Origin of the sequence: Paraburkholderia sp. CNPSo 3274 (assembly GCF_024206475.1) — a bacterium.
Lineage (GTDB): Bacteria > Pseudomonadota > Gammaproteobacteria > Burkholderiales > Burkholderiaceae > Paraburkholderia.
Window position 1 is genome coordinate 1 of record NZ_JAMBPR010000040.1, and the last position, 56,340, is coordinate 56,340.

At 64.9% G+C, this 56,340-nt stretch carries 50 protein-coding genes (1 of these 50 only partly in view); 21 read left to right on the plus strand and 29 right to left on the minus strand.

Annotated features, from left to right (window positions below):
* Positions 1 to 114 precede the first annotated feature (114 nt).
* Together M3I54_RS25435 and M3I54_RS25440 are read right to left on the minus strand one after the other, a co-directional pair.
* On the minus strand, positions 115 to 1,071 hold the full coding sequence (locus M3I54_RS25435) for a cation diffusion facilitator family transporter (RefSeq protein WP_254340988.1): 957 nt from the start codon (positions 1,069 to 1,071) through the stop codon (positions 115 to 117).
* A gap of 98 nt (positions 1,072 to 1,169) precedes the next feature.
* Positions 1,170 to 2,585, minus strand: coding sequence for a basic amino acid/polyamine antiporter (locus M3I54_RS25440; RefSeq protein ID WP_254340989.1), 1,416 nt, complete (start codon positions 2,583 to 2,585; stop codon positions 1,170 to 1,172).
* Positions 2,586 to 2,879: 294 nt separating this feature from the next.
* On the opposite strand from M3I54_RS25440, the gene M3I54_RS25445 reads away from it, so the two are divergent.
* The 3 genes from M3I54_RS25445 to M3I54_RS25455 all read left to right on the plus strand — a co-directional run bounded on the left by M3I54_RS25445 (position 2,880) and on the right by M3I54_RS25455 (position 6,218).
* Positions 2,880 to 3,341, plus strand: a complete 462-nt coding sequence (locus M3I54_RS25445; protein WP_028206348.1) for a membrane protein — start codon at positions 2,880 to 2,882, stop codon at positions 3,339 to 3,341.
* An 87-nt stretch (positions 3,342 to 3,428) separates the two neighbouring features.
* The gene (locus M3I54_RS25450) at positions 3,429 to 4,853 is read left to right on the plus strand and encodes a basic amino acid/polyamine antiporter (protein WP_254340991.1); all 1,425 of its coding nucleotides are present in this window, start codon (positions 3,429 to 3,431) and stop codon (positions 4,851 to 4,853) included.
* A gap of 174 nt (positions 4,854 to 5,027) precedes the next feature.
* Positions 5,028 to 6,218, plus strand: a complete 1,191-nt coding sequence (locus tag M3I54_RS25455) for an arginine deiminase (RefSeq protein ID WP_254341142.1) — start codon at positions 5,028 to 5,030, stop codon at positions 6,216 to 6,218.
* A gap of 195 nt (positions 6,219 to 6,413) precedes the next feature.
* Here M3I54_RS25455 and M3I54_RS25460 read toward each other — a convergent pair whose 3' ends face one another.
* Both M3I54_RS25460 and shiA read right to left on the minus strand, forming a co-directional pair.
* Complete coding sequence (locus M3I54_RS25460) at positions 6,414 to 7,184, minus strand: IclR family transcriptional regulator C-terminal domain-containing protein (protein WP_254340993.1); 771 nt, start codon at positions 7,182 to 7,184, stop codon at positions 6,414 to 6,416.
* A 97-nt stretch (positions 7,185 to 7,281) separates the two neighbouring features.
* Positions 7,282 to 8,580: a shikimate transporter gene (gene shiA / locus M3I54_RS25465; RefSeq protein ID WP_254340995.1), complete on the minus strand. Its 1,299-nt coding sequence runs from the start codon at positions 8,578 to 8,580 to the stop codon at positions 7,282 to 7,284.
* A 316-nt stretch (positions 8,581 to 8,896) separates the two neighbouring features.
* Between shiA and M3I54_RS25470 the strand changes: the two genes are divergently transcribed.
* Entirely contained in the window at positions 8,897 to 10,024 is a 1,128-nt protein-coding gene (locus M3I54_RS25470) for a 4-hydroxyphenylpyruvate dioxygenase family protein (protein WP_254340998.1), read from the plus strand.
* An 18-nt stretch (positions 10,025 to 10,042) separates the two neighbouring features.
* Here the strand turns inward: M3I54_RS25470 and M3I54_RS25475 are convergent, their stop codons facing one another.
* The 7 genes from M3I54_RS25475 to M3I54_RS25505 form a co-directional block, all read right to left on the minus strand.
* Positions 10,043 to 11,032: a LysR substrate-binding domain-containing protein gene (locus M3I54_RS25475; protein WP_254341000.1), complete on the minus strand. Its 990-nt coding sequence runs from the start codon at positions 11,030 to 11,032 to the stop codon at positions 10,043 to 10,045.
* 89 nt (positions 11,033 to 11,121) lie between these two features.
* Positions 11,122 to 11,871 carry a histidine utilization repressor gene (hutC, locus tag M3I54_RS25480; protein WP_375542208.1) on the minus strand — a complete coding sequence of 250 codons (750 nt, stop codon included), beginning with the start codon at positions 11,869 to 11,871 and terminating at the stop codon, positions 11,122 to 11,124.
* 13 nt (positions 11,872 to 11,884) lie between these two features.
* Entirely contained in the window at positions 11,885 to 13,510 is a 1,626-nt protein-coding gene (gene hutH / locus M3I54_RS25485; RefSeq protein WP_254341002.1) for a histidine ammonia-lyase, read from the minus strand.
* 25 nt (positions 13,511 to 13,535) lie between these two features.
* Entirely contained in the window at positions 13,536 to 14,327 is a 792-nt protein-coding gene (locus M3I54_RS25490; protein WP_254341004.1) for an ABC transporter ATP-binding protein, read from the minus strand.
* A gap of 25 nt (positions 14,328 to 14,352) precedes the next feature.
* The gene (locus M3I54_RS25495; protein WP_254341006.1) at positions 14,353 to 15,099 is read right to left on the minus strand and encodes an ABC transporter permease; all 747 of its coding nucleotides are present in this window, start codon (positions 15,097 to 15,099) and stop codon (positions 14,353 to 14,355) included.
* A gap of 17 nt (positions 15,100 to 15,116) precedes the next feature.
* Positions 15,117 to 15,848 (minus strand): ABC transporter permease, encoded by a 732-nt coding sequence (locus M3I54_RS25500; RefSeq protein WP_254341008.1) that lies wholly within the window; start codon positions 15,846 to 15,848, stop codon positions 15,117 to 15,119.
* Between the two features lie 73 nt (positions 15,849 to 15,921).
* A complete protein-coding gene (locus tag M3I54_RS25505; RefSeq protein WP_254341010.1) occupies positions 15,922 to 16,773 on the minus strand; it encodes a transporter substrate-binding domain-containing protein in 852 nt (283 codons plus the stop codon).
* A 414-nt stretch (positions 16,774 to 17,187) separates the two neighbouring features.
* Between M3I54_RS25505 and M3I54_RS25510 the strand changes: the two genes are divergently transcribed.
* Both M3I54_RS25510 and M3I54_RS25515 read left to right on the plus strand, forming a co-directional pair.
* Entirely contained in the window at positions 17,188 to 18,483 is a 1,296-nt protein-coding gene (locus M3I54_RS25510; protein WP_254341012.1) for an MFS transporter, read from the plus strand.
* Positions 18,484 to 18,541: 58 nt separating this feature from the next.
* On the plus strand, positions 18,542 to 19,753 hold the full coding sequence (locus M3I54_RS25515) for a M20 aminoacylase family protein (protein ID WP_254341014.1): 1,212 nt from the start codon (positions 18,542 to 18,544) through the stop codon (positions 19,751 to 19,753).
* Positions 19,754 to 19,767: 14 nt separating this feature from the next.
* Here M3I54_RS25515 and M3I54_RS25520 read toward each other — a convergent pair whose 3' ends face one another.
* Positions 19,768 to 20,502 (minus strand): helix-turn-helix domain-containing protein, encoded by a 735-nt coding sequence (locus tag M3I54_RS25520; RefSeq protein WP_309249641.1) that lies wholly within the window; start codon positions 20,500 to 20,502, stop codon positions 19,768 to 19,770.
* A gap of 142 nt (positions 20,503 to 20,644) precedes the next feature.
* On the opposite strand from M3I54_RS25520, the gene M3I54_RS25525 reads away from it, so the two are divergent.
* The 3 genes from M3I54_RS25525 to M3I54_RS25535 all read left to right on the plus strand — a co-directional run bounded on the left by M3I54_RS25525 (position 20,645) and on the right by M3I54_RS25535 (position 23,543).
* Positions 20,645 to 22,132, plus strand: a complete 1,488-nt coding sequence (locus M3I54_RS25525; protein ID WP_254341016.1) for an MFS transporter — start codon at positions 20,645 to 20,647, stop codon at positions 22,130 to 22,132.
* Positions 22,133 to 22,238: 106 nt separating this feature from the next.
* Entirely contained in the window at positions 22,239 to 22,643 is a 405-nt protein-coding gene (locus M3I54_RS25530) for a DUF302 domain-containing protein (RefSeq protein WP_254341017.1), read from the plus strand.
* A 174-nt stretch (positions 22,644 to 22,817) separates the two neighbouring features.
* The gene (locus M3I54_RS25535) at positions 22,818 to 23,543 is read left to right on the plus strand and encodes an MFS transporter (protein ID WP_254341018.1); all 726 of its coding nucleotides are present in this window, start codon (positions 22,818 to 22,820) and stop codon (positions 23,541 to 23,543) included.
* 106 nt (positions 23,544 to 23,649) lie between these two features.
* Here the strand turns inward: M3I54_RS25535 and M3I54_RS25540 are convergent, their stop codons facing one another.
* Entirely contained in the window at positions 23,650 to 23,907 is a 258-nt protein-coding gene (locus tag M3I54_RS25540) for a hypothetical protein (protein ID WP_254341019.1), read from the minus strand.
* Between the two features lie 697 nt (positions 23,908 to 24,604).
* On the opposite strand from M3I54_RS25540, the gene M3I54_RS25545 reads away from it, so the two are divergent.
* Positions 24,605 to 26,038: a cytochrome-c peroxidase gene (locus tag M3I54_RS25545; RefSeq protein ID WP_254341020.1), complete on the plus strand. Its 1,434-nt coding sequence runs from the start codon at positions 24,605 to 24,607 to the stop codon at positions 26,036 to 26,038.
* A 97-nt stretch (positions 26,039 to 26,135) separates the two neighbouring features.
* On the opposite strand, the gene M3I54_RS25550 is transcribed toward M3I54_RS25545, so the two are convergent.
* The 8 genes from M3I54_RS25550 to M3I54_RS25585 all read right to left on the minus strand — a co-directional run bounded on the left by M3I54_RS25550 (position 26,136) and on the right by M3I54_RS25585 (position 32,178).
* On the minus strand, positions 26,136 to 26,474 hold the full coding sequence (locus M3I54_RS25550) for a cupin domain-containing protein (RefSeq protein WP_254341021.1): 339 nt from the start codon (positions 26,472 to 26,474) through the stop codon (positions 26,136 to 26,138).
* Between the two features lie 9 nt (positions 26,475 to 26,483).
* A complete protein-coding gene (locus M3I54_RS25555; RefSeq protein ID WP_254341022.1) occupies positions 26,484 to 26,912 on the minus strand; it encodes an OsmC family protein in 429 nt (142 codons plus the stop codon).
* 79 nt (positions 26,913 to 26,991) lie between these two features.
* Entirely contained in the window at positions 26,992 to 27,789 is a 798-nt protein-coding gene (locus M3I54_RS25560) for a c-type cytochrome (RefSeq protein WP_254341024.1), read from the minus strand.
* On the minus strand, positions 27,786 to 29,411 hold the full coding sequence (locus M3I54_RS25565; RefSeq protein ID WP_254341025.1) for a cbb3-type cytochrome c oxidase subunit I: 1,626 nt from the start codon (positions 29,409 to 29,411) through the stop codon (positions 27,786 to 27,788). Before M3I54_RS25565 ends, M3I54_RS25560 begins: the two co-directional genes overlap by 4 nt.
* Entirely contained in the window at positions 29,401 to 29,976 is a 576-nt protein-coding gene (locus M3I54_RS25570; RefSeq protein ID WP_254341026.1) for a cytochrome C oxidase subunit II, read from the minus strand. The genes M3I54_RS25565 and M3I54_RS25570 overlap by 11 nt, the downstream gene beginning before the upstream one ends.
* A 28-nt stretch (positions 29,977 to 30,004) precedes the next feature.
* On the minus strand, positions 30,005 to 30,187 hold the full coding sequence (locus M3I54_RS25575) for a hypothetical protein (RefSeq protein WP_028206326.1): 183 nt from the start codon (positions 30,185 to 30,187) through the stop codon (positions 30,005 to 30,007).
* Positions 30,188 to 30,194: 7 nt separating this feature from the next.
* Complete coding sequence (locus M3I54_RS25580; protein ID WP_254341149.1) at positions 30,195 to 31,478, minus strand: cytochrome c; 1,284 nt, start codon at positions 31,476 to 31,478, stop codon at positions 30,195 to 30,197.
* 94 nt (positions 31,479 to 31,572) lie between these two features.
* A complete protein-coding gene (locus tag M3I54_RS25585; RefSeq protein WP_254341152.1) occupies positions 31,573 to 32,178 on the minus strand; it encodes a c-type cytochrome in 606 nt (201 codons plus the stop codon).
* Positions 32,179 to 32,710: 532 nt separating this feature from the next.
* Here M3I54_RS25585 and M3I54_RS25590 point away from each other — a divergent pair.
* The gene (locus tag M3I54_RS25590) at positions 32,711 to 33,451 is read left to right on the plus strand and encodes a FadR/GntR family transcriptional regulator (protein WP_254341027.1); all 741 of its coding nucleotides are present in this window, start codon (positions 32,711 to 32,713) and stop codon (positions 33,449 to 33,451) included.
* 100 nt (positions 33,452 to 33,551) lie between these two features.
* On the opposite strand, the gene M3I54_RS25595 is transcribed toward M3I54_RS25590, so the two are convergent.
* Entirely contained in the window at positions 33,552 to 35,135 is a 1,584-nt protein-coding gene (locus M3I54_RS25595; protein WP_254341028.1) for an aldehyde dehydrogenase (NADP(+)), read from the minus strand.
* Between the two features lie 268 nt (positions 35,136 to 35,403).
* Here M3I54_RS25595 and M3I54_RS25600 point away from each other — a divergent pair, with 268 nt between their 5' ends.
* The 4 genes from M3I54_RS25600 (at position 35,404) to kdgD (ending at position 40,247) form a co-directional block, all read left to right on the plus strand.
* The gene (locus M3I54_RS25600; protein ID WP_254341029.1) at positions 35,404 to 36,735 is read left to right on the plus strand and encodes an MFS transporter; all 1,332 of its coding nucleotides are present in this window, start codon (positions 35,404 to 35,406) and stop codon (positions 36,733 to 36,735) included.
* A 39-nt stretch (positions 36,736 to 36,774) separates the two neighbouring features.
* Positions 36,775 to 37,863: a beta-propeller fold lactonase family protein gene (locus M3I54_RS25605; RefSeq protein ID WP_254341030.1), complete on the plus strand. Its 1,089-nt coding sequence runs from the start codon at positions 36,775 to 36,777 to the stop codon at positions 37,861 to 37,863.
* 65 nt (positions 37,864 to 37,928) lie between these two features.
* Positions 37,929 to 39,278, plus strand: coding sequence for a glucarate dehydratase (gene gudD / locus M3I54_RS25610; protein ID WP_254341032.1), 1,350 nt, complete (start codon positions 37,929 to 37,931; stop codon positions 39,276 to 39,278).
* Between the two features lie 51 nt (positions 39,279 to 39,329).
* On the plus strand, positions 39,330 to 40,247 hold the full coding sequence (gene kdgD, locus M3I54_RS25615) for a 5-dehydro-4-deoxyglucarate dehydratase (RefSeq protein ID WP_254341034.1): 918 nt from the start codon (positions 39,330 to 39,332) through the stop codon (positions 40,245 to 40,247).
* A 72-nt stretch (positions 40,248 to 40,319) separates the two neighbouring features.
* Here the strand turns inward: kdgD and M3I54_RS25620 are convergent, their stop codons facing one another.
* A complete protein-coding gene (locus M3I54_RS25620) occupies positions 40,320 to 40,562 on the minus strand; it encodes an H-NS family nucleoid-associated regulatory protein (protein WP_254341036.1) in 243 nt (80 codons plus the stop codon).
* Positions 40,563 to 40,646: 84 nt separating this feature from the next.
* Positions 40,647 to 41,342: a cytochrome b/b6 domain-containing protein gene (locus tag M3I54_RS25625; RefSeq protein WP_254341039.1), complete on the minus strand. Its 696-nt coding sequence runs from the start codon at positions 41,340 to 41,342 to the stop codon at positions 40,647 to 40,649.
* Between the two features lie 174 nt (positions 41,343 to 41,516).
* Between M3I54_RS25625 and M3I54_RS25630 the strand changes: the two genes are divergently transcribed.
* On the plus strand, positions 41,517 to 42,116 hold the full coding sequence (locus M3I54_RS25630; RefSeq protein WP_254341041.1) for a TMEM175 family protein: 600 nt from the start codon (positions 41,517 to 41,519) through the stop codon (positions 42,114 to 42,116).
* 54 nt (positions 42,117 to 42,170) lie between these two features.
* On the opposite strand, the gene M3I54_RS25635 is transcribed toward M3I54_RS25630, so the two are convergent.
* Positions 42,171 to 42,740 (minus strand): DUF4142 domain-containing protein, encoded by a 570-nt coding sequence (locus tag M3I54_RS25635; protein ID WP_254341043.1) that lies wholly within the window; start codon positions 42,738 to 42,740, stop codon positions 42,171 to 42,173.
* Positions 42,741 to 43,149: 409 nt separating this feature from the next.
* On the opposite strand from M3I54_RS25635, the gene M3I54_RS25640 reads away from it, so the two are divergent.
* Together M3I54_RS25640 and M3I54_RS25645 are read left to right on the plus strand one after the other, a co-directional pair.
* On the plus strand, positions 43,150 to 44,154 hold the full coding sequence (locus tag M3I54_RS25640) for an MFS transporter (RefSeq protein ID WP_254341045.1): 1,005 nt from the start codon (positions 43,150 to 43,152) through the stop codon (positions 44,152 to 44,154).
* A 10-nt stretch (positions 44,155 to 44,164) separates the two neighbouring features.
* On the plus strand, positions 44,165 to 45,835 hold the full coding sequence (locus M3I54_RS25645; protein ID WP_254341047.1) for an AMP-binding protein: 1,671 nt from the start codon (positions 44,165 to 44,167) through the stop codon (positions 45,833 to 45,835).
* 107 nt (positions 45,836 to 45,942) lie between these two features.
* On the opposite strand, the gene metE is transcribed toward M3I54_RS25645, so the two are convergent.
* A complete protein-coding gene (gene metE, locus M3I54_RS25650; RefSeq protein WP_254341049.1) occupies positions 45,943 to 48,237 on the minus strand; it encodes a 5-methyltetrahydropteroyltriglutamate--homocysteine S-methyltransferase in 2,295 nt (764 codons plus the stop codon).
* Positions 48,238 to 48,387: 150 nt separating this feature from the next.
* Here metE and M3I54_RS25655 point away from each other — a divergent pair, with 150 nt between their 5' ends.
* The 3 genes from M3I54_RS25655 to M3I54_RS25665 all read left to right on the plus strand — a co-directional run bounded on the left by M3I54_RS25655 (position 48,388) and on the right by M3I54_RS25665 (position 52,266).
* On the plus strand, positions 48,388 to 49,296 hold the full coding sequence (locus M3I54_RS25655) for a LysR family transcriptional regulator (protein WP_254341051.1): 909 nt from the start codon (positions 48,388 to 48,390) through the stop codon (positions 49,294 to 49,296).
* Between the two features lie 321 nt (positions 49,297 to 49,617).
* A complete protein-coding gene (locus M3I54_RS25660; protein ID WP_254341153.1) occupies positions 49,618 to 50,520 on the plus strand; it encodes a choline ABC transporter substrate-binding protein in 903 nt (300 codons plus the stop codon).
* A gap of 99 nt (positions 50,521 to 50,619) precedes the next feature.
* On the plus strand, positions 50,620 to 52,266 hold the full coding sequence (locus tag M3I54_RS25665) for an APC family permease (RefSeq protein ID WP_254341053.1): 1,647 nt from the start codon (positions 50,620 to 50,622) through the stop codon (positions 52,264 to 52,266).
* Between the two features lie 91 nt (positions 52,267 to 52,357).
* Here M3I54_RS25665 and M3I54_RS25670 read toward each other — a convergent pair whose 3' ends face one another.
* The 3 genes from M3I54_RS25670 to betB all read right to left on the minus strand — a co-directional run.
* Positions 52,358 to 53,797 carry a hypothetical protein gene (locus M3I54_RS25670; RefSeq protein ID WP_254341055.1) on the minus strand — a complete coding sequence of 480 codons (1,440 nt, stop codon included), beginning with the start codon at positions 53,795 to 53,797 and terminating at the stop codon, positions 52,358 to 52,360.
* 180 nt (positions 53,798 to 53,977) lie between these two features.
* Complete coding sequence (betA, locus tag M3I54_RS25675) at positions 53,978 to 55,711, minus strand: choline dehydrogenase (protein WP_254341064.1); 1,734 nt, start codon at positions 55,709 to 55,711, stop codon at positions 53,978 to 53,980.
* Positions 55,712 to 55,722: 11 nt separating this feature from the next.
* Positions 55,723 to 56,340, minus strand: the 3' portion of a protein-coding gene (gene betB / locus M3I54_RS25680) for a betaine-aldehyde dehydrogenase (RefSeq protein ID WP_254341067.1). It continues 852 nt past the right edge of the window; 618 of the gene's 1,470 nt are visible here — the last part of the coding sequence; its start codon lies off the right edge, out of view; the stop codon is at positions 55,723 to 55,725.

The following is a 56,340-nucleotide window of genomic DNA, read 5'->3' on the forward strand; positions in this document are numbered from 1 at the left end:
GGCTTGAAGAAGGTGGACCAGATGTTCGTGTTGAACATGGCGGCATACAACCTCGTGCGCATGCGATCACTGGGACAAATCCGCTTATAAGTGGCGGAAAGCGTGGCAAGGAGGTCAGAAGTCGGCCTCAAGCCGCCGAAAGAACGTTGAATTCGCGTTGAGATTGCACAATGCGAAAGTTTGCGACTGGCGGGCGCGTACATCGAGGCGCACCGCTTCCGCCGGGGGTGTATTTCCGCAACCTGTTAACGCGGACGTCGCGCCGACAAGCACACTGACTTCGACAAAATTGCGCCGGCCAGCCTGAATGACATGCGTGTGATGGCGCAGAATGCCAAGCTCGCGTTCGAGCTTCGAAAGCGCTTTCTCGATCGCCGAACGCGGATTGTTCTCTTCGGGGCTCATGTGCAGTAATTCAGCAAAGCTGGTGCGCACGATTTTCACGGGCACCGAGAGAAATATCAGCGAGAGCCCCGCGGTCATTGCACTGTCGATATAGCGCGCCCATACTTCGTGAAAGCTTTCAGGCAATATCGAATACACGAAAAAACCGAGCAGCGTGGCCGCGCTGAACGACAATTTCATGATCCATTTCCAGCCGTCGGTTTTGAGCAGCTTGGAATTGATTTGCGCGGCCGCGCGCTTCTTGTAGACCACCATGGCAAGGCAAATCACGCAACTCGCGACGCTGATTAGCATAACGCCGCGCGCGTTCACCACGTGGCCGCCTGAACGTATCCCTTCAATGCCGTTCACGAAGCCATACACGCATACCAGCAGCATCATGAGGCCGTTTATGCCATTCACGAGCGGCTCGAGGAACCAATACCCATATTCGAAGCGGGTCGTCGCGGGCCGGGTGATCACGGAGGCTGCGAGCAATCCAAGCGCGGCACTCACGAGATTGAGCAGATAGAAAATGGCGGTCAGCAGCAGCGTATCGGATTTCACGAAGAAGCCATAACCGACGTTGGCCGCGAAACCGAGGCACACGACGTAAATGGATACCTTCATCGCGCGCTGCTCGACCGCTGCGAGCTGCGCCTTGCGCAGAGCGTAGCTGATAGGCATGGTTCCTCGCTGTCGAACGGTGGAACGTTTGAATGGCGGCGGTGAGGCGAAAAGCAGTCACGAGACCGATGGATGCGGGCAGGCGCGATGGCGCGCGGCTAACGCCATGCGGAGGCGCTCAGCCCGAAAATCGCAACGAGTCCGCCGCCCATCACCACGAGAAACGCGCACCACTCGGGCCGGGAAAAGAGCGCCTCGCCACGCTCGCGCCGCGCCCACATGTACAGCAGGCTGCCAGGCCCATATAGCAGCGCGGACATGACGAGCAGTTCCACCCCGCAAGCGTAAAGCAGGAACAGTGTATAAATCGTGGCGATGCCCGCTGTGGCATAGCTCTGCGTGCGCTTTCGCGCGCTCATGGCCGATTGCGGCAGTGCGCGAATTGCCTTGAGCCCGAAGGTTGCCACAAAAAAGTAGGGGATGAGCGCCATGGCGCTCGTGAGGCGCAGCATGAGCGAGAAGGCGTCGGTGGACCAGTACGTGCTGATGACGAAGGCCTGCACCACGCTGCTCGTGAGCCAGATCGCGGCGGTGGGAAGCTGCCGCGCGTTGCGGCGCGCGAAGATGGCTGGCATGGCGTCCGCTTTCGAGCTTGCATACAGCACTTCCGCACAGATCAGCGACCATGCGAGGTAGGCGCCGAGAACGGAGACGATGAGCGCGCCGCCAATGAACACCACGCCTGGCGAGCCGACTACGGCGCCAAGCACCGATGCCATTGAAGGTTGCCGCATGGCGGCGATGTCCGCGCGCATGAGATGCGCGTAGGGCAGCAGCGTCACGAACACTAGCAGCAACAGCACGAAGGCGAAGCCGAGTATCGTGGCAGCGCCCACGTCCGAGCGCTTTTTCGCGTAGCGCGAATACACGCTCGCCCCTTCAATGCCGAGAAACACGAATACCGTGACGAGCATGGTTCCCTTGACCTGCGGGGCAAGCCCTTGGGCGCTTTCTGCGAGATTGTTCGTGAATGGCTCCGCGCTCGCATAGACACTCAAAATGCCAATAAAAACGAAAATGGGCAGAATCTTGACGACAGTGAGAATCGCATTGATGAGCGTGGCCTGCTGAATACCCCGCAGCAGCATCCAGTGAAATGCCCAGATGCCGACTGAGGAAACCGCAATGGCAATCGGCGTATTGCCGTTTCCAAATGCCGGCACGAATGCGCCGAGCGTGGATTTGATCAGCACCCAATAAGAGACGTTGCCGAAGCAACCGGCCATCCAGTAGCCAAACGCGGAGAGAAAGCCGGCGTAGCCGCCGAAGCCGTCGCGTGCGTAGGCAAAGATGCCCGAGTCGAGGTCGGGGCGGATTTCCGCGAGAAGCTGGAACACGCGGGCCAGCATATACATGCCGCCTCCCGCAATGCACCATGAGACGATGGCGGCAGTCGGGCCCGCTTCGAGCGCGAAGTTGCGCGGCAGCGAATAGATGCCGGCGCCGACCATGGAGCCCACGACCATGGCCGTCAGCACCGGCAGCGACAACTTCTGGTCATCCGTCGATTTCATGTTCGAGCCTTTTTCTGATCGTTGACCGGTCGTAATGCGAGCGCGGGAAATCGCGGATAAAAAATGCGCGCCACATTGAATTGCTGAACTATTCTCGAACGAATGTCACGTTGAATACCTCATGTGCGAATCGTATTCCATAATGTTCGTCAGGTGTCCGGAGGATGGATTGGGAAATGAGAATCGCCGGGCACGTATTGGCTAAATGTTCGCTAATGACTATACGTGGAATCGTTAGCAAACAGGCCGAATGAATTAGCGAATCCGCAATGCGCCGCATTAGGGGGGAATGTCATGCGATATCTCGCTGCAACACTTCTTGGGTCCGTGGTTGTCTCGGTCGCACTTTCCGGCTGTGAGGCACCGACTTCAGGCTCTGTCTTCACACCGGCCCAGGCTCAGCAGGTGTTCGTGGTCGAACTCGGCGCGGTCGAATCCGTGCGGCCCGTCACGATTCAGCCGGGTCCAACCGGCATCGGCGCGATAACGGGCGGCGCGCTCGGCGGCATCGCGGCAGGCAGCAACATCGGGCGCGGCACGGGCTCCGTTGCGGCGGGCATCGGCGGCGCCGTGCTGGGCGGGGCGGCAGGCAATGCCGTGGAGCAGCGCGTCACGCAGCGGCAAGGCCTTGAAATCGTCGTGCGTCTGGATTCGGGGCAACTGATGTCGGTGGTCCAGGATGCGGATCAGCAATTCGTTCCTGGCGACCGCGTGCGTGTACTGCTCGGCAACAACTCGGTGCGCGTGACCCGGTGACACCGCAGGCGCCTGACGGCTAAGCGGTGGCGCAGACGTGCGCTGGCCGCTCGAGAAAGCGAAGTTCCGAACAAAGCGAGGGAACCGATGGCCGATACCGAGCAGAAGATGAGTCGCGTGCAGTTGACCGCGATGGTAGTCGGGGGCATGGTGGGCGCCGGCATCTTTTCTCTGCCGCGAACCTTCGCCAATGCAACGGGGCCGGTCGGCGCGGCGATTGCGTGGCTCGTGGCGGGCGTGGGCATGTACACGCTCGCACGCGTCTTCCAGGCGCTCGCGGAGCGCAAGCCGAACCTCGACGCCGGTGTGTTCATGTACGCCAAAGAGGGCTTCGGCGATTACCCCGGCTTCCTCTCCGCGTTCGGTTACTGGATCGGCAGTTGCATTGGCAACGTTTCGTACTGGGTGCTGATCAAGTCCACGCTGGGCGCATTTTTCCCGGTTTTCGGCGACGGCAATACGGTCACGGCCATCATCGTCGCTTCCGTCGGCATCTGGCTGTTTCACTTTCTCATTCTTCGCGGCGTGAAGCAGGCCGCGTTCATCAACACTGTCGTGACGTTCGCCAAGGTCATTCCGATCGTGGTGTTCATCGTCATCCTCCTGTTCGTATTCAAGTACGGGACCTTCCACCTGAATATCCAGTCCGCCGCGCAAGAGGGTGGCCTGATCCAGCAGATTCGCGCGACGATGCTCGTCACCGTGTTCGTATTCATCGGCATCGAAGGCGCGAGCGTGTATTCGCGCTACGCGAAGGAGCGCACGGACGTTGGGCGTGCAACGATCTTCGGCTTCGCCGGCGTTACCACGCTCATGGTGCTCGTTTCCATGCTGCCTTTCGCCGTGCTGCCGCGCGCGGACGTGGCGGGTATGCGCCAGCCTTCCATGGCGGCCGTGCTCGAAAGCGTGGTCGGTCCGTGGGGTGGGATCTTCGTCAGCATTGGTCTGATCGTTTCCGTGCTGGGCGCGTACCTGGCGTGGTCGCTCATCTGCGCCGAGGTGATGTTCGCGGCGGCGCGCAATCAGGATATGCCGGCTGTGTTCGCGCGCGAAAACGCCAACAACGTGCCGGCCAATGCGCTGTGGATCACCAACATCGTTGTACAGATTTTGGTGGCGAGCACGTATTTCTCGCGCGACGCGTTCTCACTAATGCTCAACCTCACGAGCTCGATGTCGCTGATTCCCTATCTCTTCGTCGCCGCTTACGGGTTTATGGTCTCGAACCGCGGCGAGAGCTACGAGGTGCGGCCTGAAGAGCGCAAACGCGATCTCGCGCTGGCCTCGGTCGCCGTGATCTACACGTTGTTCATGATTCTTGCCGGTGGTCTCAAGTTCATCCTGCTATCGGCGATTCTTTACGCGCCTGGCACGGTGCTGTATTTCCTCGCGCGGCGCGAGCGCAAGCTGAAGGTTTTCCAGCGTACGAGCGACTGGGTCATTTTCATCGTGGCGGCCGTAGCGGCCATCGTAGGCGTCGTTGCGCTGGCCACGGGCGCCATGGCGGTCTAACGAGAACGAGCGGAGATCGATATGTCCAAGGCGAAGGGCGGTGGCAAGAGTGAGAAGGGAGAAAAGGTAGAGAAGGTAGAAAAGGCGGAGAAAGCCGCGAAGGGCGGCAAGGCCAGGGCGAAGGAAGAGAGCACGCTCGGCGTGTACTCGGAGGTCGGGCAACTGCGCAAGGTGATGGTGTGCGCGCCCGGCATGGCGCACTCGCGGCTCACGCCGAGCAATTGCGACGAGTTGCTGTTCGACGACGTGCTGTGGGTCGACAACGCGAAGCGCGACCATTTCGATTTCGTCACGAAGATGCGCGACCGCGGCGTCGAGGTCGTGGAAATGCACAACCTGCTCGCCGAAACCGTTGCCGTGCCCGAAGGCAAGAAGTGGATTCTCGACAATCAGATCGTGCCGAACCAGGTCGGGCTGGGTTTCATCGATGAACTGCGCAGCTATCTGGAAGGGCTCGACGATCGCAAGCTGGCCGAGACCTTGCTTGGCGGCCTCTCGATCTACGATTTCCCGGAATCGCATGGCGGCGCGGCGCTCAAGGTCGTGCGCGAAGCGGCCGGGTCCACTGAATATCTGCTGCCGCCGTTGCCGAACACCATCTACACGCGCGATACCACCTGCTGGATTTACGCTGGCGTGACGCTCAATCCGCTCTACTGGCCCGCGCGGCACGAGGAAACGATTCTTGCCGCGGCGATTTACCAGTTTCATCCGGACTTTGCCGGCAAGGTCAACGTGTGGTGGGGCGACCCGACGCAGGACCACGGCATGGCGACGCTCGAAGGCGGTGACGTCATGCCCATCGGCAACAAGACCGTGCTGATCGGCATGAGCGAGCGCACGTCGCGCCAGGCGATCAGCCAGCTCGCCGCTACGCTGTTCAAGAAGGGCGCCGCCGAGCAGGTGATCGTGGCGGCGATGCCGAAAATTCGCGCGGCCATGCACCTCGATACGGTCTTCACGTTTGCAGATCGCGACTGTGTGCTGATCGCGCCGGATTTTCTCGCGCGTACCCGAACATTCACGTACCGGCCCAGCGATCAACCGGCGGGTGTGGAGCTGCATCAGGAGAAAAAGTCCTTTGTCGAAGTGGTGAGCGCGGCGCTCGGCGTCAAGAAAATGCGCGTGGTGGAAGCGGGCGGCAACGACTACCAGCGCGAACGCACGCAGTGGGACAGCGGCGCGAACCTGGTTTGCACCTCACCCGGCGTCGTGTTCGCTTATGACCGCAACACCTATACGAACACGCTGCTGCGCAAGGCCGGAATCGAGGTGGTGAGCATCGTGGGCGCGGAGCTGGGGCGCGGGCGCGGCGGCGGCCATTGCATGACGTGCCCGATCATTCGCGATGCGGTGGACTTCTAGCGTCGAAGGGTGAGGGGATCGTTGCGGGCGCAAGCAATGGCGCGCAATAGTGCGGGATCAAAGGGAATGCGCGCGAAGCGCTCGCTACAGCGGGACTCGCCGTGACGGGCAACGCGCGCATGTCGGGCGATCGTGCAGCGCTAACGCGCTCGTGAGCCGTTGTTCAAACTTGGCGCCAGAGCATGTCAATCCGCGTCAAAGCACGTTGAGCATGGCGAGCGCGCTTTCCTGCAGATGCGGCAGAACCCGCTGGAGAGCGGCCTCGGGGCTTTCTTCGCCCATCGGCATGTTGGTGCTGAGCGCGGCGACCACCTCGCCGTTGCGATTCCTGAGCGGCACGGCAATGCCGCGTACGCCCACCTGTAACTGCTGCTCGATGAGCGCATAGCCGTCCACGCGCGCGCGCACGATTTTCTCGCGCAAGCGCGCGCCGCTCGTAATGGTATGCGGCGTGAAGGGCGAAAGCTCGACCGTATCGAGCCACGCGGAAACCGCGTGCTGGTCGGCCTCGTGCGCGAGCAGTACCACGCCGGGCGAGATGAGCGGCGCGGGCACGCGCGCGCCGAGCACGAAGCCCGTTGTCATCACGCGCGATACGCCATTGCGCGCGATCACGACGAGGTCCCAACCGTCGAGCACGCTCACATAGGCCGATTCGTTGAGCGTCGCGCTCAGTTGCTGCAGATAGGGCTGCACGGTGCGCGGCAGACGCGCCGAATCGAAGTAGGACCAGCCCACGCGCAGCACACGAGGCGTGAGGCCGTACAGACGGCCGTCCGTGTACACATAGCCCAGCGATTCCAGCGTGAGCAGATAGCGGCGCGCGGCGGTGCGCGAGAGACCCGTGCGCTCGGCCGCCTGGGTGGGGGTCATGCGCGCGTGCTCGCTGTCGAAGGCTTCGAGAATCGCGAGGCCTTTTTCGAGCCCGGCGATCCAGTCGCGCCGGTCCAGTGGCGGTTTCTTCATCGGCGTGCAAGACCCTGTGCTGCACGGCGGCACAAACAATGGAAAAAGCCGCTGGCGCCAAACGCCTGCGGCTTGCGAGCGAACGATCTTTTCTTGCTCACTCCGGCTTCATGCGCGCCGCCACGATCAGCGAGATCAGGCAGCCAATCGCCAGGTACCCGGCGACGAGGTGCCACGAACCGCCGCCAACGCCCACCAGCGCCACCGCGATGAACGGTGTGAAGCCGCCGCCCACCACGCTCGCGAACTGGTAGCCCACACCCGCGCCGCTGTAGCGGTACTCCGCACCGAACAGCTCGGTGAAGAGCGGTTGCTGCACGCTCACGACCATGTCGTGGGCGATGTTCGCTAGCATCACGGAGAAGATCACGATCCAGACCGTGGCCCGTGCTTCGAGCGCGAGGAAGAACGGCACGGCGCTCACGAGGCCGATGCACGCGCCGATCAGATAGATGCGGCGCAGCCCGAGGCGGTCGGCGAGCCAGGCGAAGCAGGGGATCGTCACGCAGGAGAGCGCGCCCACGAAGAGGCCGATGCCGAGAAAGAGATCGCGCGACAGGCCGAGGTTGCTGGTCGAATAGCTCAGCGCGAAGGCGGTCACGATATACATCGTGAAGAGTTCGGCAAGGCGCAGCGCGATGATGTAGAGGAAGGCCTTCGGGTGGCGCGTGAGCGCTTCCAGCACCGGCATCTTGAGCTTGCGATGACCGTGCTCGACCTTCTCGACGAACTCGCGCGACTCGTCCATGCTCGAGCGCACCCACAGGCCAACGAGCACGAGCACGACGCTGAAGAGGAACGGCAGACGCCAGCCCCACGAACGGAACGCCGCCTCGCCGAGCAAATGGCTCAAAAGCGCGACGAGGCCGGTGGCGAGCACGAGGCCCACGCCGTAGCCCACCTGCACGCCGCTGCTATAGAACGCCTTTTTGCCGCGCGGCGCGCTTTCCACGGCCATGAGAGCCGCGCCCCCCCATTCGCCGCCCACGGCGAAGCCTTGCAGCGCGCGCATCGTGACGAGCAGCACGGGCGCCCACCAGCCGATGGTCGCATAGGTCGGCAAGAGACCGATTGCCACTGTGGAAAGGCCCATCATCATGACGGTCAGAACGAGCATGCGCTTGCGGCCGAGCCGGTCGCCGAAGTGGCCGAACACGACGCCGCCAAGCGGCCGAAAGAGAAAGCCCACGCCGAAGGTCGCGAACGCGGCGAGCGTGCCCATCGTCCTGCCGACCTGCGGGAAGAATGCCACGTTGAACACCAGCGCGGCGACAATGCCGTAGAGCAGGAAGTCGTACCAGTCGACGACCGCGCCGACGAAACTGCCGAGCGCCGCCTTGCGGGCCGCGAGAGGGGCGGCGTCGGGCGAGCCGGTGGTGTCGAGGCTTGGGGTCATGAGTTGTCTCCAGACTTTTGCGCATGTGCCATGCTGCGACATGCGCTAAACGTGAGACGCAGCATAGGGTGGCCCGCGCGGTCCGGCAATGCGTGGCGGCGCCATTTTGCGCGATTATCGCGCAAACGCGTGCGATTATCGAACGCTTTGCGGGTTTGCACCGAGATGGCGCGTGGACCGCCCGCGTACTGCGGTCTTCGTCTAAATGAACGAACTGGTTAAAATCGGCCTGCCTCATTTGCCAGATTCGCGCCCTCGAAGTTTGCGGCGGAGCGGCGAGGCGTCCGTTTCAGCGCTTGCGTCAGGAGCCAATTGCATGTCCAGCCCCTCTAATCCTCCGCCGCAGGCGGACAATCCGCTCGGCATGGCCGGTCTCGAGTTCGTCGAGTTCGCCGCGCCCGAGCCCGCCGACCTCGGCCGCCGCTTCGAACAGTTCGGCTTCAAGGCGATCGCGCGCCACGTGAGCAAGGCGGTCACGCTCTACCGGCAGGGCGAGATGAATTTCCTGCTGAACGCCGAGCCCGACTCGTTCGCCGCGCGCTACGCGCAGGAGTACGGCATGGGCATCTGCGCGATCGGCGTGCGCGTCGACAATGCGAAGCGCGCGTTCAAGCACGCGATCTCGCTCGGCGCGTGGGCGTTCGAAGGCGAGCGCCTGGGTCCCGCGGAGCTGCACATTCCCGCGATCCAGGGCATTGGCGATTCACACCTCTATTTCATCGACCGCTGGCGCGGCCGCGGCGGGCAGCGCGGCGGTGTGGGCGACATTTCGATTTTCGACATCGATTTCCGCCCCATCGACGTCGCTACGGCGCATACCGATCTCGATCACGGCGGCACCGGCCTCACACGCGTCGATCACCTCACGCAAACGGTGGGGGCGGGGCGCATTGCGGAATGGCTCGACTTCTATCGCGACCTGCTGCATTTCCGCGAGATCCACGAGATCAACGCGAACTGGCACGTGTCCGAGGAGTCTCGCGTGATGGTGTCGCCCGATGGCGAACTGCGCATTCCTGTTTATGAGGAAGGCACGCGGCGCACGCAGCTATTGCACGACTATCTGCCCGAGCATCCCGGCGAAGGTGTGCAGCACATCGCGCTTGCGACCAACGACATCCTCGCAAGCGTCGACGCGCTCAAGGCCAACGGCGTGGAGTTCGTCGAACCGCCGCCCGCTTACTACGACACCGTGGATGCGCGTTTGCCCGGCCACGGCGTGGACCTGGCAGCATTGCGCAAGCGTCATGTGCTGATCGATGGCGAGATTGGCGAAGACGGCGTGCCGCGGCTCTTTTTCCAGACGTTTGCCAAACGCCATCCCGGCGAGATCTTTTTCGAAGTCGTGCAGCGCAGCGGCCACCAGGGTTTCGGCGAGGGCAATCTCGACGTACTGGCCCGCGCGCGCGAGGCGGGCGCGAAGCGGGGCTCAGCACTCGGCTAAACCCCGCAGTCCGCCACGTTAGCGTTCCAAACGTGACTTCGCTGCGCCGTCCGCCGTTTTGCGCGCGCGCGTCGTGCCGAGCGCGGCTGCGCGCGGCGAGACCATCGTGCGGCAGCGATGGCGAATCTCCTTGCTGAACTCGGTGCACACCTGCGTCATCAGGTCCGTGGACCGATACACCATGAACACGTGGAAGTCCGGCAGTTCGTCGCGAATGGGCAGCGTGTGCAACGCGTCGCGCCTGAGGACGAGCGGCCCGCTCATGCCGTAGAACACGAAGTCCGACCACATGCTGATCACGTCCGTGCAGGTCGCGAGTTGCAGGCCGAGCAGGTTCGACACGCTGTGCACGATGCGCTTGGGCATGTCGAGCCGATTGAGGCGCATGAGGCTTGCGAGCGGGCTGCCGGGATCGTCCAGCGGGTCGAGCGTGAGCCAGTCGGCCTCGAGCAGATCGCGCAGGCGCGTCGTGCGCGCGAGCGCATGGCCGGGGCGCGTGGCGAGCACCATGCCCACGGAGAAAAGCGGCTCCCACTGAAACGCGCTCGTGCCAGGGCCGCTGTTCGTCGAGATGAGCGCGAGGTCGAGGCGGCCTTCGCGCAACCCTTCGAGTATCTGCTGTGGCCGCATTTCATAGGCATGCAGCGCCACGCCCGGAAAGCGCGCGCGAAACGCCGCAATCGACTCGGGCAGCGGCCCGCTCGATGCAACGGCGGAAAAACCGATGTTCAATTGCGCCTCGGCATGCCCGCGCATGCCTTCGATATCTTCCAGCGCGTGGCGCAACTCCTGTTCGACCACGCTCGCGCGCTTCGCGAGCGCGCGCCCGTAATTCGTGAGGCTCACGCCGCGCACCGAGCGCGACATGAGCGTCACGCCCAGTTCGCGCTCCAGCTCCGCCACCGCCTTGGAAAGCGCCGGCTGCGAGATGTGCAGGCTGCGCGATGCCTCGTGCATGCTGCCGTGCTGCGCGAGCGCGAGCAGGACGCGCAACTGGTGCAGTTTCATCTGTGGTGCTCCAACGTTCTCCGATCGGAAGAGATTCTAAACGTTGCGCAACGCAGCGCGGCGAGGACGGGAGTGCGGGCCGCCCGGCGTTATCCCGATACCTTGCCGACCAGATGAAAACGCGAAGACGGATGCCAAAGCTCGACAGCCGTCGCAACGGCGCTGCCGACCCAGGTACGCCGCCACATTAACAGGCAGGGCTCGCCGATATTCATCGAAAGATGGCGACGTATGTCCGCGTCCGGCTTTTGCGCGTAGATCCGGAACTCCGCCCGTTGAACTGGCGCGAGCCTCATCATGTAGTGGTTCGGCGTTTCCAGCGTGAAGTCCTGCTCCAGATACCCCGGGAACACATGCGGGTTCACATAGCGGTCCTCGTACAGGATCGCTTCGTCGTCCTCGTAGTGGACGATACGCGAATGGAACACGGAACCGCCGCCGAGTTCGAGTGCGGCCATCGCCTGATTGTTCCCGCTCGCTTCCAGCGTCAGCACCCGCGCGCTGTGCCGGTGGCCGCGCGCGGCGATTTCGTCGGCGATGTTGCGAACCTCGAGGACAGTCGATTCGACGTCGCGCGATGCGACGAATGTTCCCGCGCCCTGAACGCGCCTGAGCATATGCTCAGCAGACAGTTCGCGCAGCGCGCGCGATACGGTCATTCGCGCGACGCCGAATTCCTTTACAAGCTCCGTTTCGGACGGAATGGCTTCACCCGGCTTCCAGGTCCCGTCCGTGATTCGATCGACCACGTAGCGCTTGATCTGCTCATACGCTGGAGCAACCTTATGCGCTGTCGCGCAACGCGTCGAATTGTCCATGAGCGAAGAGGGCGTGTTCATACCTGTCCTCGCTTCAGACGCCGACAGTGCCGTGAACCGCATTGCCCACAGGGGCCGCTGCACTGCGCACCGCGTTGTGCACGACTGGCGCCATGTCCTGCTCCGTTTCCCGCGAGATGGGCTTCGCGCCGTCACCCGCCGGGCCGGGAAGCGGCGGCGGGGCGCTGTTGGCAACGAGGCGAAACGCGAAAGTCATGTCGTCGGAGAGCGGGCGATCGTCGCGATAGGTCGGCAGCGTGGCACGCACGCTGGCGTAAAGCGCGTCCGTGTAGGGCGCGCGCGCCGCGTCGAGCGGCTGCAGGTCATAGGCTTGCGCCGTAGCAAGCAGTTCGATGCCGAGAATGCGGTTGCTGTTCTCGATCACCGCGAGCGCCTTCAGCGCGGCCGGCGTCGCATGGCACAAATGATCTTCCTGCAGCCCCGATGTCACGCCGCCGTCGAGACTCGCGGGAGCGGCCTCACGACGGTTCTGCGCGACGAGCGACGCGGCTGTGTACTGCGCAATCATGAAACCCGAGCGCGTGCCGCATGCATGCGCGAGGAAGGCGGGCAGGCCGCTCACGAGCGGGTTCACCAAACGATCGAGACGGCGTTCGGCCATCGCCGCAACTTGCGCGATCGCGGTGGCGAGACTGTCCATGGCGAGCGCGATCGAGGCGCCGACCGCGTGCGCCTGCGAGTACACCCGGGGCGACTCTGGCGTGCCGGCGACGATCGGATTATCGGTCACCGAGGCCAGCTCGCGGTTCACGACTTCGGCCGTTGCGGCGAACGTGTCTCGCGCGGCGCCATGCACGTGGGGAATCGTACGTACGCTGAGCGGGTCCTGCGTGCGCCGCCCGAGCGAGGCTTCGAGCAGCGAGCTGCCGGCGAGCGCCGCGCGCAGGCGCTCTCCAACGCGGGCAAGGCCCGGCGACACACGAAACGCAAGCGAATGGGTGTCGAATGCGGCGATCTGGCCGCCGAGATTCTCGAAGCTCATCGCGGCAACGACGTCCGCCCAGTCGAGCAAGCGCTCGGCGCGCTGCAGCGCGAGCGCGGCGAGCCCGGTCACGCACGGCGTGCCGTTCACGAGGCTCAATCCCTCCTTCGCTTCGAGCGACAGGGGCTGCAGTCCGAGCCGTTGCAGCGCTTGTGCGCCGCTCAGACGCTCGCCGTTCCAGCGCACATGTCCCGCGCCCACGCAGACGAGCGCGATGTGCGCCATATGGCTCAGATAGCCGACGGAACCGAACGCGGGCACCTCGGGCAGGCAATTCGCCTCCAGCAGCGCGGCGAGCCGCTCGACGACTTCGAGTCGCACGCCCGAATGTCCATGCGCGAAGTTGTTGATGGCCGCCGCCATGATCGCGCGCGTTTCCTCTGCGCCAAGCGGCTCGCCAACACCGACCGCGTGGCTCATCAGGATGTTGTGCGACAGGTCGTGCTGTTCGTCTTGCGAGACGATCACGTCGCACAATGCGCCGACGCCCGTGTTCACACCATACGCGCGTATGCTGCGCGCAACGATCTGTTCGACGAGCGCGCGGGCGCTCCGAATGTTCGCCTGCGCATCGGCGCTGAGCAGCAGCGGCTCGCCTGCGGCAACGGCGGCGATTGCGCGCCAGTCGAGCGGATTCTGGGTACGTACGATTGTCATGAGAGAGCGTGTGCGTCGCGTGGGTTCAGTGAGCGTTGCGGTCCTGGTGACTCGAAACGAACTGGCGGAACCGTTCCGACTTCAGTTCGCCGAATACTTCGTCCGGTGTGCCATCCGAATCCACCTGGCCCTGATGCAGGAACATGACGCGATTCGAAACATGACGCGCGAAGCCCATCTCGTGCGTAACCACGAGCATCGTGCGGCCTTCGTCGGCGAGCGTGCGCATGACGCGCAGCACTTCGCCGACCAGCTCGGGGTCGAGCGCCGACGTCGGCTCGTCGAACAGCATCACCTTGGGATGCATGGCGAGCGCGCGCGCAATCGCGACGCGCTGCTGCTGACCGCCGGACAGATGTGCCGGATAGTGGCCGCGCTTGTCCGCGAGACCGACCTTGGCGAGCAGCGCTTCGGCTTCTTCCACCGATTCGGCACGGCTGCGCTTGAGCACACGCATGGGCCCTTCGATCAGGTTCTCGAGCACGGTCATGTGCGACCACAGGTTGAAGTTCTGAAACACCATGCCGAGCTGCGAGCGAACGCGGTCGACCTGGCGGCGGTCGCCCGGCTGCAGCTTGCCATCCCGGCAGCGCTTCATCTTGAGCTCCTCGCCCGCGAGCGCGACCGAACCGTCGTCCGGCGTCTCGAGCAGGTTCAGGCAGCGCAGGAAGGTGCTCTTGCCCGAGCCGCTCGCGCCGAGAATCGAAATCACGTCGCCTTCGTGAGCGTCGAGCGAAATGCCCTTCAGGACGTGATGGTCTCCGAACGATTTATGGATGTTGCGCACCGACAGCGCGGCGGATGCAGTTGTGTTCATCAATCTCTCCAGATAGGGCGGCGGGTCACGACGCGGCACGGCTGGCTTCGAGCGGCGCGGCAGGCTTGCGTACGGCGGGCGGCGCCGCACGCAGGTGGCGCGACAGCCGACGCTCGATAAAGCCGATCACGCGCACGACGACGAAGTTCAGAAACAGGTAGATCAATGCGGCGCACGTGAACACTTCAGTCGTGCGATAGGTCTGCTGGATGATCTGCTGCGCGACGCCCGTCACTTCCCAGACGGTGACGAGGCTTGCCAGCGCCGTCGACTTGACGAGCAGCACGGCTTCCGTCGAATACGCGGGCAGGCACTGTCGCAGCGCGATCGGGCCGATTACGCGGCGCAGCAGGGCGAAGCCGGAGAGGCCGATCGAGTAACCGGCTTCGATTTGCCCGACGGGCACCGCCATGAGGCCGCCGCGGATGATCTCGGCCGTGTATCCCGCCGTGCACAGCGCAAGCGACAGGACCGCGCAGACATAAGGTTCGCGCAACACGGGCCACAGAAAGCTTTCGCGAATCACGCCGAACTGCCCGAGGCCGTAGTAGACGAGGAACATCTGGATCAGCAGCGGGGAGCCGCGAAATACGAGGATGTACGCGCGCGCAAAGCGGTTCGGCAGCCAATGCGGCGAGACGCGCATCGTGACGATCACGAGCGAGAGCAGGCCGCCCAGTACGAGCGACGCGAAGAAAAGACCGAGCGTGGTCGGCACGGCGCCGACGAGCTGGCGCAACGTGTCGAACAGGAACGCGAAATCGATAGTCATGATTGAGCGCTCCCGGATCAGTTGCGCGCGAAGTTGCGCTTGAATGAGCGGCCGACGATCGCTTCGGCACGACCGAAGACACGGTTCGACACGCCCGTCATGGCGAGATAGAGCAGACCGCCAACGACGAAGAAGAGGAAGTACTGATGCGTCGAGCCGGCCGCGATCTGGCTTGCGCGCAGCAACTCGGCGAGCCCGGTCACCGAAATCAGTGCGGAGTCCTTGAGACTCAGTTGCCAGACGTTGCCGATGCCGGGCAACGCGTAGCGCAGCACTTGCGGGACCAGGATGCGGCGAAACATCGTCAGCGTCGGCATGCCGATCGCGCGAGCGGCTTCGAGTTCGCCGCGCGCCACCGCGAGCACGGCTGCGCGATACACCTCGGCCTGATAGGCCCCCGAAATCATGCCGACCGCGAACGCCCCGACGGCGAAGGGCGGCACGCCCACGAAACCATCGGCGCCGAACCACTGGCCGACGGTGGTGACCAGCGAGGAGCCGCCGAAATAGAACAGATAGATGACGAGCAATTCGGGCACGCCGCGAAAGACCGTCGTGTAGAAGTCACCGAATACGCGCAGCACGCGCAGGCGCGAGAGTTTCGCGGCAGCGATGAGCGCACCGAACACCGCGCCGATTGCCAAAGCGGCAAGCGTGAGCACGACGGTCATCAATGCGCCGAGGAGCAGCACGCTACCCCAGCCGTCCGGCCCGAGGCCGAGTGTGTTGAATAGCGATAACAGAGACATGGCATGGATCCGCGCGGGTGGGGAAGCGAAGACGCGCGCCAGAAGCAGCGCGCGTACGGCCAGGATGCGGCGCTTACGGCGTCACGTCGGTCTTGAACCACTTCAGGGCGAGCTTCTTGACGGTGCCGTCGGCGAGCGCCGCCGTGATCGCGGCGTCGAACTTCGCTTTCAGGTCGGCGTCCTGCTTGCGGAACGCGAGGCCTTCGCCCGGTCCCCAGATCGGGCCGGAGATCATCGTGCCGGCGATCACCACGGGCGACTTGTCGGCGTTGGCGGTGTAGTAGGTCACGTCGTCGAAGGTGGCGTCGATGCGGCCGTTCGTGAGATCGAGATCACGCTCCGGCGCGGTCTTGTACACGCGTACTGACGCGACGTCCTTGAAGTTGGCGTTGATGAAGCCCGTATAGACGGTGCCGGACTGGATGCCGATCGTCTTGCCCTTCAGCGCCTTTCGCATCGATTCGATGGCGGGCGCGTTGCTGCGCGAGTCGGCGTCGAGCTTCAGAGGCGGCGTGTTCGGGCCGCCCTTGGGCAGGACCTTCGGGTCGGACACGGCGAACGTGGCGGGCGTGGCCGCATAGGGCTTCGAGAACGCGATGATTTTTTCGCGATCAGGCGTGATCGAGATCGCATCCATCAGGACATCGAACTTGCCAGCCTGGAGCCCGGGAATCATGCCGTCCCAGTCCTGAGCGACGAGTTTGCACTGAATCTGTGCACGCGCGCACAGGTTTTCGACCAGCTCGGGTTCGAAGCCGCCGAGCTTGCCGCCGGGCAGAGTCAGGTTCCAGGGTGCATAGCTGCCGTCGAGCGCGATCGTCACGCTTTTCCATTCCTTCGCGCCGGCACTGCCGCTTCCAAGCAGCGTGACGCCGAGTGCTGCGCCGATCAGCGCTTTTGCCAGCCGCGTGTACTTCGCCTGCATGACCATACTCCTTTGTCGATGGGTACCGTAGACCCGTGGGGACGTTGTTGCGTTCGTGTGACTTGCATAGACAAGAATGGCGAGAAAAGAATTTCCGCGCAAGAGAATTTCATAAATCCGGGCTCATGGAAAACCCTGTAAATCGGATTGCAATTGCGCTAGATCCTGACTCTGTCTGGGGGGAATCGCGCTGCTGGGGCAGGGCCGAACGTATTCAGGGGTGATGCTTACAAATTTGTCTAGTCATGTTGGGAGTTGGGAAATCGGGCCGGGACGCGATGGCCGTTGCATTTCGCTGTGATTCCATCCGGTTATCAAGATGAAAATTTGTGACTTCTTTCAAAAGTGAGACCGGCCTGAATATCGTTCGGCCACTTCCTGTTCCCATCGCTCCACGTCTCGCGGAGATCCGCAATGAATGACGCAACGCTCAGCGCCACCGCCCCGATTGCGCCGCCCGCGGCCACTCGCCAGAGCCAGTTCCGCCTGATCGCCGCGTGTTCGATCGGCAATGCGCTCGAAATGTACGACTTCACGGTCTACAGCTTTTTCGCGCTTCTGATCGGCCGGCTCTTTTTCCCCTCGGACAGCGTTTACGGCTCGCTGCTGCTAGCCGTGGCGACGTTCGGCATCGGTTTCGTCATGCGGCCGCTGGGCGGCCTCGTGATCGGCAGCTATGCCGACCGGCGCGGGCGCAAGGCCGCCATGACGCTGACCATCGCGCTGATGGTGGCGGGCACGCTGTGCATCTCGCTCGCGCCCACCTATGCGCAGGCCGGTGTGATGGGCTCGCTCGTGATTCTCGCGGGGCGACTGCTGCAAGGCTTCTCGCTCGGGGGCGAAATCGGCGCGTCCACGGCCATGCTGATGGAATCCGGCGAAGTGGGGCAGCGCGGCTTTCGTGTGAGCTGGCAACTGGGCAGCCAGGGGATCTCGGCGCTCATCGGCGCGCTCACGGGCGCGGTGCTCTACGCCACGCTCTCGCCGCAGGCGCTGGAGAGCTGGGGCTGGCGTCTGCCGTTCATGGGCGGTCTGCTGATCGCGCCGGTGGGTCTCTATATCCGCTCGAAACTCGACGAAACGCACGAGGCCGAGCCCGACGCACCCAGCCCGCTCGGCACGCTCATGCGCGAGCACGGCGCGAAAGTGGGCCTCGGCATTCTCTCGATCACGGCGGGCACCGTGGGCATGTATCTCGTGGTGTTCTTCATGCCGACCTACATGATCCGCGTGCTCAAGATGCCGCCGTCGCTCTCGCTGCTTTCGGGCTGCGCCACGGGCTTCACGATGCTCGTCGCTTCGCTCGTCTCGGGGCGTCTCGCCGACCGCCTCGCGCGCCGCAAGCGGCTCGTGCTGGGTGCGCTGCTCTTCAACGTCGTGGCCATCGTGCCCGCGTTCTGGCTGATGACGCGCATGCCGAGCGTGCCGCTCGTGCTGGCGCTCTCGGTCATGATCACTGCCGCAGCGAATCTCGGCTCCACCCCCATGCTGCTGATGCTCATGGAAATGCTTCCGGCCAGCGTGCGCGCAAGCGGTCTTTCGGTCATCTATAGCGTGGGCGTGACGGTGTTCGGCGGCAGCTCGCAGTTCATCGTCACGTGGCTTCTCGCGAAGACCGGTAATCCGCTTTCGCCTGCGGTCTATCTCGTCGTTTGCGGGGTCATCTCGCTGTGCGCCGTAGGCGCGATTCGCGAGCAGCGCGTCGGCTGACGATACGTTGCGCGGAGTGTCTCGCCTTTCGATCCTTCACACCAATAACGGAATCCTCATGAAACGTGAACCGTCGCTCACCCCGTTCCAGTTGCTGCCCACCTTGTTGCCCGAGATCGAGATCGACGCCGGGACCTTCATCGGCATTCGCCGGCAGATTCATTCGCAGCCCGAACTAGGCTTCGAAGTGGGCGCCACGGCGAAGCTCGTCGCCATGCTGCTGGAGAAGTGGGGCTACGAAGTGCATACGGGCATCGGCAAGAGCGGCGTGGTGGGGCAGCTCAAAGTGGGCGACGGCAAGCGGCGCCTGGGCATTCGCGCCGACATGGACGCGCTGCCGATCGTCGAGAACACGGGTCTGCCGTACACGAGCCAGACGCCCGGCAAGATGCACGCGTGCGGCCACGACGGCCACACGGCCATCCTGCTCGCCGCCGCGAAAACGCTGGCGGAGCGCCGCGATTTCGACGGCACGCTCAACCTGATCTTCCAGCCCGACGAAGAGAACCTGTGCGGCGCGAAGGCGATGATTGAAGACGGTCTCTTCGAACGCTTTCCCTGCGACGCGGTCTACGCGCTCCACAACATGCCGGGCGTACCGGCCGGGACGTTTCGCGTGCTGCCGGGGTCGGTGAGCCTTTCGTCGGATGTGGCCGACGTGACGCTCAAGGGCGTGGGCGGCCACGGCGCGATGCCGCACCGCGTGAAGGACCCCATCGTGGCCGCGGCGGCGCTCGTGACGGCGCTGCAAACCATCGTCGCGCGCAACGTGGCGCCCGACGAATCCGCGGTGGTGTCCGTGGGCTACATTCGCGGCGGCGCGACCCACAACGTCATACCGGAGACGGTCACGCTCGGGCTGAACATCCGCGCGGCGCGAGCCGAAACGCGCGCGCTCGTGGAAGCGCGCGTGCGCGAGATCGTAGCGCTCACCGCCCAGGCACACGGCGTAGAGGCCCTGATCGACTACCGGCAGCTCACGCCGCCCATGGTCAACACGCCAGAAGAAACCACACTCGCGCAGCAGGTCTGCGCGGAGCTGGTGGGCGAGGACAATGTGGTCATGCAGGCGCCCAAGGGCTTGAACGGCAGCGAGGACTTTGCCTGGATGCTTAATGCGGTGCCCGGTTGCTACCTGCTGCTCGGCAACGGAGAAGGGGAGTTCGGCGGCTGTATGGTGCACAACCCCGGCTACGACTTCAACGACCGGGTGCTGCCGCTGGGCGCGGCGTGCTGGGTGCGGCTTGCACAGCGGTTTCTCGTGGCGTGACGAGGCGCAATTCGTTAGTCATTCGAATCATCTGCATCGGCGGCTAGCAGTTCGGGCGTCAAGCCCAGCCGCTCGCGCAGATCTTGCCAGCCACGCGGCGTGACCTGCACCGCGCGCGACGCACGTGTGCGCCGCATCCAGCCGCGTTCGCACAGCAGCGTGAGAAAGGCCACGCCGAGCGGCCCGGCCAGATGATGCTGGCGCTCGGTCCAGTCGAGGCACTGGCGCGCAATGCCGTGACGCCCCGGCTTGAGCGCGGCGACGTCGAGCCCGAGTTCGCCGAACCATGCCTTGCCTGCGGGCGTCACCGCGAAGCGTTTGTCCGCTTGCGCCGTGATGAGCCCCGCATGCGTGAGGCGCTCTGTGATCGCCACGCCTACCTGGCCCGCGAGATGGTCATAGCAGCATCGCGCGAAGCGCAGGTTCCGCGCCTCGCGGCCAGGCGGCTTGCGGCGCACCGGCGCGTGTGCGCCGACCGTCGCGAGGCTTTCGAGCAAGGTGGCGACCTGGGCGTCCGCGAGCCGGTAGTAGCGGTGGCGGCCTTCCTTTTCCACGGCGAGCAGCCCGCCGTCCAGCAGCTTCGCCAGATGGCTGCTCGCGGTTTGCGCGGTGACGCCTGCCGCGTAAGCCAGTTCGCCGGCGGGCAGCGCGCGGCCATCGGCGAGCGCCATCAGCATCGCGGCGCGTGCGGGGTCGGCGATCAGGAAGGCTGTGGCGGACACCCTCGGGTGCGTGTTCATGCCATTCATGCGTTTCTCCAGGACATACGCATAGCGTAGCGCGCGAGCCGGGTCGCATGTTTCGACACGCATCGAAGCATCGGCACTGCCGTGCGCCCGATACTGGGCTCGTGACCGGCACCCAACGCGCGCCGGCGTAGCGGGGGAGCCCATGCAGACGCACGAGACGCACGAGACGCACGAGACGCACGAGACGCACGAGACGCACGAGACGCACGAGACGCACGAGACGCACAGCCGCGAACAGCAACGCCGGGTGCTCTGGGCCACGAGCATCAGTTATGTCGTGGTGATCCTCGACACCTCGATCGTCAATGTCGCGCTGGAGCGCATCGGTGCGAGTCTTGCGGGCGGCGTGGCCGGCCTGCAATGGGTGGTGAACGCCTATACGCTCACGTTCGCGAGCCTGCTGCTGTCGGGCGGCACGCTCGGCGACCGGCTCGGCGCGCGCCCGGTCTATATGGCCGGGCTCGCGGTCTTCACGGCGGCCTCGGCGTTGTGCGGCGCCGCGCCGAGCCTCGCGCTGCTCACGCTCGGACGCGTGCTGCAGGGCATGGGCGCGGCACTGCTCGTGCCCGCGTCGATGGCGCTCATCAACGGCGCATGCGCCAACGCGCGCGAGCGCGCCGCCGCCTTCGGCGTCTGGGCCGGGCTGGGCGGCGTCGCGATGGCGGCGGGGCCTTTGCTGGGCGGCGTGCTGATCGGGCTCGTCGGCTGGCGCAGCATCTTTCTCCTCAACGTGCCGGTGTGCCTCGCAGGCGTCGTCATGGCCGCGCGCGTGGCGCCGCAGCCACGCCCTGGCGCGCCGCGCCGGCTCGATTTAGCGGGCCAGGCCGCGGCCATCGCGGCGCTGGCGCTGCTCAATGCCGCCATCATCGAGGCGCCTGCGCACGGCTGGCGTGCCCCGCTCGTCGCGGGCGGACTCGTGCTGGCGTGTGGGGCGGCGATCGCCTTCGTCGCGCTCCAAAAGCACCGCGCGCAACCGATGCTGCCGCTCGGATTCTTCCGCGAGAGCGTGTTCAGCGCGGCCGTGCTGGTCTCGATGATTTCGGCGTTCACGTTCTACGGTCTGCTATTCGGACTCAGCCTGTATCTCCAGCAGGACCGCGGCTACGCGCCGCTGCGTGCGGGTCTCGCCTTCCTGCCGCTCACCGTGGTGGTGCCGCTCGGCAGTCTGCTTTCGCGGCGCGCGGTAGCGTGGCTCGGGCCGCGCGCGCTCGTCGCGCTCGCGTGCCTGCTCGCGGGAGCGGGCTATCTCGGCGCGGCCGTTTGCGGCACGACGGCGCGATACGACTTGCTGGCCTTGCCGCTGCCGGCCATCGGTTTCGCCGCGAGCCTGATCACGCCCGCGGCCACGGCGGCGCTCATGGCGACGGTCGATCAGGGGCGCGCGGGCATCGCCGCCGGCGTGCTCAACGCCGCCCGGCAGACCGGCGCGGTGCTCGGCGTGGCCGTGGCGGGCGCCATGATCGCGGGGCGCGCGTCGATCGGTGCGGGTATGCGTGTGAATCTGCTGATCGCCGCGGTGCTCTCGGCAGGCGCGGCGTGGGCGTGGTGGCGTGCGTGGTCCCACCACGCTGCGCCCGCCGCCCCGTCGCACGGCCCGAAGAAGACGCGTGCAGGGAAGCCGTGCGCCTGAATCCTCCCCGCGCGCGCCCTGGATCATCCGCCGCGCATTCTGGGATAAAGTGCCGTTGCATGCATCGCGCATTCGCGCGGGCCGTGCGCCATAGGAGGAGTTTGTCATGGCTGAATACGGGCAACATCCCTCGTCCGTGCTGGCGCTCAAGAGCGCCCACGACTTCGACACGACGATCGCGCGCCTGAAGACCGCGCTGGCCAAGGCGGGCGCGGATATCTTCGCCGATGTCGACCAGCGCGAAGCCGCCGAGACCGCGGGGCTCAGCCTGCGCCGCACGCGTCTCATCCTGTTCGGCAATCCGAAGGCGGGTACGCCCGTGATGGCGGCCAACCCGCACGCGGCGGTGGAGTTGCCGCTGCGCATGGTGATCTGGGAAGACAACGAAGGTCACACGCGGCTCGACTATCGCGACGTCTCGCAGACGCTCGGCCCGCTCTATGGCATCGACACCGAAGTGCTCGTGCCGCTGCAGCGCGTGGTGGGGCTGCTGCAGACCGCCGTGCAATAGCGGCAAAGAGCTGCGCGCCTCATGCCAGTACCTTCGGCCGGGGCCCGAGCGCCCATCTTCGGCGGACGCTTAAAAAATTGACAGGCGCGGCGCGCTTCGCTTAACGTAAGGTGCCTTGCGACTTCACCCGGCGAGCGGGCGAAGCGCGTAGCCCGCCGCCGCCTCGATCCGCCGATGACCTCCCGCGCAGAAGACCCCGACGATCCGCCACGCGATCGCGCCGGGGCGTCCGACTTGACTTCCGCTTCTTCACCCATGGCAGCGCCCGCCGTTTCCGGCACGAAGCAAGCGCCACCCGAAAACACGCACGATGCCGATGTTGCGCAACATTGGCGGCGCAATCTCGCGGTCTGCGTGGTGGGTTCGTTCACGACGCTCGTCGCCATGACGCTGATGCTGCCGTTCCTGCCGCTCTACGTGGAGGAACTGGGTGTTCGCGGCCACGCCGCGATCGTGCAGTGGTCGGGCATTGCGTACAGCGCGACGTTCTTCACGGCCGCGCTCGTCGCTCCCGTGTGGGGGCGCCTCGGCGACCGCTACGGCCGCAAGCCCATGCTCGTGCGCGCGAGCCTCGGCATGGCGATCACGATGTCGCTCATCGGCATGTCGCGCAATATCTGGCAGCTCGTCGTGTTGCGCTTTCTCATGGGCGTGTCGCTCGCGGCGCTTCTGCCGTGCATCGCGACGGTCATTCGTCACAACGCGCCGGATCATGCCGCGGGCAGCGTGCTCGGCTATTCGGTATCGGCGCAATTCGCGGGGCAGGTGCTTGGGCCGCTGATCGGCGGCTTCGTCGGCGGCCATCTGGGCATGCGCGCCGTGTTCCTCGGCACGAGCGTGCTGATGCTGGCGGGCGCGATGTTTACGTGGCGCGCGGTGGGTTTCGCCCGGCGCGCGTAAAGCGGCGGCCAGGCCGCGCGCAGGCATTGAACGATTGAAAGGCGAGGGCGGCGGATCTTGCGCGCCGCCGCCTCGGAATCATCGGCGCTCGTTCACCGGGTGCGCGTCAGTGACCAAAAAACACGTCGCAGTCGGGACGCGGCCAGCACATCTTGCCCGTGCGATGGCCCGAGGCGCTGCGCGTATCGGGCGTGCCGCCGTACGACATGTCGGTGCTGGCCTGAGCCGAAGCATCGGCGTCGTCGGTCATGGTCTGATGCGCGCGCTGCTGCGAAACGGGTTCGTCCTTCGCGCGCGCCGTGCCGGGCGCAACGGCTGCCACGGCCGCCACGCATGTGGCGATCAATGCCAGGCGTAATGTCATATCAACCTCCTTTCTCGAGTTCGTGAGTGCGCCTTCGCGGCAACGACGATGTCATTGCGGGATACCTGCGGAGTGACTCCGCGGCGAAGGTGCGCGCGAGCGAGAGGCAAAGCCTTAAGCCGCACACTCATCTGGAAAGTCGGGATGCCTGCGCGCAGCGCACGGCTGCCGAACGTCTTAGCTCACTGCTCACGAAGGAAGCGCGCCCACGCATACGGGGGCGGCACAGCGCGGCGCGGCGCAAGAAGAAGGGGCGAGCGGGCGCGCAGAGAACATCCGCACTGTAGTTTCAGTTATAGCTCGCGCCGCACGGAGTGCAATGGGCTGAACCCCGGCCCCGCGCGCGGACCGAATCCAGGGCCGAATCCAGAACCTTGCACACACGGTCTCTTCAGCAATTCTTTCGATTTTGAAAATCAATGAAAGTATTCGGAAATTAAACAGTCGCCGTGTAGTCATCTTGCGATGTTGTAATGCGCTCGCTCTGATGTAAGGCGCATTGGGGCCCGTTTGCAGGATGGATGCGCGAGGTTCGACCGTCGGCACGCGCAAGTCTCGCGCGTGCGGGGCGGTCCGCCTCGCGCCGTTGTCACGTCGTGTGGCTCTCGCCGCGTTGCGCGCCAGCTTCGATGTTCGCTGGGTGCTCGCGGCGTTCGGCTTTTCCTTCTCGTGGTATTACGCAAAGAAAGATCGCATCATGTCCGAGCTTTCCAGTTCGCCTACACCGTCTTCACCCAAACCGCGCAGCGCGGCGAGCCCCACACGGGTCGTCCTGCGCGCCGCCGCCACCGTGATCGCGGTCGGCGCGCTGGGTTTTTGCGCCTACGCCGTGGCGTTTCCGGCCAACGTGCCCGATGCCGTGGGCGAGGTCGTCGAGAACCTGACTGGCGCGAATCCTCACCCGGTGGTGCTGCAGCGCCCGCCAGTCGCACCGCTTTCGGCGATGGCGCAGCTCGGCAAGCAGCTTTTCTCCGATCCGGCGCTCTCGGGCTCCGGTCAGCAGTCCTGTGCGTCGTGCCATAGCCCCGACCGTTCCTACGGTCCTCCCAATGGGCACGACGTGCAGATGGGCGGCCTCGCGATGAACCAGCAGGGATATCGCCCGCCGCCTTCGCTCATGTATTTGTACCGTCAACCGAACTTCAGCATCGGTCCCGACCAGGGTGAAGCCGACGACGCGCCGACGGTCGCGCAGCAGGCCACGGCTGCAGCCGACATCGTGAAATCGCAGAAGGTGGCGGGCGGCGCATCGACCTCCGTGGAGATGGTGCCGCAGGGCGGCCTCTTCTGGGACGGACGCGCTGATACGCTGCAGCAGCAAGCGTATGGCCCGCTGCTCAATCCGGTGGAAATGGCGAACACGAGCATCGAACAGGTGGCGACGAAGCTCGAAAAGGCGCCGTATGCGAAGCACTTCACGGAACTGTTCGGAGATCGAATCTTCAGCGACCCGAAGATGGCCGTGGCGGAGGCGATGTTCGCGATCTCGCGCTACCAGGTGGAAGATCAATCGTTCCATCCGTATAACAGCAAGTACGATCGCTGGCTCGAAGGCCATGCGCGCCTCTCGCAAGCCGAACTGCGCGGCCTGCGCCTCTTCAACGACCCGAACAAGGCGAACTGCGCGGGCTGCCACCTCTCGAAGCCCGGCAAGGACGGCCTGCCACCCATGTTCACGGACTACCAGTACGAGGCGCTGGGCGTGCCGCGTAACAACAAGCTCGCACAGAACAAGGACCCGCACTTCTTCGATATGGGCGTATGCGGCCCGTTCCGCTCGGACTTCAAGGACCAGACGCAGTATTGCGGCATGTTCCTCACGCCCACGCTGCGCAATTCCGCCACGCGCACGGTGTTTTTCCACAACGGCGTGTATCACAACCTCGACGACGTGATGGCGTTCTACAACGATCGCAATACGGACCCGGGCAAGTTCTATCCGCACGGCCGCGATGGCAAGATCGACAAGTACGACGATATTCCGCCGCAGTTCCAGAAGAACGTAGACGTGACCGATGCGCCGTTCGACCGCAAGTTCGGCGACAAGCCCGCGATGACACAAAGCGACATTCAGGACATCATCGCGTTCCTCAAGACGCTCAACGACGACCCGGTGCCGTCGAAGCAGTGAGCGGGACGGGGCAACCCGTCTTCGAAAAGTCAAAGGGGCGTGTCCGGTATTCGCCAGGACACGCCCCTCTCTTTTGTTACGGATGCAGCACTAGCCTTCACTTGTCCCCATGGGCTAGATGAATCGTGACGATCACGGAGGCGTCGTCGAGCGCTTCCAGCGCGTGCGTTTCGCCGCCGCCGAGCAGCAGCATGTCGCCGGCGTGCATGGTGCGCGGGTCGCCGTTCACGAAGAAACGAATGACGCCTTCCACGCATTGCACCGTGATCTCGCCGGGCACGCTGTGCTCGGGCAGGCGCTTGCCCGCAGGCAGCACGATCCGTATGACTTCGAGTTGCTGCGCGCGGATCAGGGTGGTCGACTTCGCGCTCTTGAGCGCGCCGCCTAGCGGCCGTGCGTCGAAGATCTCACCCGGCGCGGCATGGGGGATGGCCATGACAGCCTCTCAAACAAGCGTCGCGTTGAGCGTGATCTTCGCGTTGTTGGCGAAGAGCTTCGACACCGGGCAGTTCTCCTTCGCGCCCTTCGAAAGCTCGTCGAACTTCGCTTGATCGATGCCGGGAATCTTCGCGGTCATGTCGAGCTGGCAGCTCGTGATGGCGAAGCCTTCGCCCACCTTGTCGAGCGTGACGGTCGATTTCGTCTCGATGCTCTCGGCCGTGAAGCCCGCCTGGGTGAGAAAGAGCGAGAACGCCATCGTGAAGCAGCCTGCGTGCGCCGCGCCGATCAGCTCCTCGGGGTTGGTGCCGGGACCGCCTTCGAAGCGCGAGGCGAAGCCATAAGGCGCTTCGTTGAGCACGCCGGTTTGCGTCGAGATCGTGCCCTGTCCGTCCTTGATGCCGCCGTGCCATTTTGCCGATGCCGTCTTTTGCATGATGTTGCTCCGCGATGCTGGGTGAGGGATGTGCAGGGCGCGCAATTTGCGTACCGCCGCATGCCCCGCAGGGTTGAGTTCAGGGTTGCTTCGGCGGCGTTTCGCCCGCGTACCAGGCGGCGGCGGCGTCGATTTCCTCAGGCGTCATGTTGCGCGCGATGTTGCGCATCTGCTCGGAAATGTCGTTATGGCGCGTGCCGTTCGCGAACGCGAGCAACTGCGCCTTGGTGTACGCGGCCGGCAGGCCGTCGAGCCACGGGCTGCCGATCTTGTTGTCCACACCGCCATGGCAGGCCGCGCACGCGGGAATATTGCGCAGCGGCGCGCCGTGCGCCACGATGTCGGGCGCGCCGCCATGCAGGTGCGCGATCGGCTGCAGCGAGGCGTAGTAGGCCGCGAGGTCGCGCATGTCCTCGTCGGACAGATCGCGCGCCATGGGCGACATCACCGCGTTCTGGCGGGCGCCCGTCTGGAAGTCGTGCAGTTCCTTGAAGACCACGATGGCGAACTGGCCCGCCAGATTCGGCGAATTGGCCATGCTGATGCCGCGCGGGCCATGGCACATCGTGCAGCGCAAGGCGAGCGTCGCGCCGCGGCCGACCGAGAGCGTCGTCGCACCGTCGAGCATGTGCGGCGTGAGTTCGACCTGGCTCAACTGGTAGCCCGGCGGCACCGCCGACTCGACCGGGTGCCACTGGCGCGGCACGCCGGCCGCGCTGCAGATCGCCGTCCAGATGCCCTGAAAATACGGGTCGCTCTTGGCGGAAGGCAGCCAGATGAAGCCGATCAGTACGGAGACGACGAACACGACGATCGCCGTGCCCACGCCCGCGCGAAACCACACATTGCGAAACGAGAACAGGCGTTCGTCGCTCATCGCTGCGCTCCAATCGGGATCGCGGGGACGGCTGTTTCGGGCGTCGCCAGCAGTTGCGCGATCGGGTAGCCGTAGTTGGTGATCGTGAGGGCGATCATCAGCACGACCCACAGCCCGAAGCTATTGAGCGCCACCGGCAGCGTGGCCGACTCGTGCACGGGCTTGCTGAAGCGATATTCCTCGGGCGCGGCCGCCTCGCTGCGATGCCCCTGGAGCAGCACGATGAAGAACAGCACTGCCGAAATCACGAGGATCAGCCCGCCAAGGACCGAGAGCGCCACGAGCGCGCCCTGGCCCGCGAGCGCCGGGTCGCTGTAGTCGTAATAGGCCATGCGCCGCGGCATGCCCATGAGGCCGACCAGGTGCCACGGAAAGGTCGTCACGATCATGCCGATGAACCACAGCCACAACTGCCAGCGCATGAGGCGCCAGTTGTTGAGCGCGCGGCCCGTGATCTGCGGCCACAGGTCGTAGGCGATGGCGAAATACATGATGACGATCGCGCCGCCATAGATCAGGTGAAAGTGGCCCGTGATCCACTGCGTGTTATGGATGGTCTGGTCGAGCTGGTAGCTCATGTTGATGAGGCCGCCCGCGCCGCCAAAGCCGAGCATGACGAACGAGAACGTCACGGCCAGCATTTGCGGGTTCTGCCACGGCAGCTTCGCGAGCCAGCCGAACGCTCCCTTGCCGCCGCGCAGCCGCCCGGCGATTTCGACCGACGCGCAGATCGTGAACACGGTGAGAAGCGTGGGCACCGAGACGAGCGCCGTGAACACCGACTGCACGAACTTGAAGCCCGAGCCCACCTGCGGATCGGTGAACAGGTGGTGAATCCCGATCGGCATGGCCACCACGAGGAACAGGATGAACGAGATGCGCGCCATCACGTCGCTGTAGAGCCGGCCGCCAATCGCGCGCGGGACGATCGTGTAGTAGGCGATATAGGCGGGCACGAGCCAGAAGTAGACGATGGCGTGCAGGGTCCAGGAGAAGAACACGCGCGCGAGACCCGCGTCGATCGTATTGCGCCAGCCGAAGGCCACGGGCAGGATCTGGAACAGCACTTCGATGGCGGCGCCCACGGCGGTCCAGCCCCAGAGATACGCGCCCGCCGTGGTTGCGAACATGGCGAGCGGCAGCGGTTTGCCGCGATTCTCGCGCTTCCACTTCGCGGTGTTCACGCCCATCAGCGCGACCCAGACCCACGAGCCCACCACGACGAGCACGACGCCCAGGTAATAGAACACGTTGCCGATCATCGGCGGGTAGAAGGTGTAGAGCACGGAGGCGAGGCCGAGCGCCACGGGCACCGAGGCCGTGACGGCGCCGAGCGCGAGCAGGATGAAGCCGAGCCAGGCCCAGCGCACGCCCACGAGCGGACGCTTGAGCGCCAGTTCGCTGACCGCGTAGCCGAAGCCCATGGCGATGAGCGTGGGAAATACGTAGCCCATCACGGTGCCATGCTCGGTGACCGAACGGTAGTAAAGCTCGGGGTCATCGAGCCACGGATGCAGCGGGCTGCGCACGAACATCTGCCACGCGCCGAGCAGCAGCGCCACGCCGAAGACGATGAACGCGAGCCAGAAGTGGGCGAGTACGAGTCGCTTGTTATTTAACACAGCTGAGTCTCCGCGCGGAATTGCCTGCCTGGTTCGCCATCTGCATGAAGGCATCCTTGTCGATGACTTTCACGTGGGCCCACATGCCCTGGTGGCCCGTGCCGCAGTATTCGTGGCACGGCATGAGGTGGTCGGCGGGTTTGTCGAAGGTCGTGCGGAACGTCGAGATGTAGCCCGGCTCGACCATCGAGTTCAGGTTGGTGTCCGTGACGAGAAGACCGTGCACGACATCGGCGCTCGTCGCGCGGAACGTAATGGGCGTGTTCGCCGGGACGAGGATGCATTGCGGCGTGAACGAGTATTGCTGCGCGAGAATGCGCACCGTCACGGAGCCGTCGGTCTCCACGGCGCTGCCGAGGTTCGACTCAACGAATTCGCCGGACACGTGCAGCGTTTCCGGATTGACGAGTTCCACGCGCGAGGGCGGCATCATAGCCCAGTGCAGGCCCGTGAATACCACCACGGCCACGAGCAGGGAGACGAACGCCACCATGAGCGTCGCCCAGCGGCGCTCGACGCGTGCGGCGACTTCGGCACTGGCATGGTTATCGAGCGGATTCGACATGAGGCCGGCCTTTCCTTGTCTGTCTGATCTATTGGATGACGCCGCGCGGCAGGAACACGACGAAGTAGAAGATGAACCAGAGCGCGGCCACGATCGCCGTGGCGATGCCCGCTACCGCGAGCGCGCCGCCCGGGCCGCTGGCCACGATCTCGTCGACCTGTTCGTGTTGCGGGCGCTCGCCCGGTTGTTCGGGTACGGGAGTTTCGATCATCGCAGCCTCAGAAAAGCGGCGCGGAACGCAGCGCGTTCACTTCGTGTTCGGAAACCGGCGTGCCGTGATTGCCCCACGCCGTGCGGATATACGTGACCACGGCCGCCACCTCTTCATCGGAGAGCGACTGCGCGAAGGGCGGCATGCCATAGGGCATCGGGTTCTTCCTCGTGCCCGGCGCATAGCCGCCGTTGAGCACCATGCGGATAGGATTCACGGCCGAGTTCATCTGGATCGACTGGTTGTCGGCGAGCGGCGGGAAATGCGGCGGCTTGCCCTGGCCTTCGGTCGCGTGGCACACCGCGCACTGCGACTCGTAGATCTTCTTGCCGAGCGGCACGAGGCGCGCGGCTTCTTCCGTCACGAAGGTGCTCTTGGGCGACTTGTCGACTTCGGTGTTGTGGCCCGGCAGCGACTTCAGATACACGGCCACGGCGCGCACGTCGTCTTCGGTGAGGTACTGGAAGCTGTCGTAGACCACTTCGGCCATCGGCCCGTACACGGCGCCGCGTTTCGACACGCCCGCGTGCAGCAGATCGACGATGTCCTCGATGCTCCAGTCGCCGAGGCCCGCTTCGCGGTTCGACGTCAGCGAGGGCGCGTACCAGTTCTGCACGGGAATCAGGCCGCCCTGGAACTCCTTCGAAGCCGAGTTGCCGCCGAGCGCGTTGATGGCCGTGTGGCACATCGTGCAGTGGCCGAGGCCTTCCACGAGATAGGCGCCGCGATTCCATTCGGCGGACTGCTTCGGGTCGGGCTTGAACTCGCCCTGGCGGAAGAACAGCGTGCGCCAGCCGAGCAGCAGCGCGCGCTTGTTATACGGGAAGCGCAGGTCGTGCGCGCGATTCTCCTTGCGCACGGGCTGGGTGGAGAGCAGGTACGCGAAGATGGCGTCCGAGTCCGCGCGCGTGACCTTGGTGTATGACGCGAACGGCATGGCCGGATAGAGCAGCGTGCCGTCGCGCGACTTGCCCTCGTGCAGCATGCGGTAGAACTCGTCGGCGGTCCACGAGCCGATGCCGAAGGTCTTGTCCGACGAGATGTTCGGCGTGTAGAGCGTGCCGAACGGCGTTTCCATCGGACGCCCGCCGCCGAACATCTGCTCGGAAGGCACCGTGTGGCACGCGATGCAGTCGCCGGCGCGCGCGAGATATTCGCCGCGCGCGATCAGTTCGGCGTTGCTCGCGATCGGCTTCGCGTTGGCCGTGGCTGCCGCCGCGGCGGCGCTCGCCGCGTCTGCTGCGTTCGCGCTGGGCGCGGCCGTTTGCGCGAGCGCGACTGCGGCGCCCATGCAGAGCGTGGCGGCCGCGAGCGAGAGGCGAGCCGCGAGCGGCCTGGACGATGACGGGAGAAGGGATCGAAGTCTGCGCACGTCGAGGCCCCGGCTAGTTATGGACGCTGCCGCACGCGAGCGGCAGCGGCGAGGCCGCCGCTGGCGTCGTATCGGCGGGCGCGGGTTGCGACGAGAGCCAGGCCGCGATCGCGGTGATGTCGCGGTCGGCGAGACGGGTGGCGATGTCGTGCATGCAGTCCGGCGCGGCGGCGCGGCGTGTGCCGTAGCGGAACGCGCCGAGCTGCGCGCTGATGTAGTTCGGATGCAGGCCCACGAGGCCCGGAATGGCGGGCTGCATGCCCGTGAGCGAGGCGCCGTGGCAGCCTGCGCAGGCGGGCACGTTACGCTTGCTGTCGCCGTTCATGACGAGCGATTTGCCGAGCGCGAGCGTGGCCGCGTCGACCGTGGGCCTGGCGGGCGCAGGATAGGGCGGGTGCTGCTGCGAGAAGAATTCCGCGATCTGCTTGAGGTAGGCGTCGGGTAGATACGCCAGCAGATAGTTCATGGGCGGATAGCTGCGGCCGCCGTCGCGGAAGGCGACGAGCTGGTTGAACAGATAGCCCGCCGGCTTGCCCGCGAGACGCGGGAAGTAGTCGTTGTCGGTGCCTTCGCCGTGCGCGCCGTGGCAGGCCGCGCAACCCATCACGCGGGCCTGCATCGTGTCAGGCGCGGGCTCGGCGGGCGGCGCCGCGAGGAGCGGCGCCCATGGCAGCGCGAGCGCAAGGATGAGTAGGACGATGCGGGTTCTCAATGATTCCCTCGTTGCGGATGGTGACTACACAAACGCGTTGCGATTCGATATCAGTTGAGGCGTCGTCCGTGGGGGATTCTCATTGTCCAAAACGGCCGGGCGCGCACCTTTTCGAGGAGATTATCGGAGAACGCCGACTTGTGCAGCCAGGATGTGCAAATAAATTCGCCGGATTATTGCAGCGCGATATGTTTGCTAACACAACGATGCGCGCTTCTCCCTGCGGGTCGGCGCGGCGCGAATTGCATCGGAATGCGAAATAAAATGAGGATCGTTCACGGAGCGATTTCGTGTGGTGTCCGGGCCTGCACGGGTGGCGTCCATCATGCGGTCGTAGGATGTCCTCAGTCGCATGCGCGCGCGCTTTTCCAGCGGTTGTCCGACAACGTATAATGGAATGACATGACTTACGCACGCATATCGAGCCAAGGAGATCCACATGGCGGAGTCGCTTGCCACGCCCATCGCCGCGCGTAGCCGCAATCTCGCCGAGCAGGTCGTCAACTTCATCAGCGAGCAGATCGCCGCGCGCGCGCTCAAGCCCGGCGACAAGCTGCCCACCGAAAGCAACCTCATGACGCAACTGGGCGTGAGCCGCACGGTGGTGCGCGAGGCCATCTCGCGTCTGCAGGCCATGTCGGTGATCGAAACGCGTCACGGCATTGGCAGCTTCGTGCTGGAGCCGCGCCGCGAGCCGCTCGATCTCGACGTCGTCCCGGCCAGCACGCTGGACGATGTGCTTTCCGTGCTGGAGCTGCGCATCAGTCTCGAAACGGAGGCCGCGGGCCTTGCCGCCCAGCGTGCAAGCGAGCGCGACCTGGCCGGTATGCGCGCCGCGCTCGACACACTCGACGTCGTCATCCGCACGGGCGGCGACAGTTCGGGCGCCGACCTCGAATTCCACATCTCGGTGGCGCGCGCCACGGGCAACCGCTATTTCGTCGACATCCTCACGCAGATGGGCGCGGCGTTGATCCCGCGCCGTCGCGTCGATTCGGCTGGCATCGCGCATCGCGATCCGCAGGCTTACGCCGAGCTGGTGAACCGCGAGCACGAGAGCATTTTCGACGCCATTGCCCGTCACGATCCCGAGGGCGCACGCGCGGCCATGCGCATGCATCTGTCGAGCAGCCGCGAGCGGCTGCGCCGCGCGGCGGCGGAGTCGGGCGAAAAGGCATAGCGCGTTCCGGCACGTAGTGTGCACAGAAAAACAGCGGCTGCAGGTTGAACTGCAGCCGCTGTTTTCATTTGCGAAGCGCGAAAGGCGCTGACGAGGCAGCTCAGCCGCGCACCAGTTCGCCGTTCTTGCGCCGCCAGAGGTCGAGCGGATTGGCGTCCGCAAGCGCCTGCGGCAGCAGTTCGGCCGGGAAGTCCTGGTAACACACCGGCCGCAGGAAGCGCTCCATCGCGCTCGTGCCCACCGAGGTCGCGCGGCTATCGGACGTGGCCGGGAACGGGCCGCCGTGCACCATCGCGTGCGTGACCTCCACGCCGGTCGGGAAGCCGTTCACGAGCAGGCGGCCGGCCTTGCGCTCGAGTATCGGCACGAGGCGCATCGCGGCGGGCACGTCGGCGCGGTCCATCTGGATCGTCGCGGTCAGCTGCCCCGCGAAGTGTTCGGCCACGGCGAGCAGTTCGGTTTCGTCCTTGCAGCGCACGAGCGTCGAGGCTGGGCCGAACACTTCGTCTTCGAGGGCGGGCTGCGCGAGGAAAGTTTGCGCGTCCGTCACGAAGAGGGCGGCGAACGCCTGGTTCGGGCCGCTCGCGCTCTGGCCTTGCGCGAGCGCGCTCACGCCCTGGGTTTCGGCCAGACGCCGCGCGCCTTCTTCATACGCCGCATGGATACCCGCCGTGAGCATGGTCTGCGCGGGCTTGACGCCCAGCGCCTGCGCCGCGGCCTGCGCGAACTGGTCGAGCGCCGGACCCTCGATGCCGATCGCCAGACCCGGATTCGTGCAGAACTGACCCGCGCCGAGCACGAGCGAATCGACGAAGCCCTGCGCGATGGCCGCACCGCGTGCCGCGAGCGCCTCGGGCAGCAGGAACACGGGATTGATGCTGCTCATTTCCGCGTAGACGGGAATGGGCTCGGGCCGATTCGCGGCGATGCGCATGAGCGCCGTGCCGCCCGCGCGCGAGCCGGTGAAGCCCACGGCCTTGATGGCCGGATGCGCAACGAGCGCCTCGCCCACCGTGCGCCCCGCGCCGACGATGAGCGAGAACACCCCCTCGGGCAGCCCCATCTCCTGCACGGCCTGCTGGATCACGCGGCCCACCATCTCCGAGGTGCCGAGGTGCGCGCCGTGCGCCTTGACGATGACCGGGCAGCCCGCCGCCAGCGCTGCGGCCGTGTCGCCGCCCGCCACCGAGAACGCGAGCGGGAAGTTGCTCGCGCCGAACACGGCGACCGGGCCGAGCGCGATTTTCTGCAGACGCAGGTCGGCGCGCGGCAGCGGCTTGCGCTCGGGCAGGGCGGCGTCGAGCGTGGGCGTGAGCCACAGTCCCTGGCGCACTTCCTGTGCGAACAGCTTCAGTTGACCGACGGTGCGGCCGCGCTCGCCTTCGAGGCGTGCCTTGGGCAGGCCGGTTTCCGCGTGGGCGCGTTCGGTGAGCGCGTCGCCGAGCGCGGCGATGCCGTCGGCGATGCGTTCGAGGAACGCCGCGCGCACGGCGAGGGGCAGCGTGCGGTAGGCGTCGAACGCCGCGGCGGCGAGCTTGCAGGCGGCGTCGACGTCGGCGGCCGTGCCGCTGCCGAAGGCCGGCGCGGGGATCGCTTCGCCCGTGGCGGGATTGAAAGCCGCGAGCGGCTTTTCCGAGCCGCGCACGGCGCGGCCTCCAATGAGCATGTCGCCAGTGATTTGCATGTCGTCTCCGAGTATCGTTTCAGTGAGTTAAGTCATCGTACAACCATCATACGCCAGATCGTCGCCGCCGAACACCTGCGGCAGGCGCCCTTTGCCGGTGAGGGGCGCCACAGGCGCGAAAAATCAAGCTTTACCGGTATGATTCCCGTTCCGGAGCAGGGTAAACACGACATTGGCTCTCGAAGCGGGCAAGCTTAGAATGTCATCAGACAACGTACCACGAAGCATCCCATCCGCGCGCCGCCAGCGCCTACAGGAGACAACCCCGATGTCCGCCCCTGCCAACCGTTATGAAGACCTGCTGGAGTCGGCTAGCGCCAAGGTCCTGCGGCACGTGCTCCCGCTCTTCCTCATCATGTTCATCGCGAACTATATCGACCGTGTGAACGTCGGTTTCGCCGGCGCGCACATGAAAGCCGATATCGGTCTTTCGGCGGCAGCGTATGGGTTCGGCGCGGGGCTGTTCTTCGTGGGCTATGCGATCTTCGAGGTGCCGTCCAACATCCTCATGCAAAAGTATGGCGCACGCGCCTGGCTCACGCGCATCATGGGCACGTGGGGCGTCGTGGCGGCCGCCATGGCGTTCGTGCACAACGACACCTCGTTCTACGTGCTGCGTTTTCTGCTGGGCGTTGCCGAAGCGGGCTTCTTTCCCGGCGTGATCTATTACTTCGCGCAGTGGCTGCCGCAGAAAGAACGCGGCAAGGCGGCGGCGGTGTTTCTCGCGGGCTCGGCGTTCGCCTCGGTGCTCTCGGGTCCGATCACGGGCGCGCTGCTTTCCGTGCGCGGCCTGGGTCTCGCGGGCTGGCAGTGGATGTTTCTGATCGAAGGCGGCTTTTCCATCGTGCTGTGCGGCGTGAGCTGGGTGTTCCTGAAGTCGCGCATTCGCGACGCGCACTGGCTCACGAGCGACGAGCAGGGCGCGCTCGAAATCTACCTGGCGCGCGAGCAGGCCGAGCGCGAAGCCGCTACGGGCGCGCACGTTCCGGTGCTGCGCCTCTTGAAGGACCCGCAGATCGTGCTGTTCTGCTTCCTCTACTTCGCCATTCAGCTCACGATCTACGCGGCCACGTTCTGGCTGCCCACGATCATCCGCAAGATGGGTGATCTCAGCGACTTCCAGGTGGGTCTCTACAACGCCATTCCGTGGATGATCGCCATCGTCGCGATGTACTGTTTCGCGCTGCTCTCGGCGAAGTACCGCTTCCAGCAGGCGTGGCTCGCCGTCGCGCTCGTGATCGCGGCCTGCGGCCTGTTCGCTTCGACGTCGTCGGACCCGGTGTTCTCGTTCGTGGCGATCTGCTTCTCGGCCATCGGCTTCAAGGCGGCTTCGTCGCTGTTCTGGCCGATGCCGCAAGGCTATCTCGACACCCGCGTGGCCGCCGGCGTGATTGCGCTCATCAATTCGCTCGGCAACCTGGGCGGGTTCTTCGCGCCGGCCACCTTCGGCTATCTTCAACAGCATACGGGCTCGATTACGGGCGGCCTCTATGGCCTAGGTGTGACTTCGCTCATTGCCGCCGCCGCCGCGTTCCTCGCCCGCAACAAGCCGTCGCGCCGGGCCTTTGCCGACGATTCGGTCCGCAGCGGCGCGCACTGAGCCCGAGCGCAACCCTCAATCGAGAAGGAAACACCCACCATGAACCAGCCGAACCCCGAACGCTTCTTCGTCTACGTCGCGAATTCGAAAGACGGCGACATTGGCGTGTTCCATCTCGATGCGCGCAATGGCGCGCTCACGCCGCAAGCGCGCGTGGCCGCGCAGGACAACGTGATGCCGATGGCGCTTTCGCCCGATCGCCGCCGCCTTTACGCGGCCACGCGCGGCGCGGACAAGCGCATCAACGACTACGCCATCGACGCGCAAAGCGGCAGCCTCGCGCCGCGCGTGCAGACGCCGATCGAAGCGAGCCTCGCGTATCTGTGTGCCGAGCCGCAGGGGCGTTTCCTGCTGGGCGCTTCGTACGGCGAGCATCGCGTGAGCCTGTATGGCGCGAAAGATCTCGAGAACGGGCAGGGCGCGCCGCTGCAGGTGATCGGCGATATCGAGCACGCGCACGCTGTGATCGTTTCCGTCGACGGGCGCTTCGCGTATGCGTCGTCGCTCGGCAGCAACCGCGTGTTTGCGTTCGCGCTGGAAGACGCGGGGCGCCTCGTCGAGATCGGCGCGGTCGATCTCGGTGCAGGCTTCGGCCCGCGGCATCTGCGCTTTTCGCCCAACGGCGACGTGCTGTACGTGCTGAGCGAATTCCGCGCGACGGTGGCGGCTTTCGCGCGCGACGCCGCCACAGGCAAGCTCACGGCGCTGCACGTTTCGCCGCGTGCTCCGGTTCTCGCGCATCTGAACGACGGCTTCGCGCGCCCGAGCCCCACGGACCCCGTGCAGCCCGACCCCGCTGTGCTCGCGAAGCTCGTCTGGGCCGCCGATATCCACGTTTCGCCCGATGGGCGCTTCGTCTACGTGTCCGAGCGCACGACGAGCCAGATTCTCACGCTGCGTGTAGCAGATAACGGCGCGCCCGAATACTTGGGTGCGACCGCGACCGAGACGCAGCCGCGCGGTTTTCGCATCGATCCGACGGGCCGTTTTCTCGTGGCGTGCGGAGAAAAATCGCAACACGTGTCGGTCTACGCGATCGATGCGGCGAGCGGCGCGCTCACACCCGTCTCGCGCGGCGAGGGCGGCAACGGCGCGAACTGGGTGGAGATCGTCGCCGCCAACGCTTGACCGGTTCAACCCAAAGTTTCGATTGTCAGGGCGCAGCGCGCCGCACTTTTACAGGTAATCCGTTCATGTCTACACAAACCGTTCAACCGAACGCCACGCCCGTTGTGACCGAGTTGCGCGTCGTGCCCGTGGCGGGCCGCGACAGCATGCTCCTGAACCTCTCCGGCGCGCACGGTCCGTTCTTCACGCGCAACGTCGTGCTGCTGCGCGACAGCGCGGGCAACACCGGCATCGGCGAAGTGCCGGGCGGCGAGGCGATCCGCAAGACGCTCGAAGACGCGCGCGCGTTCGTGGTCGGCCAGTCCATCGGCAATATGCAGTCGGTGCTCAATACCGTGCGCAAGCAGTTCGCCGATCGCGACTCGGGCGGCCGCGGCCTGCAGACCTTCGACCTGCGCACCACGATTCACGCGGTCACGGCGCTCGAAGCCGCGCTGCTCGATCTGCTCGGCCAGCATTTGAACGTGCCCGTTGCCGCGCTGCTTGGCGAAGGCCAGCAGCGCAGCGAAGTGGAGATGCTCGGCTACCTGTTCTTCATTGGCGATCGCAACAAGACCGATCTCGCCTACGCGAGCGGCGCCGATGGCCGCGACGACTGGGAGCGCCTGCGCACCGAAGAGGCGATGACGCCGGACGCGGTCGTGCGTCTGGCCGAAGCCGCGCAAGCGCGCTACGGCTTCAACGACTTCAAGCTCAAGGGCGGCGTGCTGGCGGGCGGCGCGGAAATGGAAGCGGTCACGGCGCTGGCCGAGCGCTTTCCCGAAGCGCGCGTGACGCTCGACCCGAACGGCGCGTGGTCGCTGGCCGAAGCCATCCGCCTGTGCCGCGACAAGCACGACGTGCTCGCTTACGCGGAAGACCCTTGCGGCGCGGAAAACGGCTATTCGGGCCGCGAGGTGATGGCCGAGTTCCGCCGCGCCACCGGCCTGCCCACGGCCACCAACATGATCGCGACCGACTGGCGCCAGATGGGTCACGCCATTCAGCTGCAATCGGTGGACATTCCGCTCGCCGATCCGCACTTCTGGACCATGCAGGGCGCGGTGCGCGTGGCGCAGATGTGTAACGACTGGGGCCTCACATGGGGCTCGCACTCGAACAACCACTTCGATATTTCGCTCGCGATGTTCACGCATGCGGCCGCCGCAGCGCCTGGCAAGATCACGGCGATCGACACGCACTGGATCTGGCAGGACGGCCAGCGCCTCACGCGCGAGCCGCTGCAGATCGTGGGCGGCAAGGTGCAGGTGCCGCAAAAGCCGGGCCTTGGCATCGAGATCGACATGGACGAGCTGGAAAAGGCCCACGCGCTCTACAAGGAGCACGGCCTCGGCGCGCGCGACGACGCGATCGCCATGCAATACCTCATTCCCAACTGGAAATTCGACAACAAGCGTCCGTGCCTCGTGCGCTGAACGCCCTCATCAACTGAACACCCTTACTGACTTCGCAACAGGATCAAGACCATGACCACGCCGCAAGAACTCAAGCAAATCGTCTCCGAAGGCCTGCTTTCGTTCCCCGTGACCGACTTCGACGCGCAAGGCAACTTCCGCGCGAGCACTTACGCCGAGCGCCTCGAATGGCTGGCTCCGTATGGCGCGAGCGCGCTGTTTGCGGCAGGCGGCACGGGCGAATTCTTCTCGCTCACGAAGAGCGAATACTCGCAGGTCATCAAGACCGCCACCGAAACCTGCAAGGGCAAGGTGCCGATTCTCGCAGGCGCGGGCGGGGCGACGCGTGTGGCCATCGAATACGCGCAGGAAGCCGAGCGCAACGGCGCGCAAGGCATTCTGCTGATGCCGCACTACCTCACGGAAGCGTCGCAGGAAGGCATTGCCGCGCACGTGGAGCAGGTCTGCAAGGCCGTGCCGAAGATGGGCGTGATCGTCTACAACCGCGCCAATTCGAAGCTCAACGCCGACATGCTCGAGCAGCTCGCGGAGCGCTGCGAAAACCTCATCGGCTTCAAGGACGGCGTGGGCGAGATCGAGGCGATGGTGACGATCCGCCGTCGTTTGGGCGACCGATTCTCGTACCTGGGCGGCCTGCCCACGGCCGAAGTCTACGCAGCGGCGTACAAGGCGCTGGGCGTGCCCGTGTATTCGTCGGCGGTGTTCAACTTCATTCCGAAGACGGCCATGGAGTTCTACCGCGCGATTGCCGCCGACGACCACGCGACGGTGGGCAAGCTCATCGACGAATTCTTCCTGCCGTACCTCGCCATTCGCAATCGCCGCGCGGGTTACGCAGTGAGCATCGTGAAGGCGGGCGCGAAGCTCGTGGGCCGCGACGCGGGCCCGGTGCGCGCACCGCTCACCGACCTCACGGAAGAGGAAGTGGCGCAGCTCGACGTGCTGATCAAGAAGCTCGGCGCGCAGTAACGCTTCCGGTATCTACGCCATGCTCGCGACAGGGCCCTTGCGGCCCTGTTTGCTGATGAAGGGCGCGGTCGGTCAGGCGTTGTCGCCGAACAGGTCCAGATTCGCGCGCTCGCGCTTTTTGCCTTCAGCCTTGTTCGCGCGGCGCGCGGTCTTTTCGCGGCGCGGCTTGCCAAACACCTCGTCGGGCGTGAAGCCGAATTCGGCGATTGCCGCGCGCACGTTGGCCAGTGCCTCGTGCGCCGCTTCGGCGCGCACCGCTTCGATGCGCTCGTCGAGTTCGCGCTTCTGGGCGAGCAATTCGCGGTAGGTAGCCATCGATAATTCTTGTCGAGTGAAAACGAGCCGCTGATTTTACGCGCTGTGCGGGCTTCGCGTGGGTTTTACACCGCACAAGCGGTATCAAAGATACGCGGCGAGCAGCGCAACCACGACGCCCGATAACCCCATCAGCAAGGCCGCGAGCCAAAGCGACCCGCGCGCGGGCGTGCGCACCGAGGCGGGCAGACGCTTTTTGCCGCTCACCATCGGGCCGATCAGATTGTGGCCTTTCACTAGCGCATAGACGGCAATCGCGCACACGTGCAGCACGACGGCCGCCGCGAGCAGATCCCAGCCCCACGCGTGCATGCCGGCGATCGCATTGGCGATTTTCGCGGGCACGATTTCGCTGAGCGGGCCTTCGTCGGCGATGTCGTTGTTGTCGTAGAGACCGGTGAGTGTTTCGATCAGCAGCAGCGCGAGCAGCAGCAGAACCATCCATCCACCGGCCGCGTTGTGCCCCACCTGGACGTCGGGCTCGCGCCGCAGCAGATGGCGCAGATGTTCGATCGCCTTGCGCGGCGAAGCGACGAAGCGCGAGAAGCGCGCGGTCTCGCTGCCGAAGCACCCCCACAGGATGCGAAACAGCACGAGCGCGAGCAGCGTCTCGCCGAGGCGCACGTGCATCTGCATCCAGTTCATGCGCTGCGTGATGTAGGCGGCCGCCACGAGGACGACGGTCAGCCAGTGAAAAAGGCGCGTGGGCAGGTCCCAAACAGGCACGCGGCGGTCGGGGTGCTCGGGGCGGTGGCGGGTTGCGGATGTCGTGGAGTTCATGATTCGAGGCGGGCGGCCGGGCGTGGCGCTCAACGGCATCATAGGTCAGGAACGCGCGCGCCATGTGTGGCGCAACATACGCCACTGCGACGCCCCTGCGACGACGTGGCATCGCGCGGCGACTTCGGCCATACTTGCCGCTTGCCTTACATCCCTTGCAAACCGATTCCGCAGATGGAAAAAAACCGACTCGAAGCGTTTAGCGATGGCGTGCTCGCCATCATCATCACCATCATGGTGCTGGAACTCAAGGTGCCGCATGGCGACGATCTCGCTGCGCTCGCGCCGCTCTGGCCGGTTTATCTGAGCTATGTGTTGAGCTTCATCTACGTGGGTATCTACTGGAACAACCATCACCACATGCTCCAGGTGGCGCGCCGCGTGAACGGCTCGGTGCTCTGGGCCAACCTGCATCTGCTGTTCTGGCTTTCGCTGCTGCCGTTCACCACGGGCTGGATGGGCGAGAACGAGTTCGGGCGCTGGCCGACCGCGCTCTACGGCGTCAACCTGCTGCTCTGCGCGTTGGCCTACGTCGTGCTGCAATTCACGCTCGTGCGCTATCACGGTACGCAAAGCCCGCTTGCCATTGCGCTGGGCAATGACGTGAAGGGCAAGATTTCACCGGTGCTTTATCTGGCGGGGTTTGCGCTCGCGGCGCTCGACTATCCGCGCATTGGCGCGCTCTTCTACTTCTTCGTGGCGTTGCTCTGGCTCGTGCCCGATCAACGGATGGAGCGGCTCGCCCTCGCGGCCGGCGAAAAAAAGGAAGAGTAAGCAGCACCAGGGCCGGCGCGCGTGCGGCCGGCCCCTTTGAGCATCACATCGTCATCAGCCTGCCAGGTGCTTGCGCTTGGCGAGTTCCTGAGCCTTGGCGTAATCGGCCTGGATCACAGGCAGGCCTGCCGTGGCGGCCTTCTTGAGGCCCGCGTCGCGGCCCGAGGCGATCTCCGCCTGGAAGGCCGAGAGCGTCTTCTGCTGGCCGGCCAGCGCGATCTGCTCGATATACGTCTTGTCGAAGTCCGCGCCGCGCAGATCGTTGATGCTGCTGATCACCGCCGCATCCGGGTCGTTGCGCGGCACGTCCACGCCGCGCGGGCTCGCAGCGCGCATCGAGTCGGATAGCTTCGAATAGTCTGCCACCAGTTTTTCCGCGAAGGCCTTCACTTCGCGGTCGGTCGAGCGCGAGTCGGCGATGCGTGCGGCATCGCGCTGCGTGGCGACGGTTTGCGTGCCGTCCGCGATGAAGGCCTTGTCGGCTTCGTGAAGCTTGCCGGGGGCGGCCGAAGTCGAGGCAGAAGCCGCGGAAGGCGCGGGGGTCTGCGCATGGGCGCTCAACGTAACGGCGCAAAGGCTGGCGGCCGAAGCCGCGATGAGCGAGGCAAGCGAGAGGCGAGTCATGTGAACTCCTTTCTGCGTAGTTGGTATCGATTGCGCGCGCAGTGCCGCGCGTGGTGCGGCTTTCCGTGCGGCTCTGCGCGGGACCGTTCTGGCGTGGCGCCTTGCTGCTCAACGGTCTGAGGAATTCTATGAACTCACTCGCCATTCAGGTGAAACGATTGCTTCGCTTGTGTAACGGTTGGTAAGAGAGCGTGCGAATGGAATAACGATCAGCGTATTCACATCGACGTCATGCGTTTATGCTAGTACGGCGTTTTCCATTTGCGCCGACCGGCGCACAATGTCCCTCGCGCGTATCGTTGCTTCCACAGCGAAAAGTCCCACGATCTGGGCGCGAACGCGGTTTGAGTCCCACGAGCGTGCGCAAAAGCGCACGCAAAAAAACGTAGGCCAACGAGGAGGAGACAGGATGGACGACAAGCTGGTTGCAACCGCATCCACCACGGCATCTGCCGACGCAACAACGGCCGTAACTACCGCCGCCGCAAATTTTCGCTGGCGCGTGCTGATCTGGCTGCTGTTCGGCGGCATCATCAACTACCTCGATCGCGCGAATCTCGCGATCGCCGCGCCCGGCATGATTCACGACCTCGGCCTCACGCGCACGCAAATCGGCCTGCTGGGCACCGTGTTCGCCTGGACCTACGCCGTGATGCAGTTGCCGGCGGGCTGGATCATCGATCGCTTCGGCGCGAAGCGCGCCTATGCAGTCGGCATGATCTGGTGGAGCGTGGCGACGTGGCTCACCGGCGTGGTCGGCTCGATCTCGGGCCTCATCGTGATGCGCGTGCTGCTCGCAGTGGGCGAGGCGCCGTGCTGGCCGACCTCCGCGAAGATCACGGCGGCGTGGTTTCCCGCCAAGGAACGCGGCTTCGCCACGGGCATCTGGGATTCGTCGTCGAAATGGGGGCCCGCGCTCGCGCCCGCCGTGCTCGTTGCGTTGATGATCGCCTTCGGCTGGCGCTCGCTCTCCCACGTGACGGGCGCCATCGGCATCGTCTTCGCCGTGCTGTTCCTTTTTCTCTATCGCAACCCCGCGCAAAGCACGCGGCTCACACGCGAGGAGTTTGCCTATATCGAAGCGGGCGGTGGCGGCCACGAGCGCTCGCTCACCACGGCGCCCATCCGCTGGCGCGCGCTGTTCGCCTCGCGCAGCGTGTGGGGCATGATCTTCGGCTACTTCTGCGCGATCTGGCTGTGGAATATCTTCCTCGTGTTCCTGCCGCTCTATCTGCTCGATCGCTTTCATAATTTCGGCGGGGCGTTCTCGCCGGTCGTGGCGGGCTTTATCGTCGACCGCACGGGATCGTATTCGCTGGCGTTCATCATGGGCGGCGCGATTGCGGCCTGCGCGGCGCTCTTCTACTGGTTCATGGCGCGCAGTACGGTGGGCCAGCCGGCGGACGCGGCTTGAGGAGACGAACGTGAACGCCTACGCAAGCTTTCCCTGGCGCGCGCTATACGACACCGGCATCGAGGGGAATCCTCGGCAGGACTATACGAACGGCCTCGACATGTTCGCGGCGGCGCTCGCTCGCGTGCCGCATGAAAGCGCGTTGCTTTACTTCGACGGCAGGCTCGACTGGCAGGCGCTCGACGCACGGAGCGACCGCATCGCCTGCGTACTGCTGGACGAAGGCGTGCAGCGCGGCGACCGAGTGGCGCTCTATCTGCAGAACGTGCCGCAGTTCGTGATGGCCTTGCTCGGCATCTGGAAGGCGGGCGCCGTGATGGTGCCGGTCAATCCGATGAACCGCGCGCGCGAACTGAAACTGCTGCTCGACGATTCGCAAACGCGCGTACTGATCTGCGACGCCGCGCTCGAAGGCGAAGTCGTTCGCGCAGTGATGGCGAGCATCGAAGCTGATGGCAACGTCGCGCCGCGCGTACTCACGACGCGCGCGCGTGCGCTGCAAACACGCGACGATACGCGGGTATTCGGCGCAACGCGCGAGGAAAGCGGCATAGGCGAGGGCGCACGCGATCTTTTGCAGGCAGCGCAGGCCGTGGACCAAGGGCGCAAGCCGCCGCCGGTCGCGCTGGCGGCGAGCGATCCGGCCATGCTCGTCTATACCTCGGGCACGAGCGGCCGCCCGAAAGGCGCGATCTGCACGCACGGCAACTTCGCGTTCAATTCGCAGACCTACCGCGATTTCTGCGGCCTGCGCGAAGGCGGCCCCATACTCGGCGTGGCGCCGCTCTTTCACATTACCGGCCTGGTTGGCCACATCGGCGCGGCGTGGATGGCGCGCGCGCCGCTCATTCTCACGCACCGCTTCGCCCCGGCGGCCACGCTCGACGCCATCGAGGAACACCGCGCGGAGTTCACGATCGGCGCGATCACCGTGTTCATCGCGCTGCTGCATCACGCCGATGCGACCCGCGAGAAACTCGCGACGCTCACGAAGATCTATTCGGGCGGCGCGCCCATCGCGCCCAGCGTGGTGGAGGCGTTTCGCGCGAAGTTCGGCCACGTGATCCGCGGCGCGTATGGGCTCACCGAAACGAATTCGCCCACGCACATGGTGCCGCTCGCGAGGACGGCGCCCGTCGATCCGCGCAGCGGTGCGCTGGCCATGGGCGTTCCGGTGCCGGGCGCCGAAGCGGCGATCGTCGACGATGACGGTCACAGCGTCGCTGCCGGTGAAACGGGCGAGATCGTTTGCCGCGGACCGATGGTCGTGCCCGGCTACTGGAACAACGCGGCGGAGACGGCCAATGCGTTTCGCGGCGGCTGGTTCCATACCGGTGACGTCGGCTTCATGGACGAAGCGGGCTGGTTCTATCTCGTCGACCGCAAGAAGGACATGATCAATGCGGCCGGATACAAGGTCTGGCCACGTGAAGTGGAAGACGTGCTTTACGGCCATCCCGCCGTGCGCGAAGCTGCCGTGGTGGGCGTGCCCGATCCGTATCGCGGAGAGACCGTGAAAGCCGTGGTGAGCCTGCGTGCGGGCGCGGTGGCCGACGCAGCGGAACTGATCGCGTTCTGCAAGGCGCGCATGGCCGCATACAAATACCCGCGCATCGTCGAGTTCCGCGACGAATTACCGAAGACGGCCACTGGGAAGATCTTGCGGCGGGAATTGCGGTAATGGTTGCGCGGGCAACTTGATGAGGTCGAAGACTGATGCGCCCCGAGACTGGCTCGGGGCGCGTGACACGACTCGCTAACGGGCTAGCGGGCGTGCGCTTCGGTGCCTTATTGCACCAGGCTGCGCAGCGCCCTGGCGGCAGCGACCATGTTGGTCAGCGCCGGAATCACCTCGGCCCACTGACGCGTCTTCAGCCCGCAGTCAGGGTTGACCCACAGGCGTTCTGCCGGAATGCGCCCGGCGGCCTTCTGCATCAGTTGCACGATGTGCGCTTCGGTCGGGATGTTCGGCGAGTGTATGTCGTACACGCCGGGCCCGATTTCGTTCGGATACTTGAAGTTGTCGAACGCGTCCAGCAGTTCCATGTCCGAACGCGACGTCTCGATCGTAATCACATCCGCATCCATATCGGCGATCGACGCGATGATGTCGTTGAACTCCGAATAGCACATATGCGTGTGGATCTGCGTTTCGTCTTCCACGCCGTTCGCCGTGATGCGGAACGATTCCACAGCCCAGCGCAGATACTCGCCCCACTGCGCGCGGCGCAGCGGCAGACCTTCGCGCAGCGCGGCCTCGTCGATCTGGATCACGCTCACGCCGGCCTTCTCCAGGTCGAGCACTTCTTCGCGAATGGCGAGCGCGAGCTGGTAGCACGAGACCGAACGCGGCTGGTCGTCACGCACGAAGGACCAGTTGAGGACCGTCACCGGGCCGGTGAGCATGCCCTTCATGGGCTTGTTCGTGAGCGACTGCGCGTAGGCGATCCACTCCACCGTCATGGCCTTCGGGCGGCTGATGTCGCCGAACAGAATGGGCGGCTTCACGCAGCGCGAGCCATACGACTGCACCCAGCCGAACTGGCTGAACGCGTAGCCGTCGAGCTGCTCGCCGAAGTATTCGACCATGTCGTTGCGCTCGGCTTCGCCGTGCACGAGCACGTCGAGCCCCAGTTGCTCCTGCTCGCGCACGCTGCGGTCGATTTCGGCGCGCATGGCGGCCTGGTAGCCCGCGTTGTCGAGCGCGCCGCTTTTGAACTGGCTGCGCGCCTGGCGGATTTCCGCCGTTTGCGGGAAGGAGCCGATTGTGGTGGTCGGGAAGGCGGGCAGCTTCAGGCGTGCGGCCTGCTTCGCGGCGCGCTCGGCGTAAGCGTGCTGACGATTGCCGAGCTGCGCGTCGATGCGGGCGATCGCGGCCTTCACTGCGGGGTTGTTCACGCGCGGCGACTGGCGGCGCGCTCCAACGGCAGCGGCGTTCGCGGCGAGTTCGGCTGCGACCTTATCGCGGCCAGCATTCAGCGCCGTGGCGAGCACCTTCACTTCGTCGAGCTTTTGCAGCGCAAACGCGAGCCATGAACGGATTTCAGCGTCGAGCTTCTGTTCGCTCGCGAGATCCACCGGCACGTGCAGCAGCGAGCACGACGGCGCGATCCAGAGGCGCTCGCCCAGTTGTTTCGCGAGCGGCTCGAGCCAATCGAGTGTGGCGTTCAGGTCCGCCTTCCAGATGTTGCGGCCGTTGATCGCGCCCACCGAAAGCACGCTCTGTGCAGGCAGTTTTTGCGCGGCCAGCGCGACTTCTGCGCGGGCGTTGATCGCGTCGATATGCAGACCGTCGACAGGCAGCGAGCACGCGAGGTCGAGATTGTCCTGCAACTGGCCGAAGTAGATGGCCAGCAGCAGCTTGACGCTGCGCTGCTCGAACCCTTCATACGCCGTCGCAAACGCTGCGCGCCAGGCCGGATCGAGTTCGGTCACGAGAATCGGCTCGTCGAACTGCACCCACTCGACGTCCATCACGCGGAAGTAGTCGAGCAGCGCGCGATACACGGGCATGATGCGCGGCAGCAGCGCCAGCTTGTCCGAGTCGTCCTTGGCCTTGCCGAGCCACAGGTACGTGAGCGGACCGATGATCACCGGCTTGGCCTTCACGCCCAGTTCGCGGGCTTCGCGCAGTTGCTCGGAAAGACGCGAGGTGTCGAGGTTGAACTGCGTATCGGCCGTGAATTCGGGGACGATGTAGTGATAGTTCGTGTCGAACCACTTCGTCATTTCGCCGGCCGCGACGCCGCCACAGCAGGCGGCATGGTCCTCGGCGCCAGCCGCCGAGCGGCCACGCGCCACGCGGAAGTAGTTGTCGAGCTTGTCGCCGTGGAAGCCCTGCACACGCTCGGGCAGGTTGCCGAGCGTGAAGCTCATGTCGAGCACCTGGTCGTAGAACGCGAAGTCGCCGGCGGGCACGAGGTCGAGACCCTTCTGGTTTTCCCAGTGGCGCGCGCGCAGTTGCGCGCCGAGCGCCTTCAGTTCGTCGCGCGAGGATTCGCCCTTCCAGTAGCGTTCCAGACCGAATTTGAGTTCGCGTTTCGCGCCGATGCGCGGGAAGCCGAGATTGTGCGTGGTGACCATGTGCGTTGCCGTCCGAAATGAAAGTGCTGAAAACGATCCAGAGTGGCAGCGATCATAGAGGTATCAGACGATGAAGAAAAATGGCATTATTTCATCCATCCATTAGTTTTCTTCATCTGTCGCCAGATTGGCAAGGGGTTGCCCTTTTCCATGCTCGAACGCGTTCATCTTGTCATCGTCCGCGAAGTCGCCCGCCAGGGCTCGCTTACCGCAGCGGCGGAGTCGCTTTTCCTCACGCAATCGGCGTTGAGCCATACGGTCAAGAAAATCGAGCAGCAACTCGGCACCCAGATCTGGGGCCGCGAGGGGCGCAGCTTGCGGCTTACGCAGGCCGGGCAATATCTGCTCTCGTTGGCCGAACGACTCTTGCCTCAGTTCGAACTCGCGGAAGAGCGCATGAAGCAGTACGCCGCGGGCGAGCGCGGCACGCTGCGCATCGGCATGGAATGCGCCCCGTGCTATCAGTGGCTGCTCAAGGTGGTCTCGCCGTATCTGGCGCGCTGGCCCGATGTCGATGTGGATGTGAAGCAGCGTTTTCAGTTTGGCGGCATCGGCGCGTTGATCGGCTACGACATCGACGTGCTGGTCACGCCCGATCCGCTCAACCGGCCCGGACTGCGTTTCGATCCGGTGTTCGACTACGAACAGGTGCTGGTGGTCGCGGAAAGCCATCGGCTCGCGAACGTGCGTTACGTGAAGCCCGAGCAGCTTGTCGACGAGACGCTCATCACGTATCCCGTGGAGACCGACCGGCTCGATATCTACAACCAGTTTCTGCGGCCCGCGAGCATCACGCCGCGCCGTCACAAGACGATCGAAACGACCGACATCATGCTGCAGATGGTCGCGAGCCACCGCGGTGTGGCCGCGTTGCCGCGATGGCTCGCGGAAGAATACGCAGACCGCATGCCGCTTGCGATCGTGAAGCTCGGCAAGCAGGGCATTGCGAAGCAGATCTTTCTCGGCACGCGGGAAGGCGACGCCGTGGTCGATTACCTGAAATCCTTTGTCGAATTCGCGCGCGACCCAGTCTGGCAACAGGCCCGTGTGCGAGGCTGATGCCGCGCGGCGCACGCGAGGTTGCCGCAATGGACTCGCGTGTCAGCATGGTGGCCTGATTACATTTTGAAAATGAAAGGAACGCGGCGGAAGTTCGTATATTGATCGTTCAATTAACTTAAAGCCGCTGTTCATCGGTGCTCGCGGGAATCGATTGTCGCTTCTGCGCAATTGCTCGTCGCAATTGCTACGTTAGTCCGCTTTTTGCCGGACAACTATGTGTCATGAGCCTTCATGACCCTGCGACGCAATTCGATTCCTGAGGAGATGACGATGTGCCGATTCCCCCTGCTTAAGACAGGCGCGCTCGCGTGCGCCGCGATGCTCTGCACCGGCGCCTACGCGGCCGATCCCGCCGCGTGCAAGGACGTGCGCTTCGCTGACGTGGGCTGGACCGATATCGCGGCGACCACGGGCGTGGCATCGACGATTCTCGGCGCGCTTGGCTATGCGCCGACGAAAACGATCGCCTCGGTGCCGATCACGTTTGCAGGGCTCAAGAGCAAGCAGATCGATGTGTTCCTCGGCTACTGGTCGCCGACCATGGACCCGATCATCGGGCCCTTCACGAAGTCGGGCTCGATCAAGGTTCTCTCGACGCCGAATCTCACGGGCGCGAAATACACGCTCGCCGTTCCCGATTACGTCTACCAGGGCGGCCTGAAGTCGTTCCAGGACATAGCGAAATACGCGGACAAGTTGCAAGGGCGCATCTACGGCATCGAACCCGGCAACGACGGCAACGCGCTGATCCAGAAGATGATTGGCGCGAATCAGTATGGACTCGGCAAATTCAAGCTCGTCGAATCGAGCGAGGCGGGGATGCTCGTGCAGGTGAACCGCGCCGTGCGTGAGAAGCAATGGATCGTGTTCCTCGGCTGGGAGCCGCATCCGATGAACGTGCAGATGAAAATCGACTATCTCTCAGGCGGCGACGCGGTGTTCGGGCCTGACTATGGCGCGGCGCGCGTGCTGACCGCGGAACCGCCCGACTATGCCGCGCGCTGCCCGAACGTCGCGAAGTTCGTCTCCAACCTGCAGTTCACGACTGCCATCGAGAACCATTTGATGGTGCCGATCGCGAACAAGGAAGACCCCAACAAGGCCGCCGCCGACTGGCTGCGCAGCAACCCGCAGGTGCTCGACAACTGGCTCGCCGGCGTGACCACGCTGGACGGCAAGCCGGGCCTGCCTGCCGTGCGCGCCTCGTTGGGCGTGCACTGACGCGCCTTTGTCCGCGGTGAAAGCCGCGGACACCCCTGCGGTACATCCCTATTTGCGCAGCAATTTTGGTTGATTAGCGTTCAAAAGAGGAGGAGGCAGATGGAGCAAGCGGGAATCGGTACGCACGGCGGGGAGGATAGCGCCGCACGAGACAGTCATGGCCATGCGCTGCAACGCGGCCTCACATGGAAGGATGCGTTCTGGGTGACGAGCGGCGTGCCCGCGGGCGTGCTGTTCACGATTGGCGGCGTTTGCGCGACCATCGGCCAGCCGGCCTGGGCCATCTGGATCGCGTCGATTACGATGGGCCTCGTGCAAAGCGCCACTTACGCCGAGATTTCAGGGCTCTTTCCGCACAAGTCGGGCGGCGCTTCGGTGTACGGAGCAATCGGTTGGGTCCGCTACAGCAAGATGATCGCACCGGTTTCCGTGTGGTGTAACTGGCTCGCGTGGTCGCCCATGCTGGCGCTTGGCTGCGGACTCGCCGCGAACTACGCGCTCGCCACGCTGTTCGCGCCCGAAGCGGCGATCATGCAGTGGCACTGGACGCTCGCCAACCTGGACTTCATCAAGCCAGGTCTCACGCTGCGCATCAACGCGACGTTCCTGATCGCAGCGGCGTTCTTGCTCATCACATTCCGGCTTCAGCACAGCGGCGCTTCGAAGGCCGCGAAAACGCAGAAGATTCTGGGCATCGCTTCGCTCACGCCGCTTTTGATCGTCGGACTCGTGCCCTTCATCACGGGCGATATTCCCGCAAAGCATCTCTTTCCGCTGCTGCCGCTCGGGCACGACGCGCACGGCAATCTCAGCGCGGCGGTCTTCGGGACCTGGAACGGGCAGGGCGCGGTCATGGCGCTGGGCGCGATGTTCATGGCGGGATGGGCATCGTACGGCTTCGAAACGGCGGTGTGCTATACGCGCGAGTTTCGCGACCCACGGCGCGATACGGCGAGGGCGATATTCTGGTCGGGCGCGCTATGCCTCGTCGTGATGACGCTCGTTCCGCTCGCGTTTCAGGGCACGCTGGGTACGGCGATGATGCTCGATCCGCGCATTGGCGACGGCACGGGTGTGGGCGCCGCGATGGCCGCGATGGTGGGCGGCGGCGCCTGGGTGGGCAACGCCGTGGTGGTGATGCTGATGCTCTCCATTTTGCTGATCGTGATGACGTCGATGATGGGTTCGTCGCGCACGCTCTATCAGGCTTCGGTGGACGGCTGGCTGCCGCGCTACCTCTCGCGCGTGAACGAGCACGGCGCGCCGACGGCGGCGATGTGGACCGATCTGGGTTTCAATCTCCTCCTGCTCGCGATGTCGGACTATATGACGGTGCTGTCGATCTCGAACGTCTGCTACATGTTGTTCGTCTTCCTGAACCTTCAGTCGGGCTGGATTCATCGCATGGACCGTGGCTCGTGGGCGCGTCCGTTTCGTTGCCCGACGTGGCTGCTCGCGCTGGGTGCGCTGTGCGGCTATGCGAACCTTGTGTTCGTGGGCGCGGGCGCCAATCTGCAAGGCGAGGGGACGCTGCGCGACGGCCTCATTGCCATGCTGCTGATCGTGCCGGTGTTTGCTTTCCGGCATTACTGGCAAGATCGCGGGCGGTTTCCGGCGGGCAGCGCGCTCGATATGGAAGTGAGCGTGCCGATGCGCAGCCGGTGGTTGAGCCTTGCGCCTTATGGTGCACTCGTTACGGCGGCGCTGACGATTGCGGTTTCGCATTGGCTGGCCGCGTCGGTTTGAGTTGGCTTCAGTGTTGGCGGCATCGTGCGGGCGGCTTGCTCGCGTGATGCGCGCTTTTCCCGCGCTTTTCGGCGGATTGACCGCACACGGGTCACAGATGCTTGACGACGCCCAGCGTCACCGTAAAATCGCTAGTTGCATACGAGCCGATCATGCTCAATTGGGCGACCACGTTGCCGTGCGCGTCCTCGAGCGTAAGCACTCCGCCGGGGAGGCCATTGACGGGACCCGGTACGAACGTACCTTGCGTGGCGGGAGCGTGCAGCTTGATGACGTCGCCCTTCACGAAGCCCGCTATCACGCCAGCGAAGGCCCCGGGGTTGAGGAGAACCAGCTTGCCGGTGTTGCTGGCGAAAGTGATGGTTTGCGAGCTTGCCACCGCTGCAACCGATACGACGGCGCCCGCGTCGAGCGCAATCGTCCCCGTGCCACCCAGCGAACCCGCACACACGAGTTCACTGCCAGCATCGGCGTTGATCGTGCCGTCATTGCTTAGGTCTCCCGCCAAAATCAGCAGCCCGTTTGCCGTGATCGTCCCGCCGTTGTTTTCGAAACCCATGGGCGCAGTCACCCGGCCACTGCCAGACAATGTGCCGCCTTTGTCCACTCCGAGCGCGGTCGTGTTGATTTGTCCGTGATCGAGCGTCAATGTCCCCGTCGCACTGACGTTGACGCCCAAGCCGGCCGATACGATAGCGTGGTCCGCCACATCGAGGGAACCCGTCCCCAGCGCAGCGCCAACTCCCAAGGCGCCTTCGACGACAAGCCGCGCTCGGGGGCCCGAGATGGAAACTTTGCCGCTGACGTGAGCTTGCAGCGTCCAGCCGATATACAGGTCGCTGGCGGCAACGACGCTGCAGCCTTCGATGGTGAGCGTGCCGTTGGCCTGGCGGCCGACGATGATCTGGCCGCGTGCGGTGAGGGTCGCCTCCGAGACGCTTACGGTCCCCTCGGCGTGGTTGCCGACGACGAGCGCCCAGGGATAGACGAGTGGGTCGCCATTGCCTGCGGTGAGGGTGCCGCCATCGGCAATGGTCAGCGTGCCGGGGCTGCCTTGCCCAACCGCAATCGGCTGATTGCCGCCATCAACGACAGCACCCGCGCCGTGAACAACCAACGCGCCGGATGGGGGACCGGCGTCACCAATCAGGATTCCGTAGTTGTCCACCGAATGGAACGGTGTGATCGCGACAACGGCTTGCGCGCCGACCGTCAGCGCGCAGGTGCCCCCGTGGCTGCCGTCTATGGGCAAGCCAAGCCTGGGTGTGGTCAGGACCGCGCCTCGGTCGAGCGTCAGCACCTGGTTGACCTGCGCGCCATAAGTCGCCGTCAATAGGCCCGATACGGTGCCGGTGCCGTAGAACTTCAGCCGTTGTACGGTCCCGGCACCGGTCACAACGACGCCGACACCATCGATGCTCGCAAAGTCGTTCGGCCCAGGCGGCTGCGTTGCGACTGCACCGCTGACCAGCCAGTTTGCCGCTGCCCCAAAATCCCCGGTCGCACCTGGGGCCCAGCTATAGTCAGCCATGCTTGATCTCCTTATGTGCCGCAGATAGACGCCCGCTTCATAAGCCTAAAGATTGCGGTATGTTTTCGCGTCCATCATTTGGTGGAGAGCGTGCAGGCCGGCAATGCTCGACGAACCCAAAGAAAAAGGCCAGAGTCGGCGCGCAGACTTTGCGCGGCGACTCTGGCCCATCAGCGTTTCTTAAAGCGTCACGCTATGCGAGCGTATTTTCTCCCTACGCGACGTGAGATTCTCCGCGGAAAAATCCGCCCCCCGCGCAGGCGTGCCCTTCGCCACAAAATACGGCGCATGCGAACGCGCAAGCGTCTCACGCCCGCGTATGCGATCCGCGATCTTCTCCGCGATCATGATGGTCGGCGCATTGAGGTTGCCGGTGGTAATGCGCGGCATGATCGACGCATCCACCACGCGCAGGCCGTCGAGTCCATGCACGCGCCCTTCGCCATCCACCACGGCCATGTCGTCATTACCCATCGCACACGAACACGACGGGTGATAGGCGGTCTCCGCGCGGTTGCGCACGAAAGCATCGATCTCGGCGTCGGTCTTGAGCGCCGCACCGGGGCTCAACTCACGTCCGCGAAACCGATCGAGCGCGGGCTGCGCAATGATTTCGCGGGTGATGCGAATCGCGTCGCGGAACTCGCGCCAGTCGAGCGCCTCGGCCATGTAGTTGAAGAGAATCGATGGATGCTGGCGCGGATCGCGCGAGCGTAGCTTCACGCGCCCGCGGCTCGGCGAGCGCATCGAGCCCACGTGCGCCTGGAAGCCGTGCATCCTGATCGCATTGCTGCCGTTGTAATTGATCGCAACGGGCAGAAAATGATACTGAAGGTTCGGCCACGGATCGTCGTCGCGCGTGCGAATGAAGCCGCCCGCTTCGAAATGATTGCTCGCGCCAATGCCGGTGCCGAGCAGCATCCATTCAATGCCAATAGCCGGTTGATTGCGCATGAGGAGCGCAGGGTAAAGCGAGACGGGCTCCTTGCATTCGTACTGCATGTACATTTCCAGGTGATCCTGAAGATTCTGTCCAACGCCAGGCAGATCGAGCACAACGGGAATGTCGAGCTCGCGTAGCCATGCACCGGGACCGACGCCCGAGCGCTGCAGGATCTGCGGCGAGGCGATCGCGCCCGCACACAGCAGCACTTCGCGGCGCGCGTAGCGGGTCACGCGCGCGGGCCCGTCGAGAAAGACGACGCCACACGCCCGCTTGCCGCTGAACAGAATGCGGTCCGTCACAGCGTGCGTGACGATGTCGATGTTAGGCCGATGCTTGGCCTGGTCCAGATAGCCGCGTGCGGTGCTCGCGCGCCGGCCTTTGGCCGTCACGGTGCGGTCCATCGGCCCGAAGCCCTCCTGGCGGTAGCCGTTGAGGTCGTCGGTGCGCGGGTAGCCCGCCTGCACGCCGGCCTCGATCATCGCCTCGAACAGGGGGTTCACGCCCGGCTTGCTCGTCGTCACGTGAACGGGGCCTTCGCCGCCGTGATAGTCGTTCGCGCCGATGTCGCGCGTTTCGGCCTTGCGGAAATAGGGCAGGCAGTCCAGATAGCTCCAGTTTTCAAGTCCCTTGCGCTCGGCCCAGCCGTCGTAGTCGAGCGCATTGCCGCGGATATAGCACATGCCGTTGATGAGCGACGACCCGCCTAGCCCCTTGCCGCGCCCGCATTCCATGCGCCGGTTGTTCATGTGCGGTTCGGGATCGGTTTCGTAGGCCCAGTTGTAGCGGCGGCCCTGCAGCGGGTACGCAAGCGCCGCGGGCATCTGCGTGCGGAAATCGAAGCGGTAGTCGGGGCCGCCCGCTTCGAGCAGCAGCACCGTCGCATCGCGGTCCTCGGTGAGGCGCGCGGCAAGCACGTTGCCCGCCGATCCCGCGCCGATAATGATGTAGTCGTACTCTTGCGCTGCCATGCAGGACTCCCTCAGAAAACCGGCTGATACGGTCCCAGTTCGACCTGGACGGATTTGATGCGCGTGTAATGCTCGAGCGTGGTGACGCCGTTTTCGCGGCCCACGCCCGACTGCTTGTAGCCGCCCACGGGCATTTCGGCGGGCGACTCGCCCCATGTGTTGATCCAGCAGATGCCGGCTTCGAGGCGATGAATCACGCGGTGCGCGCGAGAGAGGCTTTCGGTTACGACACCGGCGGCCAGGCCGTAAAGCGATTCGTTGGCGCGTGCGATCACTTCGGCTTCGTTGGCGAAGGCGAGAATGCTCATCACCGGGCCGAAGATTTCCTCCTGCACGATGCGCATGTCGTCGCGGCAACCGGAGAATACGGTGGGCTGCACGTACTGGCCGCGCGCGAAATCGCCCTGCGTGAGGCGCGCGCCACCCGCGAGCAGCCGCGCGCCTTCGCGTTTGCCGCTCTCGATATAGCCGAGCACCTTGTCGAGCTGCGCGGCGCTGGCGAGCGGCCCGAAGTTGGTGGTGGGATCGGTGGGATTACCCACGCGAATGCGCTGCACGCGTTCGAGCACGCGTGCTTCGAACGCGGCAATCACGGATTGATGGACGAACACGCGCGTGGCGTTGGTGCA

What these genes read in the sequence shown, in the direction of transcription:
- M3I54_RS25435 (WP_254340988.1), bottom strand. Translation starts at nt 1,071, where the DNA reads ATGCCTATCAGCTACGCTCTGCGCAAGGCGCAGCTCGCAGCGGTCGAG.
- M3I54_RS25440 (WP_254340989.1), bottom strand. Translation starts at nt 2,585, where the DNA reads ATGAAATCGACGGATGACCAGAAGTTGTCGCTGCCGGTGCTGACGGCC.
- M3I54_RS25445 (WP_028206348.1), top strand. Translation starts at nt 2,880, where the DNA reads ATGCGATATCTCGCTGCAACACTTCTTGGGTCCGTGGTTGTCTCGGTC.
- M3I54_RS25450 (WP_254340991.1), top strand. Translation starts at nt 3,429, where the DNA reads ATGGCCGATACCGAGCAGAAGATGAGTCGCGTGCAGTTGACCGCGATG.
- M3I54_RS25455 (WP_254341142.1), top strand. Translation starts at nt 5,028, where the DNA reads ATGGTGTGCGCGCCCGGCATGGCGCACTCGCGGCTCACGCCGAGCAAT.
- M3I54_RS25460 (WP_254340993.1), bottom strand. Translation starts at nt 7,184, where the DNA reads ATGAAGAAACCGCCACTGGACCGGCGCGACTGGATCGCCGGGCTCGAA.
- shiA (WP_254340995.1), bottom strand. Translation starts at nt 8,580, where the DNA reads ATGACCCCAAGCCTCGACACCACCGGCTCGCCCGACGCCGCCCCTCTC.
- M3I54_RS25470 (WP_254340998.1), top strand. Translation starts at nt 8,897, where the DNA reads ATGTCCAGCCCCTCTAATCCTCCGCCGCAGGCGGACAATCCGCTCGGC.
- M3I54_RS25475 (WP_254341000.1), bottom strand. Translation starts at nt 11,032, where the DNA reads ATGAAACTGCACCAGTTGCGCGTCCTGCTCGCGCTCGCGCAGCACGGC.
- hutC (WP_375542208.1), bottom strand. Translation starts at nt 11,871, where the DNA reads ATGAACACGCCCTCTTCGCTCATGGACAATTCGACGCGTTGCGCGACA.
- hutH (WP_254341002.1), bottom strand. Translation starts at nt 13,510, where the DNA reads ATGACAATCGTACGTACCCAGAATCCGCTCGACTGGCGCGCAATCGCC.
- M3I54_RS25490 (WP_254341004.1), bottom strand. Translation starts at nt 14,327, where the DNA reads ATGAACACAACTGCATCCGCCGCGCTGTCGGTGCGCAACATCCATAAA.
- M3I54_RS25495 (WP_254341006.1), bottom strand. Translation starts at nt 15,099, where the DNA reads ATGACTATCGATTTCGCGTTCCTGTTCGACACGTTGCGCCAGCTCGTC.
- M3I54_RS25500 (WP_254341008.1), bottom strand. Translation starts at nt 15,848, where the DNA reads ATGTCTCTGTTATCGCTATTCAACACACTCGGCCTCGGGCCGGACGGC.
- M3I54_RS25505 (WP_254341010.1), bottom strand. Translation starts at nt 16,773, where the DNA reads ATGCAGGCGAAGTACACGCGGCTGGCAAAAGCGCTGATCGGCGCAGCA.
- M3I54_RS25510 (WP_254341012.1), top strand. Translation starts at nt 17,188, where the DNA reads ATGAATGACGCAACGCTCAGCGCCACCGCCCCGATTGCGCCGCCCGCG.
- M3I54_RS25515 (WP_254341014.1), top strand. Translation starts at nt 18,542, where the DNA reads ATGAAACGTGAACCGTCGCTCACCCCGTTCCAGTTGCTGCCCACCTTG.
- M3I54_RS25520 (WP_309249641.1), bottom strand. Translation starts at nt 20,502, where the DNA reads ATGAATGGCATGAACACGCACCCGAGGGTGTCCGCCACAGCCTTCCTG.
- M3I54_RS25525 (WP_254341016.1), top strand. Translation starts at nt 20,645, where the DNA reads ATGCAGACGCACGAGACGCACGAGACGCACGAGACGCACGAGACGCAC.
- M3I54_RS25530 (WP_254341017.1), top strand. Translation starts at nt 22,239, where the DNA reads ATGGCTGAATACGGGCAACATCCCTCGTCCGTGCTGGCGCTCAAGAGC.
- M3I54_RS25535 (WP_254341018.1), top strand. Translation starts at nt 22,818, where the DNA reads ATGACCTCCCGCGCAGAAGACCCCGACGATCCGCCACGCGATCGCGCC.
- M3I54_RS25540 (WP_254341019.1), bottom strand. Translation starts at nt 23,907, where the DNA reads ATGACATTACGCCTGGCATTGATCGCCACATGCGTGGCGGCCGTGGCA.
- M3I54_RS25545 (WP_254341020.1), top strand. Translation starts at nt 24,605, where the DNA reads ATGTCCGAGCTTTCCAGTTCGCCTACACCGTCTTCACCCAAACCGCGC.
- M3I54_RS25550 (WP_254341021.1), bottom strand. Translation starts at nt 26,474, where the DNA reads ATGGCCATCCCCCATGCCGCGCCGGGTGAGATCTTCGACGCACGGCCG.
- M3I54_RS25555 (WP_254341022.1), bottom strand. Translation starts at nt 26,912, where the DNA reads ATGCAAAAGACGGCATCGGCAAAATGGCACGGCGGCATCAAGGACGGA.
- M3I54_RS25560 (WP_254341024.1), bottom strand. Translation starts at nt 27,789, where the DNA reads ATGAGCGACGAACGCCTGTTCTCGTTTCGCAATGTGTGGTTTCGCGCG.
- M3I54_RS25570 (WP_254341026.1), bottom strand. Translation starts at nt 29,976, where the DNA reads ATGTCGAATCCGCTCGATAACCATGCCAGTGCCGAAGTCGCCGCACGC.
- M3I54_RS25575 (WP_028206326.1), bottom strand. Translation starts at nt 30,187, where the DNA reads ATGATCGAAACTCCCGTACCCGAACAACCGGGCGAGCGCCCGCAACAC.
- M3I54_RS25580 (WP_254341149.1), bottom strand. Translation starts at nt 31,478, where the DNA reads ATGGGCGCCGCAGTCGCGCTCGCGCAAACGGCCGCGCCCAGCGCGAAC.
- M3I54_RS25585 (WP_254341152.1), bottom strand. Translation starts at nt 32,178, where the DNA reads ATGCAGGCCCGCGTGATGGGTTGCGCGGCCTGCCACGGCGCGCACGGC.
- M3I54_RS25590 (WP_254341027.1), top strand. Translation starts at nt 32,711, where the DNA reads ATGGCGGAGTCGCTTGCCACGCCCATCGCCGCGCGTAGCCGCAATCTC.
- M3I54_RS25595 (WP_254341028.1), bottom strand. Translation starts at nt 35,135, where the DNA reads ATGCAAATCACTGGCGACATGCTCATTGGAGGCCGCGCCGTGCGCGGC.
- M3I54_RS25600 (WP_254341029.1), top strand. Translation starts at nt 35,404, where the DNA reads ATGTCCGCCCCTGCCAACCGTTATGAAGACCTGCTGGAGTCGGCTAGC.
- M3I54_RS25605 (WP_254341030.1), top strand. Translation starts at nt 36,775, where the DNA reads ATGAACCAGCCGAACCCCGAACGCTTCTTCGTCTACGTCGCGAATTCG.
- gudD (WP_254341032.1), top strand. Translation starts at nt 37,929, where the DNA reads ATGTCTACACAAACCGTTCAACCGAACGCCACGCCCGTTGTGACCGAG.
- kdgD (WP_254341034.1), top strand. Translation starts at nt 39,330, where the DNA reads ATGACCACGCCGCAAGAACTCAAGCAAATCGTCTCCGAAGGCCTGCTT.
- M3I54_RS25620 (WP_254341036.1), bottom strand. Translation starts at nt 40,562, where the DNA reads ATGGCTACCTACCGCGAATTGCTCGCCCAGAAGCGCGAACTCGACGAG.
- M3I54_RS25625 (WP_254341039.1), bottom strand. Translation starts at nt 41,342, where the DNA reads ATGAACTCCACGACATCCGCAACCCGCCACCGCCCCGAGCACCCCGAC.
- M3I54_RS25630 (WP_254341041.1), top strand. Translation starts at nt 41,517, where the DNA reads ATGGAAAAAAACCGACTCGAAGCGTTTAGCGATGGCGTGCTCGCCATC.
- M3I54_RS25635 (WP_254341043.1), bottom strand. Translation starts at nt 42,740, where the DNA reads ATGACTCGCCTCTCGCTTGCCTCGCTCATCGCGGCTTCGGCCGCCAGC.
- M3I54_RS25640 (WP_254341045.1), top strand. Translation starts at nt 43,150, where the DNA reads ATGGACGACAAGCTGGTTGCAACCGCATCCACCACGGCATCTGCCGAC.
- metE (WP_254341049.1), bottom strand. Translation starts at nt 48,237, where the DNA reads ATGGTCACCACGCACAATCTCGGCTTCCCGCGCATCGGCGCGAAACGC.
- M3I54_RS25655 (WP_254341051.1), top strand. Translation starts at nt 48,388, where the DNA reads ATGCTCGAACGCGTTCATCTTGTCATCGTCCGCGAAGTCGCCCGCCAG.
- M3I54_RS25660 (WP_254341153.1), top strand. Translation starts at nt 49,618, where the DNA reads ATGCTCTGCACCGGCGCCTACGCGGCCGATCCCGCCGCGTGCAAGGAC.
- M3I54_RS25665 (WP_254341053.1), top strand. Translation starts at nt 50,620, where the DNA reads ATGGAGCAAGCGGGAATCGGTACGCACGGCGGGGAGGATAGCGCCGCA.
- M3I54_RS25670 (WP_254341055.1), bottom strand. Translation starts at nt 53,797, where the DNA reads ATGGCTGACTATAGCTGGGCCCCAGGTGCGACCGGGGATTTTGGGGCA.
- betA (WP_254341064.1), bottom strand. Translation starts at nt 55,711, where the DNA reads ATGGCAGCGCAAGAGTACGACTACATCATTATCGGCGCGGGATCGGCG.